Here is a 49,646-nt window from a genome sequence, read left to right as displayed (position 1 = left end):
CTCCACTGCTGCCCCGGCTCGAGCTGCCAGGTGAGGCCGTCGTGGCCGGCCCCGCCGGTCCAGCCGACCCGGTTGCCGGGGCTGCGCCAGGCGGTGATGTGCCAGCTTCCGCTCCAGGCCAGGGCGGTGCTCCACACCTCGCCGGTCTCCTCGGTGGCGTCGCCCGCGTCGATCATCAGCCAGGGGTTGGCCTGGTGGCTGGTGGTTCCCCGACGGCTCGTCAACACCAGTTCGCCGTACGGGAGTTCGGTGCGTCGCAGCTGGCTCTCGTAGCCCCAGTCCCCGATCACGTGGCTCGCGCGGTAGCCGGTGCGGTAGGGCACGCTCCAGGCAGCGGAGTCGGCGCGCTGCAGGGCCAGGGGCTCGCCTTCGCCGGTGTGGTGCAGTTCGGCCCACCGTTCGATGACGTCGCTGTCCGGGTGGACCCGGTAGTGGAGCACGATCTCCAGGGGGTGGTGCCGGTCGCGCCAGCGGATGGCGAGGTGACCGCCGTCGACGGCGTGGCCGAGGTGCAGCCACTCGACGCCACGGCCACCGTCGGCGTACCGGACCTGCAGCGCGGGCGGTCCGTAGGCCGCGCCGGCCTCGGTGGGGTACTCCTCGCGGCCGTGGGCCGTGCCGGCGAAGCTGCTGGCGGGCGCGGGCGGCGGCGGGATGGTGAGGGCCTGCTCGAGGCTGAGCCGTGGTCCCCAGTGCACTTGGCGAGGGGTGTCGTCGTCGTCCAGGCAGAGGGCATAGGCGCTGTTCGGAGTGGTGAGCAGCCACAGCCGGCGGGAGGGGTCGTAGGACACCGGATTCATGGTGGCGAGCGTAGATTCCGGCTTCCTCGAATTCAATCCTTGACGAAGGTAATTATTTGCCTCTACGGTCTCGCCATGCCTCGAACCTCTGAGTCCCCCGCTCCGATCACCACACCGGCGTCCGCTGCGGTGTTCACCACCGTGCTGACCGGCGGGCCGGTGTCGAGAGTGGAGATCGCCCGGCGCACCGGGCTCTCCTCGGCAGCGGTCACCCGGACGGCCCGCCCGTTCATCGAGGCGGGCTACCTGGAGGAGACCGAGGCCGGCGAGCGGACGGCCCCCGGCGCCGGACGGCCGGCCAACCCGCTGGCCATCCGGGCCGACCGGGAGTTCTTCATCGGTGTGAAGATCACCAATGAGGACCTGATCGGAGTGGTCTGCGACCTTCGGGCGCAGGTCCGTACCTCCCGCCACCACGTCCTGACCACGCAGAACGTCGACGGCGTGGTGGCGGCACTGGCCGAACTGGTCGAGGAGCTGCTGTCGGAGTCCGACGCCTACCGCGAGCGGACCTACTGCCTGGGTGTGGCGGTCTCCGGCGACGTCGACCGGGCGTCCGGGCTGGTGCGCTACTCGCCGTTCCTCGGCTGGCGCGACGTGCCGCTCGCCGCACTGCTCTCCGACGCCACCGGCCTCGCCACCACCCTGGAGAACGACGTCAAGGCGCTCACCGTCGCCGAGCAGTGGTTCGGCAAGGGAGTCGGGGCGTCCTCCTTCGCCCTGGTGACCGTGGGCACCGGCATCGGCTGCGCGATGGTCGTCAACGGCGGCCTAGTCGCGGGGGCGCACAACGTGGCGGGAGAGCTCGGCCACGTACGCGTCGCCGATGCCGGTCCCGTCTGCCACTGCGGTGGCAGCGGCTGCATCGAGGCCATCGCGTCCAGCGGCGCCATCGTCACGCAGGCCCGGCTGGCCTCCGGCGACGCGGAACTCTCCATGGACGAGGCGGTCACCCGGGCCAGGGCGGGCGAGGAGGGCATCCGATCCGCCTTCGACCGGGCCGGACACGCGATCGGTCTCGGGCTGGCCGCCGTCGCCAACCTGATCGGACCCGAGCGGATCGTCGTCTCCGGCGAGGGACTCGCCGCCTACGACCTGTTCGAGGAGCAGATCCGGGAGACCTTCGCCGTCCAGGCGTTCGGCGCCGCCGCCCGCTGCGAACTGATCATCCGTCCGCTGCCCTTCGAGGAATGGGCGCGCGGCGCAGCCGCGACCGCCGTCCAGACCCTGTTCACCACCGAATCCGTCTGACCACCCCGCTCCACCCCCACCCTCTCACCGTCAGGAGCACGACCATGAACGCCACCCCGAACGCCTTCGGCCGCAGACGCTTCCTCACCACCTCGCTCCTGATAGCCGGAGGCGCCGTGCTCACCGGCTGTGCCGGCGACCCGCTGAAGAAGAGCGGCGACGGCTCGACCGCCAAGATCACGCTCAACCAGTGGTACCACGCGTACGGCGAGAAGGGGACCCAGGAGGCTGTCAAGCGGTACGCCCTGGAGTACACCAAGGCCAACCCGGATGTCGCGATCAACATCACCTGGGTGGCCGGCGAGTACGAGACCAAGCTCAACTCCGCCCTGCTCACCGCGGACGCGCCGGACGTGTTCGAGATCGGCGACTTCCGCCACCAGATGGTGAAGAACGGCCAGTTGGCCCCGCTCGACGACATCCTCGCCGACACCAAGGCCGAGTTCTCCAAGGCCGACCTGGACGTGGCGACCGTGGACGGCAAGGTCTACGGCATCAAGATGATCGACGACATCATGATGCTCTTCTACCGCCGCAGCCTGCTGGAGAAGGCAGGCCTCACGCCGCCCAAGACCTACGCCGAACTGGTCGATGCAGCAAAGAAGTTGACCACCGGCAAGATGAAGGGCCTGTTCGTCGGCAACGACGGAATCGGCGACGCCGGCTTCCTGCTCGGCTGGTCCGCCGGCGGCGACCTGATCGACAACGGGAAGGTCGTCTTCAACCGCCCGGAGACCGTCGCAGCCGTCGGTGCCCTGCGCCAACTGCACGACGAGAAGGTCCTGTTGCTGGACTTCACCACCGACTGGTACGACCCGGGTGCGATCAGCCAGAACGCCACGGCGATGCAGTGGTGCGGCCTGTGGGCGATGCCCGACATCAAGAAGAACATCGGCGACGACTTCGGCGTGGTGCCCTGGCCCGCCTTCGGCGCCACCGGCCGCCCCACGGCGCGCCTGGGCGGCTGGTACGAGCTGGTCAACGCCAAGGGCAAGCACGTCGAGGAAGCCAAGAAGTACCTGCAGTGGCTGTGGCTGAAGCAGACCGACCTCCAGCAGGACTGGTGCGTCAAGTACGGCTTCCACGTGCCGCCGCGTGCGAGCGTCGCCGCGAGGACCACCGAGTTCGCCACCGGCCCGGCCAAGGACGCCGTCGCGATCTCGCAGCAGTACGGCAAGTCCTTCCCGAACCTGTGGAACTCCGCCATGGCCACCGCCTTCGGCGACGCCGTCACGAAGATCGCCAAGCAGAAGGCCGACGCCACCGACGCGCTCGGCCAGGCGGCCGCCAAGTGCCAGGCCGAACTCGACAAGCAGCTCGGCTGAGGGACGGCGCAACCATGACACTGTCCACCCCCACCCGATGGGCCGGGGCGGTGCGGGCCTCGGCCCGCACCGGCCGACGGCCCCGGCCCCGAACGGACCGGTCCGCACTCGGAGCGTTCGCCGTCCTGACCGCACCCATGGTGTTCGGCCTCGGCCTGTTCAAGTACGTCGCGATCGGCTGGAGCCTGCTGCTCAGCCTGGGCGAGGCCCGCGGAACGCTCGACCCCACCCGCTGGGTCGGCCTGGACAACTACCGGTTCCTGCTGGCCGATCCCGGCTTCCGTGACTCGCTGCTGACCGTGGTGCTGTTCACCCTGTTCATCGTGCCGGTCACCTTCGCCGCCTCCCTCGCGCTGGCGGTGCTGGTCAACCAGGTCCGGCGCGGGCGGGCGTTCTTCCGCACCGCCTTCCTGGTGCCGGCCGCGGTGTCCTACGTCGCCGCCGCCCTGGTCTGGCGGATGGCACTGTTCAACGGCCTGCCCTCCGGTATCGCCAACACCCTCGGCGGACTGCTCGGGCTCGACCCGGTGCCCTGGATCGCCACCCAGCACCCGCCGCTGTACTGGATCGTCCTGATCACCCTGCGCCTGTGGCTCCAGGTCGGCCTCTACATGGTCCTCTTCCTGGCCGGCCTCCAGGCCATCCCGCCCCAGCTGTACGAGGCCGCCGCCATCGACGGCGCCTCCGGGTGGCGGATGTTCCGGCACATCACCCTGCCGATGCTGCGCAACACCTCGGTGGCGGTACTGCTGCTGATGACCATCGCCGGATTCCAGGCGTTCGACGAGTTCTACAACGTCTTCAGCGGCGGCCTCGGCGGCAGCCACACCGCCCCCGTGCACCCGCCGCTCGTCTACCTCTACGACATCGCCCTCGGTGACCAGAACTACGGCCTCGGCTCGGCGGGCGCGTTCCTGCTCACCCTGCTCATCGTCGCGGTCACCCTCCTCCAGGGGCGCATCACCGGCCTCGGCCGCAAGGACTGACCATGATCCGACCGATCCGACGCCGTACGGTCACCACCCTGGCCACGTACGCCGCCCTCGGGCTCGCCGCCACCGCCTTCCTGCTGCCGTTCTACGTCATGCTGCGCAACGCGCTGATGACGACCCGTCAGGTCACCTCGCCCGACTGGCAGTGGCTGCCCGATCCGCTCACCTTCGACAACTTCACCGAACTGTTCAGCGACCCGGCCGTCCCGATGGCGAGCGCGCTCGGCAACTCGCTGCTGATCGCCGGTGTCACCGCCCCCGTGTCCACCCTGCTGGCGTCGATGGCCGGATACGCACTGGCCAGGATTCCCGTACCTGGCAAGGGAGTTGTGCTCTCGTTCATCCTCGCCACCATGATGATCCCCGGGTCGGTGACGTTCATCCCGACCTTCGTGGTGGTCGGCGCGCTCGGTGGTGTCAACACCGAGTGGGGCATCATCGCCCCGGGCCTGTTCAACGCGTTCGCGGTACTGCTGTTCCGCAACTTCTATCTGCGCTTCCCCGCCGAGATCGAGGAGGCCGGCCGGCTCGACGGTCTCGGCTACCTGGGCCTCTACCGGCGGATCGCGCTGCCCAACTCCACCTCGATGCTCGCCGCCCTGGGCGCACTGTCCTTCATCGACAGCTGGAACGCCTTCCTGTGGCCCCTGGTCATCGGCCAGGACCCGAGCAGTTGGACGGCGCAGATCGCCCTGTCGACCTTCCTCACCGCACAGTCGGTCAACCTGCCCGGCCTGTTCGCCGGGGCGGTGGTCACGATCGTGCCCCTCGCCGTGATGTTCCTGGTGGCCCAGCGCCACATCGTCCAGGGCATCACCATGAGCGGCCTCAAGGACTGAGGCCGTCTCCCCCGGTGCCGACCCCCACGCGGCACCGCTCGACGAAGGAGTTCCCCCACCCGTGAACAACTCCGCCTCCACCCCCCTCAGACGCCTGGCTCAGGCCATGGCGCTGGTCACCGCCCTCCTCCTGGGCCTGCTGCTCCCCGCTCCCGCCGCCCAGGCCGCGCCCTTCACCGTCCCGGTCGGCGCGCAGATCACCGACACCACCGGCAACCTGGTGCACGCCCACGGCGGCGGGCTCATCCAAGTCGCCGGGTACTACTACTGGTTCGGCGAGGACCGCAACGCGGACGACACCTTCCGCTACGTCTCGGTCTGGCGCTCGGCCGACCTGTTGAACTGGGAGTTCCGCAACCACGTTCTCTCCCAGGCCAGTTCGCCCGAGCTCCAGCTGGCCAACCTGGAACGCCCCAAGGTCGTCTACAACGCCGGTACCGGTCAGTTCGTCCTGTGGGCGCACAAGGAGAACGGCGTCGACTACACCGAGGCCAAGGTCGCCGTCGCGGTCTCCTCCACCGTCGACGGCAGCTACACCTACCAGGGCAGCTTCCGACCGCTCGGCAACGAGTCCCGCGACATGACCCTCTTCCGGGACGACGACGGCACCGCGTACCTGATCTCCGCCGCCAACGACAACGCCGACCTCGACGTCTACCAGCTCACCGCCGATTACACCGGCGTCCAGTCGCTGACCAAGACACTCTTCCCCGGCAACCGCCGCGAGGCCCCGGCCATGTTCAAGCGGGACGGCGTCTACTTCCTGCTGACGTCCGGTCAGAACGGCTGGCTGCCCACCCAGCAGCAGTACGCCACGGCCGGCTGCGTCGCCTGCACCTGGAGCGCCAACGCCAACGTCGGCGACTCCCAGACCTACGGCTCGCAGACCGCGTACGTGCTCCCCGTCCAGGGCACCCAGGCCACCAACTACCTGTACCTGGGCGACCGCTGGGCCGGCTCCTGGGGCGGCCCGGTCGAGGACTCCACCTACGTGTGGCTGCCGCTCACCTTCCCGACCGGCACCACCATGACCATGTCGTACGCCAGGCAGCTGGCCGTCGACACCGCCGCCGGGACGATCACCCCGGTCGGCACCGGCTACGACAAGCTGACTGTGCGTCACTCCGGCAAGTGCGCCAAGGCGGGCCAGTCGGCCGTCGTCCAGTACGACTGCACCGGCAACACCGACCAGCAGTGGCGCATCGACTCCATCGGCAACGGTCAGTCCCGCCTGGTCTCGCGCAGCGCCAACAAGTGCATGGACCTCTCCACCGCCGTCATCACCTGGACCTGCGGCGTGGCCAAGCCCAAGCAGCACTGGACCGTCCAGGACCTCGGCACCGGCTACGTCCAGCTCGTCAACGCCGTCACCGGCGAGTGCGCCGAGGTCGCCAACGCCTCCACCGCCAACAACGCCCAGCTCAAGCCCGCCGTCTGCACCGGCGCCACCAACCAGCAGTTCCAGCGCACTTCGCTGTGACGACCAGACCATCGGAGGACACCGTGGCCGGACCACGCGTTACGGCGGCGCTGAGCGCCGCACTTCTGGCAGCCCTCGCCGCTGTCGTTCCGTCAGGCCCCTCGGCGCAGGCGGAGACCGTGCCGTCGAGCGGGACGCTGATGCCCACCAACCCGATCGTCCCCGCCGCCGGCTGGACCGACGACACCGGCCGCCTGGTGCAGGCCCACGGCGCCGGCATCTTCAAGGTCGGCTCGACGTACTACATGGTCGGCGAGGACAAGACCGCCGGGCAGCAGTACAGCGCCGTCGCCTGCTACTCCTCGAAGGACCTCACCAGCTGGCACTTCGAGGGCAACGCCCTCTCCCGCCAGGCCGACGGCGACCTCGGACCGAACCGCGTGGTCGAGCGACCCAAGGTGATTTACAACGACACCACCCGCCAGTACGTGATGTACATGCACGTCGAGGACCCGACCTACCAGGAGGCGAAGGTCGGCGTCGCCACCAGCCCCACCCCGTGCGGCCCGTACACCTACCGCGGCAGCTTCCGGCCCCTCGGCTTCCAGAGCCGCGACATGGGGCTGTTCAAGGACGAGGACGGCACCGGCTACCTGCTCACCGAGGACCGCGAGCACGGCCTGCGCATCGACAGGCTCTCCGCCGACTACCTCACGGTCCAGAGCAGTACCGCCCTCGTCGAGGGCTTCGAGTCACCCGCCATGGTCAAGGTCGACGGCCTCTACTACCTGTTCGGCTCCCGCCTGACCGGCTGGTCCAGCAACGACAACGCCTACGCCACCGCGCCCTCGCCCGCCGGTCCCTGGACCACGTTCAAGACCTTCGCCCCGGTCGGCAGCCGCACCTTCGACTCGCAGGTCTCCGCCATCGTCCCGGTCACCGGCAGCCGTGGCACCAGCTATCTCTACGTCGGCGACCGCTGGAAGCCCGAGCGGCTCTTCGACTCCCAGCCCGTCTGGCTCCCCGTCAGCATCGGCGGCGGCACCGCCAAGCTGGACTGGCAGGACAGCTGGAGCCTGGACGTCCACTCCGGTACCTGGATCCCGCAGAACGCCGACCGCTCGTACGAGGCGGAGGCCGCCGGCAGCACGCTCATCGGCGGTGCCGTCCGCAGCGGGTGTGCAGCCTGCTCCGCGGGCGGCAAGGTCGGCTGGCTCGGCATGGGTGCCGGCCTGCGGTTCAACGGCGTCACCGTGCCGCACGACGGTACCTACACGCTGAAGATCGGCTACTCCAACGGCGACGCCGCCGACCGCACCGCCACCGTGAAGGTCGACGGCGGCACGCCCGTCACCCTGTCCTTCCCGCCCACCGGCGGGGACCGAACCGGCGTGGCGACCGCCACCGTGCACCTGGCCGCCGGCGCCCACACCGTGGAACTCGGCAACCCCACCGGCTGGGCGCCCGACATCGACCGGATCGCGCTGCCCAACGGCCCCGCCACCAAGGTGTCGATCAGCGGCACGCCGGCCTACCCGGGCTCGCCCGTCGTGCTGGCCCACCCGGACCAGGACAACCCGCTCACCGCGTCCTTCACCGACCTCGGACCGACCGCCGTCACCGACCCGTCGGTGACGGTCACGGCTCCGGCCGGCTGGACCGTCACGCCGACCGGGAGCACCCGCCAGGGCAGCCTCGGCGTCGGCCAGGCCCTCGGCACTTCTTGGACGGTACGGCCCCCGGCCGGCACCGAGCCCGGCAAGTACCAGGTCAAGGCCACCGCCGCCTACCGCTGGAACGGCAACCAGGACGCCACCGTCGAGCAGGCCATCACGGTCACCGTGCCGCCGCCCGTCCCGACCGGCAGCCCCTATGCCAGCGACTTGGCGATCATGGCCTCGTCCGCCGACTGGGGCATCGTCCAGCGTGACAGGAGCCCGGCCGGCAACCCGATCACCATCGAGGGCACCCGGTACGACAAGGGTCTCGGTGCGCACGCCAAGTCCAGCGCGCTCTTCTATCTCGGCGGCAGCTGCAACACCTTCACCGCCACCGTCGGCATCGACGACGAGGACGGCCCCCAGGGCTCGGTGACCTTCGAGGTCTGGGCCGACGGCCGGAAGGTCGCCGACAGCGGCGTCCTACGCGGCACCGACCCGGGCCGGCCTTTCACCGCCGACGTCACCGGCGCCAACGAGGTCGAACTGCGATCCACCGACGCTGCCGACGGCAACTACTACGACCACTCCGACTGGGCCGACGCCCGCTTCACCTGCTGACACCTCGCGCCCCGACCAGGGCACCACTGCGGCTGACGAGCCGTCAGGCGCATAGGTGCGAGGGCCGTGCTGGTGTGCACGGCCCTCGCACCGGGTGTGGGCGCCCCGTTCCCGCCCTCGTCGTCCGGATCTGCACGTGGTGGTGAGCTGTTCGGTGTGCCCTGTCACCTGTACGCGATGCTGAGCTGCACTGTTGATGAGGAATCGAACCCCTGCGTTGCTCTTCACGCGCCAAGGGCCGGATAGACCGCCGACCCGCGGTGTGTGCACGCCTCCGTGACGACTACCTGCTTCCCACACCCAGCTTTGTGGGATCAGTCCTCGATCAGGTCGATCTCCCAGTTGCTGCGCTGGATCAGGGTGTCCACCTCGCGGATCTCCTTGGCCAGGACGTCAGCGTCGGCGCGAAGCTCGGCGACCGGCAGGGCGGAGAGGATCCTGAGTTCGGACCGCAACTGCCGTACGGCCCCGCGCTGGTCGCGTCCGGAGGCGGCGTCGGCGGCCGCGGTGGTCACCGAGTGGCGCAGCCGCAGGACATCCCGGCGGGCGAGGGCGTCGGTAAGAGTGCCGCCGCCCTCGATGATCGCGGTGGAGTTGGTCCGGTTGATCTGACGGATCAACCGCTCCAGCTCGTCCAGCACCTCCCCGGCCTGGGCCAGAACCTCCGCCGCGTTCTCGGCCGGTTCCTCGCCCTCCTGGTAACGGGCACTGCCGACGACACGCGCCCGCAACTGCTCCACCCGCCGCACCGCAGCCGCGCGCTCCGCGAGCGCTTCAGCCAGTTTCACCGCGTCATCACCTTCACCGTCCCACTGATCGTCCGCTAAGTATGCACACCGGCACCTCACGGCGCGGGTCGCGGGACTGGCCACCGCTGACCCCACGTCAGGCTCAGGTCGCCGGCAAACCCGGTGGTCGGCCGGGGCCGAACGCTGATTGACTGCGTCCGGCGGGCCGGTCAGCGGTCGGACGATTCACGGGGGTACGCATGGCCGACAACGCAGATCTGGTCTGTTTCCGTTGCAAACTGGTGCTTCCGCTCGGATGGTTCTGGAACATCGCAGATCCCCGGGTGCTGTTCCTGCCGTCGGGGCCCCGCCACGAGGACCCGGTCGCCACCCAGGCGGTCTGGCGATTCCTTGCCGAGCACGTCTACCACCCGATCGAGCTCCTCGGTGAGAACTCGCCTCGCCACAGCGACATCGACGACGACTTCACCACCGTCGACGACGAGAACCGCACCGGTGAACCCACCCTCGCCGAGTACGCCGGCGAGTGGGCAGGCCGCAGGCTCGCCCTCACCCCTCGGCCGCTCTGCGAAGCGATCCGCGCCATCGCCACAGCCGCCGAGGACGGCTGCTACCACGCCCGGCACACCCTCACCCCCGAGGATCACCGGGCACTGCGCACGCTCGACGACGCACTCGACTGGCCCGAGCCGGCCGGCCGGCCGGTCACCGACGACGACGTCGCCAGGCGGATTGCACGACTGCACCGCCGCCTCGACATCCTCGACAGCGCGGCCCCACTCGCCACCACACCCGCCGTGGTCACCTTCATCGCCGAATCCTCCCAAGTACTGGCACCAGCCCGCGAGTTGACACTCGCGGCACTGACCAGCGAACGGGACGACTACGCGCCACCCGCCCTGTTCGACGCCGAGCGGGCCATTGGCCTCGTGCGGTACACGGCCTGGCTGGTCCTGCCGTGACCGCCCACGCCTCGTCCACGGCTCGCTGACAACACCCAACCAAGTACCGCGTCAACACCCTCGCGGCTCAAGGCCGTGAGCAGCGATCGGAAGCTGCGCGGGCTCGGTCAGTCGTAGATCTCGAAGCTCAGCGGGCGTTGTCCATGCCGGCGCCAGACTGCTTCGCACGAGCCCGCCACTGGTCTGGTCTGAACCCGGTCTTGACGGGTCAGCGGGCGAGGGAGACCGCGAAGGGCTTGAAGCCGTGTCGGCGCAGGATGTGGGGAACCACGAGGATCATGGCCTCGGTGGCGCGTGCTGTGGTGATGCCGCCGAGGTCCTCGATCCATCCGGGCTGCCAACCCAGGTCGCCGAGCAGGCCGGTGACGGTCTTCTTCGCGTTCTGGTCATCGCCCGAGAGATAGGCGGTCGGTGGGGTGGCCAGGGTTTCGGGAGCGGTCATGACCATGAACAGCATGGTGTTGAGGGTCTTGACCACATGGGTGTCGGGGAGGGCGGCCTGCAGTTGCTCGGCGAGGCTGCTGCCGGGGTAGCACAGGTCGCCGGGCAGGCCGTCATCGGCGTCGCGGGTGGCGTTGGAGACATCGACGAGGAGTTTTCCGGAGAGCTCGGTGCGCAGGCCGGCCAGGCGCTCCAGGGAGCTGTCGCCGGGCGTCGCGTTGATCACGATGTCCGCGGTGCGGGCGGTGGTGCGCTGGTCGGCGAAGGCGATCTGCGGGGCGATGCCGGTGGCAACGGCTGCGGTCTCTGCCCGGTTCCGGACACCGAGGGTGACACGGTGTCCGGCTGCGGAGAGCTTGCCGGCGAGGTTGGCGCCGACGCGGCCGGCGCCCAGGATGCCGATGCTGGTCATGAGGTGATGCTCCTTGCGGTGTGAGGTGGGTGGAGCGGAGGCGTCCGGGTCAGGCGATCGGCGACAGGACCTTGAGGGCGGCGGTGTGGATGCCGGGGGCGGCGGCCAGGAAGTCGCGGCTGCCGGTGTTCCAGGGCTCGCCCGCCAGGTCGGTGACGGTGCCTCCGGCCTCGGAGACCAGCAGCGCGCCGGCGACCAGACCGGAACGGACGTCGGAGAACTGCCAGAACGCGTCCGTGCGTCCGGCCGCAACGTGGATGAGCTGCATCGTGGCGGGAACGGACACGCGCACGACCAGGCCGCTGATGAGCATGGCGGTGACCGAGTCACCGATTCGCCGGTAGGTGCGTTCGTCCTCGCCGGGCCTCGCCTGGCCGGTGCCGACGAGCGCGGCGCCCAGATCGGTCTTGGCGGACGCCTGCAGGGGCCGGTCGTTGAGGCGGGCACCGCCGCCGACGACAGCGGTGTAGGTGTCGCCGGTCAGTGGCAGGTGGACGACGGTGAGCACCGGCTGGTTGTCGCGGACCAGGGTGGCGGTCACGGCCCAGTCCTCCATACCGTGAACGTGGTTGATGTTGCCCTCGGCGGGGTCGACGACCCACCACTCCCCCGCCGGGAGCGCACCGCCGGCCAGCTCGTCCTCGGCCCACTGCGATCCCCGCCGGGCCCGCAGCAGGGGCTCCCGCAGCACGTCCAGCACCGCGTCGTCGTTGGCGTGGATCTCGCCCACGACCTCGTCCAGACTCACGCCCCGGGCGTACGGGGTGTGGCGGTCGCGCAGGGTGAGGCCGGCGGTCTTCACCGCGGCGGTCACCTCGGACAGCAGCGTCCTGTCGGCGGCGAAAGGCATGGCTGTGCTCATGGCGGGCTCCCTGGGTTCGATGTGTGCGGGCGGCTTGTCTTGCGCCTGCACTTCGAAGGTAGGCCTCCCGATCATTAACAACAAGTGCATGCTATTCACTCGTAGAGTTACTGCCATGCAACTGGATCTGAACCTGCTCACTGCCCTCGACGCCCTGCTGGAAGAGGGGAGCGTCGCCGGCGCGGCAGCCCGCCTCCACGTCACCGCACCGGCCATGAGCCGCTCCCTGGGCCGCATCCGCAAGGCGACCGGTGACCAGATCCTGGTCCGCACCGGCCGCAGCATGGTCCCCACCACCCGCGCGCTGGCGATGCGCGCCCAGGTCCACGCGGTCGTACAGCAGGCCCACCACCTGCTGTCCGCGCAGCAAGAACTCGACCTGGCAGCTCTGGACCGGGTGTTCACCGTGCGCTGGCACGACGCCCTGACCGCCGCCTGCGGCACCGCCCTGATCACCGCCGTCCACCGCCAGGCCCCCGGCGTCCGGCTGCGCCTGTCGGCCGAACCCGGCACGGACGATGCGGAGTTGCGTCGGGGTGAGGTCGACCTCGAATCGAGCTCCAGCGCTCCGACCCTCCCCGACATCCGCCACCGACTCGTCGGCCGGGACCGGCTGGTCGTCGCCGTCCGACCGGGCCACCCCCTCACCGAAGGCCCGCTGAGCATCGAGCGCTACGCAGCCGCCGAACACCTCACCGTTTCGCGACGCGGAAGCCTGCGCGACCCGATCGACGACGCCCTGGCAGACCACGGCCTCAAGCGACACGTCGCCGCCGCCGGGCCCACCGCGGCCTTCGCACTACAACTCGCCCTCGACACCGACCTCGTCGTCACTCTCCCCGACGCGGTCACCCGCGCAGCACGGGAACAACTCGGCCTGGCCACACTGCCGCCGCCGCTCCCGCTGCCTGAGGTCCCCCTGCACCTGCTGTGGCACCAGCGCTACGACGACGACCGCGCCCACACCTGGCTGCGCGACCTGGCCACCAAAACCGTCCAGACACTGTTCGCACCACCGACCGCCCCGCAACAGACGCTCACCAACACCAACCGGACCGGGCAGTAACGGATGGCGTACGGCGAGGCGAAGACCACGGTGTACCAGCCCGGGAGAACCCTGTGCCGCAGCACATGTGACCGGCGGCGTCGCCAGACTCGCAGAAGCCCCCGGCCGACTCAGGTCGGGGGCGTTCCTGCTCCGATCCGTCGGGGTTGCCTGATCCTCAGGAGGGGTCGCACGAGGGGCCTTCGTATCAGTGGCGCAGTTCCAGGGTGCAGCACTTGACGCTGCCGCCGGCCCGGAGCAGTTCGGTGAGGTTGACGCCGATCGGCGTGAAGCCCCGTGCGCGCAGCCGCTCGGCGAGGTGGACGGCCGCCTCCGGGAGGATGACGCGCTCGCCGTCGGAGACCGCGTTGAGGCCGAAGACCTGGGCGTCGGCGGCGGTGGCCTGGATCGAGTCGGGGTACAGGCGCTCCAGGACGGCGCGGGAGTCGGGGGTGAATGCCCCGGGGTAGTACATGATCTCGGTATCGCTGAGCACTGCGAGCGCGGTGTCCAGGTGGTAGTAGCGCGGGTCGGTCAGCTCGAGGGTGACCACCTCGCGGTCGAGGAACTCCGCGGCTTCGGCGTGCGCCCGGCGGTCGGTGCGGAAGCCGCTGCCGGCCAGGATCCGTTCGCCGACCACCAGCAGGTCGCCCTCGCCCTCGTTGGAGTGGGTGGTCTGGCGGACTTCGCGGTAGCCGTTCTGCCGGAACCAGGCGGCGAACGCGGGTGCCTCGGCGACCCGCTCCTGGTACCGGAACCGCGCCACCAGCACCTTGTCGTCGACCACGGTGGCGCCGTTGGCGGCGAACACCATGTCGGGCAGGCCGGGGAGCGGGTCGATCAGCTCCACGGTGTGCCCGAGCCGGAGGAACAGGGCGTGCAGTTGCTCCCACTGCGCCAGTGCGGCGCCGTTGTCGGTGGGCTTCGCCGGGTCCATCCACGGGTTGATCGAGTAGTCGACGGTGAAGTGGGCGGGCCGGCACATCAGGTAGTGCCGGGGACGGGCAGTACGCGGCGACACGGTGGTGTCCTTCCGGGGATGGCGGCGGAGCTGACGACCGGTCAGCAGCTGGGCGAAGACAAAAAGTGGTCAACTACCGATGGACTGCCGGAAGTTGAACAGTCCGTCCGGGTCATGGCGGCGCTTCGTGGTGACCAGCCGCGGATAGTTCGCGCCGTAGTAGGCGTGTTGCCAGTCAGGCAGGTCCGGGTCGGTGAAGTTCAGGTAGGCGCCGTCGATCGCGTGCGGTGCGATCAGCTGGTCAAGGCCGGCCAGCCAGGCCAGGTTGGCGGCCACCGCGCCGGGGTCGTCGTCCTCCTGCCAGGAGGTGTCGAGGCTGACCAGGTACTCGGCGCCGCGATGGACGAAGGCGGTGTCCTGTGGGTGGACCCGGTTGATCGCGCCGCCCCAGCCGAACAGGGCGAGGCCGCAGCCGTCGGGGTTGTCGCTGCCGGGCCAGGCGGCCAGCTGGGCGAGAGCGGCCTCGACCGCGGCGGGCGGCAGCGGCCGGGTGGCGAAGTGCGTGCGGACGGCGAACGCCCCGGCGCTGGTCTGGTGTTGGAGGTAGTCCATGGCGTCCCAGAAGTCCCGGTCGGCGATCTCGGCACGCAGCGGCGTGCCGGCCGCGAGCGCGGGGGCGAGCAGCTCGCGCAGTTCGGCGGCGGGGCCGAGGTGGAGTCCGATCGCGGAGACGATGGTGCCGGTGGCCCTGGAGGTGGCGGCGCCGAGCCGGAGCGAGGTCTCCTCGGGGAGGGTGAGCATCAGCCGCTGGACGGCGTCGAAGACCGCAGGGGCGTGTTCGGCCTCCCAGAGCAGCAGGCAGGTGCTGGCGGCGGGGGCCTCGACGGCCTGGAAGGTGAGGTCGAGGTTGATGCCGAAGTTGCCGCCACCACCGCCGCGGCAGGCCCAGAAGAGGTCGGGGTTGCGCCGCTCGTCGCAGTCCAGGGCCGTGCCGTCGGCGGTGGCCAGGGTGGTGTGGAGCAGGGTGTCGGCGGTCAGGCCCAGCTTTCGGGAGGTGGCGGCGGAACCGCCGCCGAGGGCGAGTCCGGCGATGCCGACACCTGCGCCGTTGCCGAGCGGCAGGGCGAGCCGGTGCGGGCGCAGCGCGGCGTAGAGGGCCCCGGTGAGGACGCCGCCGCCGACGGTGACCTGCCCGGCGGCGGGGTCGACCGAGATCGCGTCCAGGGCGCGCAGGTCGACCACCAGGCCGGAGTTGACGGAGTGTCCGGCGTAGGAGTGACCGCCGCTGCGCGGGACGATCGGCACGCCGCTCTCCCGGGCCCAGTCGATGGCGCGCAGGACGTCGGTGCGGTCGGCGGCCTGCAGGACGACGGCGGGGGCGCGGCCGGCGTACCGGCGGTTGAAGGGGGTGGAGGAGTCGGCGAAGGCGGCGTCGCCGGGGCGCAGCAGGACGCCGGTGGTGTGCTTGTCGAGCAGGGCCCAGTCCGGGGCGGTCATCCGGCCAGCTCCTCGATGGTGGAGGTGCCGTGGGTGGCGTGCGGGCCGTAGCGCTCCCACTGCTCGCGCAGCCGGATGCGGCCGTCGGAGGTGAGCGAGGGGGTGTTGTGGGTGCGACCGCAGACCACCTCGCCGTTGGTGAAGACGATGGTGTAACCCATCGCGAGGGTGCCGTCGGGCTGCCGGGTGCCGGCGGTCCAGCCGCGTCGGACGATGCCTCCGGTGACCTCGCCCCAGACCAGGTCGCCCTGTTGGTGGTAGACGGCGACGGTGCGGTGGTCGCCGTCGGGGGTGTGGAAGCGGCGGCCCTCGTAGTCGATCTGTCGGGGGTTCACACCTCCCACCAGATGGCGTAGTAGGCGAAGTCCTCGTCGTGCGGGTTGGCCACCGAGTGGTCGCTGTCGACGGGCAGCAGGACGAGGTCGCCGGCCGCGATCGGGTGGCTGCCGTCGGCGGAGCGCACCTCGGCCCGGCCGGCCATGCAGATGAAGAGTTCGCGTTCGGTGTGCTGGTGGACCTCGGTGACGTCGCCGGGCCGCAGCACACACCAGGCACCGTGGAAGGGGGTGGTGAGGTCGCCCCAGGGATGGAGCATTCCCAGGTCGAGGCCATGGGCACGTTCGAGCCGGGCGGGTTCCTGGCGGCGGATGATGAGGCCGGGGGCGGTCTCGGGCATGGGCCGACTCCGATCTGGGCGTGAGTGGCGGGAGTTGACGGTGGGTCAGGCCTGGGTGAGGCCGAGTCCGGCGTTCCGGGCGAGCACGATCGCCTGGGCTCGGTCGGCGACGCCCAGCTTTCCGAAGATGCTGGAGATGCGGTTGCTGATGGTCTTGGAGGCGAGTGCGAGCTCGCGGGCGATCGCCGTGTTGGACTTCCCGGCGGCGAGGTGTTCCAGCACGTCCCGTTCACGGTCGCTGAGTTGCGGGAACGGGTAGCTGCGCGGGCGGGGCGCGAGGCCGATCAGCGCGCTGAGCCGGGCGGCGATGGTGCGGTCGACGATCGCCTCGCCGGCGCCGACGGCGTGAATGCCGCGCAGGATCTGGTCGGCGGTGGAGCATTTGAGCAGGTAGCCGCGGGCGCCGGCGTGGAAGGCGGCGGCCACCGTCTTGTCGTCCCCCAGGGTGCTGAAGACCAGTACGCCGGTCTCCGGGGTGAGCCGCACCACCTGGCTGATCATCCGCATGCCGGGAGCGTCGTCCATCAGCGGGTCGAGGACCAGGACGTCCGGGCGGTGCCGGGTGGCGGCGGCGAGCACCTCGCCGGCGCTGCTCGCCTCGCCGACCACCGCGACGGTGCCACAGGCCTCCACCATGGCGCGTAAGCCCTGGCGGACGGCCGGCTGCGCGTCGGCGAGGAGCACGGTCAGCGGCGCGGTACTCCCGTGCTGGTTCATCTACCCCTCGTGACATGTGTGGTCGGCGGTCGGCGTGGATGCGGATGGTCCACTGGCGACCCGGCGGTGATGATTCGCAAACTCATCATGATGCCGGTCGAATAGTTACCTCAAGGTGTCAAATATCATCTGATGTTGATCAGCCTTGACTCTTGTTCGCCCTGACGACGCCGTGGTCTTGATGATTCGTCAGCTAATCCTCGGGCGGCTCAGTCCAGCACGCCGGAAGGTGCGAGCGCGGTGCTCCCCTCCTTGGCCTTGCGCATGATCTCCTCCCGGCTGCGCCAGTGCGACCAGAAGGCTCCCGTGTAGCCGAGGCCGACGAGGCCGGTCAGGAAGGGGTTGTCGGCGTAGTTGTTGTCGTGCTCGCTCATGCCTTCGACGCTTGGCAGCATCACCCGGAAGTGCTCGGCCGGGTCGACCAGGTCCCACAGCGCGGAGACCGCACCGTGCCAGCGCTCCTCGGGGTCGGCGGCCCGCGCCGGGTCCGGCAGCAGGTCGGGCGAGAAGTAGCAGACCAGTCGGAAGTTGCCCTGCTCGTCGAACATGAACTGCCGCTCGTACTCGGCCGGGGAGGCGCACTGCCGCAGCGGCTTGAGCACGATCGGGCCGCTCGCGGTGTTGGACTGCAGGCCGGGGAAGGTGCGCACCCCGTCGCACTGCCCGGCTATCTCCATACCCATCGGCGTGTACGGGAAGAGCCGCAGCCCGAGCGAGAAACCGGTGACGGTGGCGTCCAGCGCCATGAAGGCATCCACGCACGCCTTCATGGTCTCCGGAGTCTCCCCCGGCATGCCGAACAGGGCCTCCACCATGGTGAGGATGCCGCGTTCACGGCACAGCCGCACCAGCCGCTCGGTGTCCGCGAAGGTGTAGTAGGTGCTGCCCTTCTCGGTGACCTTCCAGCCGCTGAGCATGTCGGGGCGGATGTGGTCGCTGCCGACGTTGACGCCCCGGCATCCGGCCGCTGCCAGCAGGTCGGCGAACTCCTCGTCGAACGGGCTGGGTTGGCAGTAGACCCAGAGCCGCAGCAGGTTCAGCGGGTTGTCCCGGTCGGCGTGCCGACGGCGGACGATCTCCCGCAGCAGCGCCTTGGCGTGCGCGATGGGGAGGTTGAACTCGCTGTCGGTGGTGTGCTGGTCGAGGATGCCCTGGGCGGCCAGGTCCTCCATCTCGTCCACCACCGCGGGGATCTCCCGCTGCCCGTACCTGATGCCCTTGGCGTCCGGCTCCACGCAGTGCGAACAGCGGAAGGCACAGCCGTTCTTGGTGAGGATGGAGCCGAGGCCACCGCGCCGGTAGTACTCCAGGTTGTCCACCCGGTGGCGCTCCCCGGAGCGCCGGCGGTACACCGACAGCTGGTCGACCTGCCACACCCTGGACTCGAACTGTCCGGTGGCGTCCACCTCCTGGGCCGCGCCGTGGCGGACGGTGAGCACCGCGGGCGGGACCCGGACCGCGCCCCGCTCGGTGTTGCGGATCAGCCCGGCGACACCGGCGGTGTCCCGGCCCTCGGCGAGTGCGGAGGCCAGCTCGCAGAGGATCTTCTCGCCCGGGCCCTTCACGCCGTACTCGATGCCGAAGTACTCGACCAGGGCGAACGGCATGGTCGAGAAGCCGATCCCGCCGCCGACGATCGGGGCGTCGGTGAGCCGACGGATCTCGGTGATGATCTCCCGGTGCTCACCGACGAACGGGCGCTGCTCGAAGGCGTACACGGTGTCGGTGTTGCGGACGGTCACCCCGACCAGCATCGGGCTGCGCCTGGCGAAGTACTCGCTCAGGAAGGTCTTCCAGTCCTCGCGGTGGAAGGTCAGGTCCAGTACCTCCACCTCGAAGCCGGCGGTCTCCAGTGCGGTGGTCAGCACGTCGAGCGCGTAGGGGGCGATCGGCGGATGGACCTTGTTGGGGTTGACCAGAAGGACGAGTCTGCTCATGGGGTTCCTTTTCCGGGCCGCGCGCGGGCGCGGCAGGCTGGCGTCAGACGATGCCGAGGCAGATGCCGAACTCGGGCGTGCCGCCGAGCAGGTACGCCCCGGCGGACTGCAGGATGCGGTCCTGGGCGACCAGGTGCTGGGCCAGCACGGTGGTGTCACGCAGCCAGCGGTCCATCGGCGAGCTGCGGTTGATCGACCAGGTCTGCAGCAGGTCGTAGGTACGGGCCACGATGACCCGGGAGTTGCGGAAGGCGTGCAGCCAGGACAGCGGTGAGGCGGCGCGCTCGGTGGGCGTGAGGTCGTCCAGCGTCCCGCCGGCCGCGAGCACCTCCCACTGGCGGCGCATACTGCCGTACACGCCCTCCCGGGTGGCGTTGAACTCCGCTTCCAGCCGGGCCAGTTCCGTCTGCACCCGCCAGCTGTCGGCCCACGCCCGGCCGGCCATCCGGTCGAACCGGGTACTGGCGATCTCCCGGGCGTGGTCGAGCGCGGCGCGGGCCACGCCGAGCGGCACCCCGCACATCGCCCGGGTGAAGGCGTCGGGCTGGGCGAGCGGGCCGGGGCTGCTGTGCGCGGGGTCGAAGGTGTAGGTGCGCTCCTCCGGCACGAACACGTCGGTCATCGTGTAGTCGCAACTGCCGCTGCCGCACAGCCCGGTGGTGTCCCAGTTGTCGATCACCTCGACGGCGGAGCGGGGCACCAGGAACTGCCGGGAGTCGTGCGAGTGCTTGCTGCCCGGAGCGGCCCAGGGCTCGCCGTCCTGGAAGATGAACGCGCCGGAGGTCACCCAGTCGCTGTGCTTGATACCGGAGCCGAAGGACCACCGGCCGCTGAGCCGGAAGCCACCGGGCACCCGCTCGGCCCGGCCGGAGGGCTGGAGCAGGCCGGCCACCACCAGGTCAAGACGCGGGAAGAGCTCCTTGGCCACGGCCTGGTCCAGGAAGTTGGCGTAGATGCCGCCGTTGGCTCCGATCACGGCGCACCAGGCGGCCGAGGCGTCACCGTACGCCAGCGCCTCCACCACCTCGGTCTGCTCCATCGAGGTCAGCTCAGGGCCGCCCCACTCGCGGCCGAAGCACATCCCGAACACGCCGGTGCCACGCAGCAGTTCGACCACCTCGGCGGGCAGCGTACGGTTGGCCTCGATCTCCGCCGCGCGCTCGCGCAGCACCGGTGCCAGCGCGCGGGCCCGGCGCAGGATCTCCGTCGTCATGTCGTCACGTCCTTCCATGGGGTCAGCGGTCCAGGCCGAGGCTGATCCGGAACATCGGCGGCCGGCCGAGCAGGTAGGCGCCGACCGACTCCAGCACCGCGTCCTGGGCGGTGAGGTTCTGGCACATCACAGCGGTGTCGCGCAGCCAACGGTCCATCGGCGAGGAGCGGTTGATCGACCAGGTCTGCAGCAGGTCGTAGAGCCGGCCGACGACCGCCCGGGAGGCGCGGAAGGCGTGCAGCCAGGCGAGCGGCGAGGCGGCTCGCTCGGTCGGGGTCAGGTCGTCGAGGGTGCCACCGGCCGCCAGCACCTCCCACTGGCGCCGCGCGGCCCCGTACACGCCCTCTCGGGCGGCGTTGAACTCCGCTTCGCAGCGGGCGAGTTCGGTCTGCACCCGCCAGCTCTCCGACCAATCGCGGCCGGCCATCCGGTCGTACCGGGTGGCGGCGACCTCCCGGACGTGGTCGAGCGCGGCACGGGCCACACCGAGCGGCACCCCGCACAGGGCGCGCATGAACGAGTCCGGCTGGGCGAGCGGACTCGGTGTGCCGCGGACCTCGTAGAAGGTGAAGGTGTGCTCCTCGGGGACGAAGACGTCGGTCATCGTGTAGTCGCAACTACCCGTCCCGCACAGGCCCGTGGTCTCCCAGTTCTCCACCACCTCGACCGCGGAGCGGGGCACCAGGAACTGCCGGGAGTCGTGCGAGTGCTGACTGCCGGGAGCGGCCCAGGGCTCGCCGTCCTGGAAGATGAACGCACCGGAGGTCACCCAGTCGCTGTGCTTGATGCCGGAGCCGAAGGACCACCGGCCGCTGAGCCGGAAGCCACCGGGCACCACCTCGGCCCGGCCGGCCGGCGCGAGCACGCCCGCGGTGACCAGGTCCAGGCTCGGGTAGACCTCCTTGACCACCGACTGGTGCAGGAAGTTGCCGAGCAGGCCGCTGTTGGCGCCGATCACGGCGCACCAGGCGGCCGAGGCGTCGCCGTAGGCCAGCGTCTCCACCACGGCCAACTGCTCCACCGAGGTCAGCTCAGGGCCGCCCCACTCGCGGGCGAAGCACATCCGGAACACGCCTGTGCCGCGCAGCAGTTCGACCACGTCGGCGGGCAGCGTACGGTTGGCCTCGATCTCCGCCGCGCGCTCCCGCAGCACCGGTGCCAGCGCACGGGCCCGGGCCAGGATCTCCGCCGCGTCCTGCGGTGCCCCGAGGGCGTCCACGGCGCTCACTGGTCCACGTCCAGCAGTCCGGCGGGCATCGCGAACGGCGCGTCCTGCGCGGGCGGCCCCACCGGGGAGGCGTCCAGGCGGACCAGCGCGGCGGCGGCATCGAGCCGCTGCTCGCAGGCGGCCAGGGTGTCGGCCTCGCAGACCACGAAGGAGTGCCGGGCCAGGTAGCCGCCGGGGGGCAGCCGTAGCACGGTGCCTGGCGGGGCCATCGGGGCGGCGGCGACCAGGCCCGCGGCGTCACCGGCCGCGGGCACGGTCAGCGCGTCCAGCCGGCAGTCCTGCTCGGGGTAGCCGAACCGGATACCGGCCACCGCGGCGCGGGTGGGCGCGATCTCCGGGCGGCGACCGACCGCGACGTCGAAGAGCACCTCGCCGGGCTCCAGGCCGGTGGCGATCCGGCCGAGCAGCGGGATCAGGTCGCCGCCGAGCCGGCCGTTCACCTCGATGATCAGCGGGCCGCGGTCGGTGAGCCGCAGCTCGGTGTGGGTGATGCCGTCCTCCACGCCGAGCGCCCGGTGGGCGCTCGCCAGCACCTCCAGCAGTACGGGGTCGGCGAGCAGTGGGTCGGCGGCGTCGACGATGTGGCCGACCTCCTCGAAGTACGGCTCGTCGCTGCTGTACTTGCGTGCCAGGAAGAGCGGCAGGTACTCGCCCTTGTGGACGGCGCCGTCCACGCTGATCTCCGGTCCGCCCGCGTACTCCTCGACGATCACGCTGGCCCGGTAGGGCCCCGGGTCGACCCAGCTGGCGGACAGCGCGGTGTCGAAGGCCGCGTCGAGTTCGCCCGCGTCGGCAGCGAAGACCACGCCGATGCTGGCGCCCATCGCACGCGGCTTGAGCACCACCGGATAGCCGATCCGCTCGGCGGCGGCCCGGGCCTCGTCCAGGTCGGCGGTGAGCGCGAAGCCGGGCTGGCGCAGGCCGGCCGCGGTGAGCACGGTGCGAGTGCGGTCCTTGTCGCGCACCCCGCGCACGCCGCGCACGGACAGGCCGGGCACGCCGAGTTCGGCGGCCAGCAGCCCGGCGTCCAGCACCAGCGGCTCGTCCCAGCAGAGCAGCCCGACGATGGTCCGGCGGGCGGCGATCTCGCGGACGGTGGCGTTCATCACCTCGGTGTCGAAGACGTTCGCGACCACGATCTCGTCGAAGTACTCGCGCTGCCAGGTCGGCCGCAGGTTGTTGACCAGCAGCAGTTCCAGCCCGGCGGCGCGGGCGCGGCGGCTCATCGGACCGACCAGGTACTCGCGGTACTCCTTCAGTCCGCTGCCGATCACCAGCAGCGTGCCGGCGGTGGGCACGGCGTCCGCTTCCTGACGCTGGGTCATGAGGTCTCCTCCATGCTGTCAAGTTCGATCCGGACCAGGGCGGCCGCCTCGTCGGCGAGGCGGCGGGCCTCGGCGGGGGTGTCGGCCAGGGTGGTGACGATCCCGACCCGGTCCCAGGAGCTACGCAGCCCGGCGGTCCGGTGGCCGGGGCCGATGCCGATCGCGGCCAGCTGCACGCCCTCGGCGGCAGCCGCCGCGTCCAGCCCGTGCACGGCGGTGACGGTGCCGGGCCGGTCGGGGGCCAGGAAGCGGGCGGCGGTCGCCTGCTTGGCCCGCTCGGGCAGCGGACCGAGCGGCTCACCGCTCATCAACGCGAAGTAGGCGCGGACGAGTTCGACCGGATAGGCGGCCTCGATCAGGTCGGAGATCGAGTCGCCGGGGAGGCGTCCGGCGCACTCCACCAGCACCGGGACGCCGTCCTCCAGAATCCACTCACAGTGCAGCACCCCGTCGCCGAAGCCGACCGCGGCGGACAGCCGCTCCGTCTCGGCCACCAGCACTTCGCGCTGCTCCTCGGGCAGTTCGGCCGGGACGGTGTGACCGGCCTCGATCGGGTACGCGCCGGGATAGAGCACCTTGCCGGTGGTGTTGGCGAACACCGGGCGGCCGCCGGCGACCAGCATCTCCACGCTGAACTCCGGTCCGCTGACGAAGCGTTCGGCCAGCATCGACGACTCCCTCGGCCGGTCCGGGACGAATGCCCCCTCGTCCTGGTCCTGGCACTGCGCCCACGCCTCCTCGGCCTCCTCCGGGCGGTGGACCACCCGGGTGCCGACCGAGGCCTGCCGGTTGGTGGGCTTCAGCACCACCGGGCCGGGGTGCCGGGTCATGAAGCCGGCCAGCTCGGCGGCGCTGCCCACCGGCTCGGAGGCCGGGTTGGCGATCCCGGCGACGGCCGCGACGGTGCGCAACAGGTGTTTGTCGCGCAGCAGTTGGGCCGCGCCCAGGCTCGCCCCTGGTAGCCCGTAGCGCTCCGCCAGCCGGGCCGCGAACGGCACCGCGTACTCCACGGCGGGGATCACGGCGACCGGGTCGAGCCCCGGGTGGGCCGCGAAGAAGGAGTCGGCCCGGCCCGGCAGGTGGTACTCCCACTCGATCAGCCCGCGGGCGAACGGCACCTGCTCCAGCACCTCGGCGACGTGCCGCTTGCGGGCGACGTCAGGCTCCTCGATGTACACCACCGATTCGGGCTCCTGGAACGCAGCGATGCCGGGCACCGCGAAGGCCACATAGCCGACGATCAACACCGGCCGGGCGCTCTGGTGTGGTGTGCTCATACCGTCCCTCCGACGACTTCCTGGCCGGTCTCCGCCTCGGCGGCGGCCCGGAGTTCGGCCCGGCGCTTGAGGCCGAACACCCCGAGCACCCCGGCCAGGCCGTTGAGCAGGGCCATCAGCACCCAGAAGCCCGCACCGAGCCGGGTCCACGCGAAGACGCCGAGCAGCGGGCCGATCGCCGAGGCCAGGCCCACCACGGCCTGCATGGTGCCGAGGTAACGGGCCTTCGACTCGGCCGGGAAGGTGGCGGGGTGGGCGAACATACTGGGCCCGGCGATCATCAGCCCGCTCACCGCGAGCACTGCGCCGAACAGCACGAACACACCGGAGTGCACGGCCAGCCCGTAGACGGCGAGGCCGATCGAGTTGACCAGGTGGCCGAGGCCGACGGCCAGGTAGGTGGGAATCCGGATGATGTAGGCGGTGATCTTCAGCTCACAGGTGATCAGCACCACCGAGGAGGCGGTCAGCACCGCGCTGTACAGCCCGGTCGAGTAGCCGTCGTGCACGATCTCCAGCGGCAGCGAGATCGTGGACTGCACATAGGCGATCGTGCCCAGCATCACCGCGGCCAGGTAAGCGAGGTACGCCCGGTCGCGCAGCATCGCCGCGTACGCCGCCCGGCCGCTGGTACGGCGGGTGGCCTGGTCCTGCGCCCGCTCCTCCGGCGCCTTCTCCGGCACCGCATGCCGGGGCAGCAGCCGGTAGGCGAGCGCCGCGTAGACCAGGGCGGTGGCGCCGTCCAGCCAGAACAGCAGGTCCCAGTCGAGCAGGATCACTCCGGCGGCGATCAGCGGAGCGAGCGCCGCACCGGTGTTGAGGGCGATCCGCATCATGGAGAACGCCATCACCTGGTAGCGCTCCGGCATCAGGTCGCTGAGCAGCACCGCGGCGGCCGGCCGGTACGCCTGGGCGAACAGCCCGGCCAGCGCGATCGCGACCAGCAGCGGGGCCAGCAGCCCGGGTTTCGCCAGCAGCGGCAGGACGGCGACCAGCGGCGCGGAGCCGGTCATCGCGACCACGATCGTGGTGCGCGCGCCGAGCCGATGGGTGATCTCCCCGCCGAGCACGGTGCCGAACACGGTACCCAGGCTGTAGGCACCAAGGGCGAGACCGGCGGTGCCGGCCGACATCCCACGGTGGGTCAGATAGAGCACCAGGAAGGTCTGGACGAACGCGGCCAGCTGGTTGACCAGTACGCCACCGAGCAGGTATCGGACGGCGACCGGGGTGGCTCTGAGCGCCTCGAAGACGCCGATCGGTGGCTTGTCGTCGGTCATGCCGCCTCCTTCACTGCCGTGGCGATGCGTTCCGCGACCAGGGGCGCGGTGGAGAAGCCGCTGCCACCACAGGCGGCGCGGACCCACAGTCCCGGGGTGACCCGGTCCAGCAGCGGACCGCCGGTGGCGGCGTCCGCGGTGTAGTGGCAGACCCGGACGGCCGCCGGCGGGTAGCGGCCTTGACCGAGCAGCACGCCCTCATCGACCAACCGGTCGACGTACGGCTGTTGGTCCTCGCCGGTGCTGTCGGTGTGCTCGGCGGGCCGGCACACGGTGTCCGAGCTGAGCTTGAGCAGGGCGCCCGCGCCGGGTGGCACCACCCAGCCGCGCCCTTCGCGGCCCAGGCCGCCCGCGGCGGGCGCGTCCTGCCACCACTCCGCGTCCGGTGCGGGCGTGCGCAGGTAGAGAATGGTCTGCCGGTACAGCGTCACCTGATGGTCCGTCAACTCCCGGGTCCACGGCCCGGCGCAGAGCAGGGCGGCGTTCCCGCGGACCACCTCGCCGCCGGCCAGCACGATCCGCCCGGAGTCCGGGAGAACCGCGGTGACCCGGCAGTACGGTCGCAGCGCCACGCCGGGCCGCATCGCCAGCCAGCGGGCGGCGGCCCGCAGCACCCGGTCGGCGAGCAGGACCCCGCTGGGGCGCTCCAGCACCGCCCCCGTGCCCGGCGGCAGGCCGAGCCGGGGCAGCTGCCCAGCGGTCAGCCGCTGCACCGCCACCCCGGCCCGGCGCGCCTCCGCCACGATCCCGGCGAGCCGGTGCTCGGGCCAGGCGGTGACCGTCCCGATCCGGCGGTACAGCGCGGCGCCGAACACGGTCTCCAGCTCCTGCCAGTGCCGGAGCGCGGCAAGCCGGTCGGCGGTGCCGCCCGGATCGCCGGGCAGTAGGGCACGGAACGTCCGGTACTGGTCGTACGAGGTGGCGTCGGGGTTGGGGACCGGGCCACGCTCCAGCACGGTGACCCGGTGTCCGGCCCGGGCGCAGGCGACGGCGGTGAGCAGTCCGGTGACCCCGGCGCCGACCACCACCACGTGCGCGGCGGTGTTACTGGTCACCGTCCGCCGCCGGTGAGCCTGGACAGTGGCCGCGGGCGGACGGAACGGGCCTGCGGTTCGGCCGGGATCGCCGTCTCGACCAGGCCCGCGGCGGCCAGGTCGACCAGCAGCGGGGCGGCGCAGCGCAGGAAGAGGTCCAGCTCGTGCCAGAAGTCACCGGCGTCGCGCGCGGTCACCTGCCGGCGGTCGAGCCGACCGAGCTGCTCGGTGAGGGTGAAGGCGGCGCCGGTGAGGCTGAACCGGCGCGGGCCGAACGACGCGGCGAACCGCTCCACCATCAGCTTCCCGGCCTGCCGGGAGCGTTCGCTGACCGGCAGCTCGCCGAGGCCCACGAACTGCTCGGCCTTCTCGGCGACCCGGTTCCACGGCTCGACCAGGCGCTGTTGGCAGACCTGGTCCATCGAGGCGCGGGTGAAGTTGGTGCGCTGGCAGTCGGGGGCGGTGGCGGCCAGGTAGTAGCGGATCAGGTCGCGCGGCCCGTCACCACGTGGCCGCGGCTGGTGGAGAACTTGTCACTGTCCAGCTCGTAGAACTCGTTGGTGACGAAGTGCGCGGGCAGCGCCAACCCGCCGAGGGCGAGCAGCATCGCGGTGCCGGCCAGTGCGAAGGCGAAGCTGGCGTCGGAGCCGAAGAAGTACACCACTTCGGGCGCGGCCTGGGCGGTCCAGTACCGCTCGTGGTCGCCGGGCACCTCGCCGCGGGCCTCGGCGGCCAGCGCGATGGCGTGCAGGCTCCAGGCGATGGTCTCGGTGTCGGAGTACAGCACCTGGCCCGGGGTCTCGGCGAACGGCGCGGGGATACCCCAGTCGATCGGCAGCGTGATCGGGTAGTCGGGCAGCGGGGCGGCCATCAACTCCTCGACCAGCTGGGCCAGTCGGGGCCGCATGGTGGGTGCGAGCCGATCGAAGTACGCGGCCAGCGCGGCCCGGTGCTCCTCCAGCGGCAGCACCAGCACCTCGCGCTCGCGCAACTCCACCGCCAGCTCCGGGTGCTGGGTGGACGTCGGGCCGATCAGCTCGCCGGAGGCGATCCAGTGCCCGCAGTTCTCGCACAGCCCGGCGCAGCCCTCGCCCAGACAGACCGGGCAGCTGCCGCTCACGTAGGCGTCGGTGAGGAACTCCCCGGTGGCCGGCAGGTACGGGAAGGTCATCGGCCGGAGTCTCAACTGCCCCTCGGCGTGCAGCCGTTCGAAGAACCGTCGGACGGTCTTCACGTACCGCTCGTCGAACCGGACGAAGCCGTCCGGTTCGATGCCGGCCGCGGCGAGGGTGGCCTCGACCTGCTCGGCGGCGCGCAGCCGCAGCTGCTCGGGCTGCTCGCCGAGGCGGCGGGCGGTGGTGACGATGTAGTTCTGGGTGAAGTGCACGCCGGTGCCGAACAGGGTGTCCCGGCCGCTCGCGCGGGCGTACCGGGCGCACACGTCGGCGGAGAGGAACGGCCCGGCCAGGTGGCCGAGATGGAGGTCCCCGTTGGCGGTGGGGCCGGGAGCGACGATCAGCAGCCGGCCCATCACTGACTTCCCTGATCGGCGAGGGCGGTGTGCCGGGCGAGCAGCTCGCCGGAGATGTCGCGGGCCCGGTGGGCGAGCACGCTGATCAGGGAGTCGGCGATGCCATGGGTGGCCTCGTTGACGCCCTGCAGGTAGAGCGCGCCGCCTGCGGTCTCGCCCAGGTCGACCCGGTAGTTGCGGCTGACGTTGACCTCCGACACGCCCGCCTTCGCGGTCAACTCCCGGACCAGAGCGGGCATCCGACTGTCGTAGCCGGTGCCGAGCAGCACCAGGTCGCAGCGGTACTCGGTGACCTTCTCGGTGCGTCGGTCGCGCAGGTCGAGCACCACCTCGCCGTCCTCCTCGCGGGCGGCGACCACCTCGGTCATCGCCTGCACCTCGGCGCGGCCGGTGCCGATCATCTTCTCCCGGTACAGCATCAGGTACAGCTCTTCCAGGAACGGCGGGGCCAGGCCCGCGTAGTTGGTCAGCCGCATCTCGTCCAGCACCTGCGCGCGCATCTCGGCCGGGGCGTCGAAGAACTCGCCGACGAAGGACGGGTAGAACAGCTCGTTGATGAACTTGCTGCTCTGGTAGTTCTGCAGACCGATCGAGCGGACCAGCATGGTGACAGTGGAGTTCGGCAGGTTCTCGTACACCGCCATGAACATCTCGGCGGCGCTCTGCGCTCCGCCGATCACCACGGCGCGCAGCGGGGCGTCCTTCTCCACGGCGGATATCCGGCTGCGGAAGCGGGCGCTGTGGATCACCTTGTCGGCGGGCAGACCGGCGAAGACCGGCGGGACGTGCGCGTCCCGGCCGGCGCCGATCACCAGGTCCCGGCAGCGGATGGTGTCGCCGTCGGCCAGCGTCACCTGCCAACCGGTCAGCCGGCCCTTCCCGTCGTACACCGGCTCGGTGGCGGTGGCCTTGGCGTCGTAGCGGATCTGCACCTTCTCCAGCGAGGCGGCCACCCACTGCAGGTAGTCGGAGAACTCCCAGCGGTGCGGATGGAACGTGCCCAGGTTGATGAACTGGTCCAACCTGCCGTTCTGGTGCAGGAAGTTGAGGAACGAGAACCGGCTGCGCGGGTCCCGCAGGGTCACCAGGTCCTTCAGGAAGGACACCTGGCTGCGCGCCCACGGCATCAGCAGGTCACGCTGCCACTTGATGTCCGGGGCCTGCTCCAGCAGCAGGGTGCGCTCGGCCAGTTCGGTCGATCCGCACTCCTCGATCGCCGCCGCCAGTGCCAGGTTCGCCGGGCCGGCACCGATCGCCAGCACGCCCGTCTCTAGGTCAGCCACACTTCCCCCTCGTCGACTCGCGTTCCGGTAACAGGAGTTGTTGCGTGTGGAAACCTAGGCAGCGGCCGTTCCCCGCAGGTAGGGCGGGGTTCCCTGCCCCGGGGGAAATTTCGGACCCGAACTCACGGCACGTCGGGAAGTCACCCCCGGGACTTGGCGGCTCACCTCAGCTGGAGGTTGTCCCGCTGCTGCTGCGGGGGCGTGCGGACTGACCTTCCGTCACCACCCGGCCGACGGGGACGGGGTGGAGGTCCCGATTCTGGACAGCCCGGGGCCGGGGCGTCGACAATCTGACCATGACCGCTCCAGAGTTCCGCACCGCCCAGCTGGCGGCCAGACCGTCGCAGGCCGACCGCGACCAGGTGCTGGATGTGCTCCGGGAGGGTGTCGGCAACGGGCAGCTCTCCCACGACACGTTCGTGCGGCGGATGGAGCTGGTCCTCACCGCCAGGAGCCGGGCCGAACTGGCCACGGTGGTGGCCGACCTGCACTCGTACGGACGGTTCGCCCGGGCGCTGTTGCGCGGGGTGGCCTGGCTGTCGGCGTTCAAGGTCCGGATGGCGCGGACCTGGGAGACCGAGCAGTTGCCCGGCCTGCGACTGCCGGGCCCGGGTGCCGGGCGGCTGGTGATCGGCCGGCAGATCGGCTCGGGCCTTCGGCTCGGTGACGCCTCGGTGTCGCGCTTCCACGCGGAGCTGCGGCGGGAGCCGGAGGGCTGGGTGCTCCAGGACCTCGGGTCCAGCAACGGGACGTACGTCAACGGGCTGCGGGTGGCGGGGGCCGTATTGGTGCGGTCCGGCGACCAGGTGCGGTTCGGGCGGCTGGCCTTCCAACTGGTCGCGGACTGACGGACTGCCCGCCGTATTCCCCGGCCCGGGCCAGGCGGCGTGGGGACGCGGCTCAGCCGGGCGGACTGGGCGCAGCCTCGATAGCCAGCGGGCCGGACGGCGGCAGCAAGGCGGTCTGGACCAGTGTCCCGCTCCGGTGCCTGTGCGATACGTAGATGCCCCGGCCTGGCGGTAGCGGCTGCAGGCGGACGCCATGGAGCAGTTCGCCCTCCTGCTCATCACCGGAGAGCAGCACACCCTGACCGCCGAGCTCCTTCATGCGCTGCATGATCGGCTCGTACATGGCGCGGCCGGCACCGTTGGAGTTGCGCGCGATGATGATGCGCAGGCCGAGGTCGCGGGCGAACGGCAGATATTCGGCCAGTGGCGCCAGCGGGTTGCCCGAGGAGGTGGCGACCAGCTCGTAGTCGTCCACGATCACGAACATGTCCTTACCGGTGTACCAGCTGCGGTTGCGCAGCTGCTCCGGCGTGACGTCCGGGCCGGGCAGCCGTTGCTCGCAGGCACCGCGCACCGTCTCCGCGATCTCTGCGAGCCGCGGCGCCGATGCCGCGTAGTCCATCAGGTACGCCGTCGGCACCACGCCGAGCAGTGAGCGGCGGTAGTCGCCGACCACGATGCCGGCCTGGTCCGGGGCGTACCGCTGGGTGATCTTCTCGATCAGCAACCGCAGCAACGCGGTCTTACCCGACTCGCTCTCACCGAGGACGATGAGCAGCGGGTCGGTCTCGAAGTCGATGAACACCGGCGCGAGGTCGGTGTCGTCGATGCCGAAGGCGACACCCAGCTCAGGGAATTCGAAGCCGTCGGGCAGCGCAATTTTGTCCAGAACGAGCGGGAGCCTTCCGCCCGTCGGGGGTTGCACAGGCTCGACGGCAGTCAGCCGTTCGAACAGGTCATCCACACTGCCGTGCAGGAGGTCAGGGTCGTCGGCGTCGATCCGACGGTACAGGGCGGTGAGCACCGGGCCGGGTTCGACTCCGAGCTCCTCGACCAGCAGTTGCCGTGCGCCCCGGTATACGTTGCGCGCCTCTGCTGACCTCCGGCATCGGTGCAGGGCGAGCATCTGGAGCGCGCGCAGCCGCTCCCGCAGCGGGTGGTCGGCTGCGAGCAGAGCCAGCTCCCCCGCGCTCTCCTCATGCCGGCCGAGGTCCAGCGCCACCGTGTGCAGCACTTCCAAGGCCGCGATCCGCCGTTCGGCGAGCTCTGCACGCCGCCTCTCGGCATACGGTCCCGGAATACCGGCGAGCGGAGTGCCCTGCCACAACGACAGGGCGGACAACAGGAGTTCGTACGCCCTGTCGAGCGCTCCTGCCGCTCGCGCGGAGGTGGCCTCGGCCATCCGACTGTCGAACTCGGACAGGTCGATCGAAGCGGGCGGCACCATCAGCGCGTAGCCGTCGGCAACGGACATCAGGACCTGATGCGGCTGCCGCACGCGGTGGGAAGGATCGATGACCGCGCGAAGGCGCGACACGTAGGTTCGCACTGCTGCGACGGCCTGCGGCGGTCGATCACCCCAGATTCCGTCGACCAGAGTCTGCACGGTCACCGTCCGCCCGGCGTTCAGCAGGAGGATCGCGAGGACCGCCTGCTGCTGGGGTGGCCCGAGGGACAGGGGCTCGTCACGCCACGCCTTGAGCGGGCCCAGGATCAAGAAGCGCGGGCCCTGGCCGGGCAGCAGCAGGCCGGGATCCTGGGCGAGAATCCGGCCGTACAGGTCCGCGAGCTCCGCGCCCGGCCGGCGGCCGTGTTCCTCGCGGAGAACGCGTTGCGTGTCGATGTAGACGTCCACCGCCTCGGCCGACCGGCCGGAGCGATAGAGCGCGAGCATCAGGAAGGCCCGGAGCCGCTCCCGCAGTGGGTACTCAAACGTGAGTTCCTGCAGCTCGGCCACAAGTTCCGCAGCCTGCCCGAGCCACAACTCCGCCTCGAACCAAACCTCTTGCGCGTCCAGGTGGCGCTCCTGCAGACGGGCCCGCTGCGCCGACGCGAACGGTCCGGGCACGTCTTCCAGCGGCCTGCCCTTCCATACGGCGAGTGCGTCCCGCACGTGCCGCAGGGCAGCGCGCGGGTCGTCGTTCCGAAGGTCCTCGTCGGCACGGTGGAGCTGGTCCTCGAACAGCACCACGTCCACCGCCCCTGCACCGACGCGAAGGGTATGGCCGTCGTTCCCGGACACCAGCACGTCCGGCTCCGCGGATCCTGCATTCAGGGCGCGCCGAATCTGTCGGAGGTACGTCCCCAGCTCTTCGGCGGCCGACCGAGGTGCGCGCTGCCAGACTGCGTCGACCAGCTCCGACGTGGTGACCGGGCGGCCGTGGTTCAGGATCAGCACCGCAAGGACCGCGAGCTGCCGGGGGCTCAGTTCGACGGGGTCCTCTCCGCGCCAGGCGCGCACCGGCCCGAGCACCGTGAACCTCAGCGGCGACTCCGATTCCGACTCAGCCGGACGGTCGGGGCGGCGCAGCACCCCCGGTGAGGCGAGCCGCCGGGCGACTTCGGCCGCGGTCTGCGGTCGCAGGTCGGGGTCCTTCTGCAGCAGCTCACGGACAAGCACGTCCAGCGCCTGCGGCACCTCGGGCTCGATCTGCTGCGGGAACGCCGGAGCCGTGTCGATATGACGACTTGTCAGCAGTGCTTCCGACCGGTCGGTGAACGGCGGTGCACCGGTCAGCATCTCGTACAGCACGCAGCCGAGCGAGTACAGGTCGCTGGTGGGGCCCGCCACGGCGCCACCAGCCTGCTCCGGCGACATGTAACGAGGCGTCACCAGCTCACGGCTGATCTCGACGCTGGTCGTGTCGGACCCACTCCACCTTGGGCCTGCCCAGTCGAAGCCGTAGTCGCAGAGCACGGCCTCGCCCGCTGCCGGGATCAGGATATTGGCGGGCTTGATGTCGTGGTGGACGACGCCGTGATCGTGCAGGTAGTCCAACGCCTCTGCCACCCTGCGCGCGACCGCCACCGCGCGGCTCAGGGGCAGTCGTCCGCCCGCCAGGACGCCCCGGAGGTCCGGGCCGTCGATGAGGTCCAGTACGAGGTAACCCGTGTCGTCCTCGACACCGGCGTCACGCACGGTGGTGATCCCTCGGTGCCGCAGCCCGCGAACCGTCTCGGCCTGACTGAGGAAGCGCGAAAGCCGCCGACTGTCGCGCCCCCCGCGGGAACGGTCGAACAGTTTGACGACGACCGCCGAACCGCCCAGCTCGTCCACCGCCTTCCATACCTCCCCCGCCCCGCCCCGGCCGATCTGCCGAACCAGGCGGTACCGGTCTGCGACGATCCGGCCCGTGTCCTGGCCGGTGCGGTCGTGCGGTGCCGCCCGCCTCGGTGCGACAGACATCTCCCATACCTGGACGAGATCGTCCTGGTCGCCGAGTGACGCGCACTCGTACGGGGAATCGGAGAGGCCGACGATCGTCCTCGCCGCAGCGGGCCCGATGATGCTGAGGACGACGCGATCGGAGCCGTCGAGTTCGCACCGGTACACCAGGCCCGTGCTCTCGGCTACGAGCAGGGCCGACGGTCCGGCCACACGAGGAACCGTGGTCGCGGTCCTCCCGTCGAAGAGCGGGATGTCGGGCCGGGTCGCGCGGAGGGCGATCGGGTCCCAGAGGTGCGTGTGACCCTCGTCGTCCACGGCCCAGAGGGACTGGCTCCGGTCCGCGTGTCCGAAGCCGGCCATCGCGACCGGCCTGCGGGGAAACCCCTGGTGCCGCGCCAGCAAGGATCCGTCCTCGCTACTCCAGCACGACAGTTGGCCATCACGGTCGGCGGTGTAGAGCACGACCCGGCCGTCCTCGTCGCTCAGCGCCGCCATCGCCACGACCTCGGCGGCGTGCCGCAGCGTGATCGGTTCACCGACGACGGACCCGTCGGTCAGGTCATAGAAGTGCACCTGCCCGCTCCGGCCGTACACGGCAAGCCGTAGCTGCCCGGCAGGACTCGGAATCGCCGCCATCGCGACGGCGGGCTCGCGCAGCCGGTAGGTCCGGACGCGGCGCACCGCCGACTCCGTGGCCGAAGCCTCCAGGTCGCCCCCCTGAACGCTGAATCCGGCGATCGCGGTGAGCTCCGCGTCGAGGTCCCACTGCATCAGCAGGCCCGGGTTCCGTGGCAGGATTTCCAGCAACTGCCTCAGTTGCTCGTCCTGTTCACGGCCTGGGCTGAGCTCGTCGAGTCGGAGCCGCAGTTCGTGCAGCAGCTCGTCGTCGGTGAGTTCGCCGAGCGTGATGACCGTGGCGTCGTCGCGAGCCCGAGAGCTGTCCAGCAACCCCGTCGTGACGATCAGGCAGCCCGGTCCGGCGTCGGCGAGACCGAAGCGGACGCCAAGGCTGGTGAGGACGCTGTCCTGGGACAGACCGTCGATGACGATCAACCAGCCCGGGTGCTCGCGCAGCAACTGGCTGAGGGGTGGGAAAGAGGCGGACGGGAGGTCGGCCGGGTCCAGGGCCGATCGCAGCTGTGCGAGTCCAGCGACCACCGAGACGGTGTCTCCGTCGATCCAGTGGATGAAGGAGTGACGTGCCCCGTGCCACTGGATGTACTCCTGCACCAACCGGCGCTTGCCCAGGCCCGGCACGGCCTCGATGACCACCGTTGAATGACGGTCCGCCAGGGCAGCCTGCTCCAGGAGGGCGAGTTTGTGCTGACGGCCGATCATGCGCAGCGGGTCCGGCGGGCTGATGATCGGCGCAGGGCCGAGCAGCTCGTGGCGGATCACTGCCCCCCGGACCGAAGTACCGTCCGCCACCCCGGCACCCGCACCCGCGCCCGCCTCCACAGCAGCGCTCAACGTCCGTGCCAGCGCAGCGTGTTGCCCGCCCGCACCCGCCAGCACCGCCACCGCGACCTCCGCGAACGGCCGACTCCTGGACGGCAGCGCCAGCCCGCCCGCACCGGCGGTCGCCGCGAGCGCGCGGAAGTCCAGCGTCCCGCCGAAGGTGGCGGCGACCCGGCCCGACACCTTGGCGAGGACGCTCTCCAGCACCCGGACTGACTCACTGCGAGTCAACTCCGCCAGCAGTTCCTCCCGCACCGCCTCCCGGAAGTCGTACACCACCTCGTCCGGGTCGAGGGCTTCCTCGCGGAGCTCCAGCAGCCCGGAGAGGAAGAGTTCGGCGAGCTCCTGCTGCCCGGTTCCGGGCAGCGTGGCCTGCTGGACCAGCCGCATCACCGGCAGGCTCAACGGCGCCGCGGCGACGTGGCAGGCGAGCCGGTACGCACCGGGGGAACTGCCGGCCCGGAACCGGGCGACCCGCTCGGCCGCCGTCACCGGTTCCTCAACCGCACGCCCGGGGTGCTGCGGCCGGGGCACACCGCGAACGGGAGCGGCGAGCATGGGTGTCCAGCCGGAGGCCCGGCCGGCCACGACTTCGGCCCAGGGGGCGAGCCATTCGGCGTCGATCTCCAGCACCGGGAGCCAGCGCACCGCCGCCCGCGCCGCACTCCCCCGGGGGCCGCGCGGGATCCCCGGCAGGGCCGCGTCCGAGCGCAGGACCGGGGCGGACTGCCCGTGGGTGGCCGCACGGCCCTCGACGGGAGCGGGGCGCAGGGCCGTCCGGTGCCAGAGCCTGCGGGGCAGCACCTGGAGGACGGCCGCGGGCCGACCGCCGAGAGCGCGGGCGAGGAAGGCGGGGAGTTCCTCGCCGTACCAGGCCGGGCCTACGCCGTCGGTGAGGACGAGCAGGATCCGCCGGCCCAGCGGGTCGGCGAGCGGACGGGCCCAGTTCCGGGCGGGGCCGGACGGCTGCGAGGCGGCCCGGGGCCGTCGACTCCGGCGGCGGAACGGCGTCAGGTGCGGGACGGCGTGGTCGGTGTCCAGGGACCAGCAACGCACGTCCACAAAGGCGCCGTGACGCTCCAACAGGGTCGCGAACTCACCGGCCAGACCGTGCCAGACCGCCATGGTTGCCCCGGTGTCCACCAGCAGGTCGACCGAGAACCGGCGCTGCTGCTCCTGCCGCCAGACGGGCAGCAGCACTCCCACGTCCGCGGTCGAGTCGGCCGTGGCTTCCTCGTCGAGTCCGGCCCGTTCCACGCGCCCGACCGGGTTACGCAGCGGACGCCGCAGCGGACGCAGCGCCCGAGCCAGGCCGAGTGCGCCCGGGAGGGCGGCCGGACGGGTGACCTGGACGGCCTCGCCGCCTCGGGAGCCGACGGGTCCGGTGGCCTCGGCGGCGGCGCGGAGGTCGCCGTAGACCTCGACCCGGGCCCGGGCAGTGCACAGCGCACTGCTCGCGGCGGCGCCGTCCAGGCCGCGGCGTGTCGCCGTGCGGCGCCGCGCCACCGGCGGGCAACGGGGCGAGCCCGGTGAGCCGGGAGATCCAGAGGACGTCCGCCAGATCCTGCGATAGCGGATCGCCGCCGGCCGGCGCGAGCAGCTGCGCAAGCGCCTCCCGCAGGGCAGCCTGCGCCGTCGCATCGGGTTCCCGTTCGTCCACCGAAGGATCCTGCTCGGTCACCGGACGCCGCCTCAGCTCTCGTTCAGCGGGCGCAGCAGCACGTCGTGGATGACGTCACGCCCCGCCCCGCCGTCCCAGAGGCCGCGTTCGGTCATCAGCAGGGCGTTCAGCAGCTGGTCGTTGGCCAGCTCGGCACCGTCCTCGCGCTGCCGGCGCAGGAACTCACTGATCAGCGCGGTGCGGCGCGAGTCGCCCGCCACGTCCTCGCCGAGGTGGGCGGCGACCATGGCGGCGAGCCGCTCCTCGGTGGGCGGCTGGATCTCGAGGCGGACGCAGCGCCGCAACAGCGCCGAGGGGAACTCCCGCTCGCCGTTGCTGGTCAGCACGACCAGGGGGAAGTCGGCGCAGCGCACCTGGCCGTCCCTGACGATCGCCGTGCGGCCGGGGTCGGCGGTGGACACCTCCTGGGCACCCGGGCCGAGGCGCTGGAGCTCCGGGATCTCGAACTCCCCCTCCTCGAACACGTTCAGCAGGTCGTTGGGCAGGTCGATGTCGCTCTTGTCGATCTCGTCGATGAGGACGACCCTCGGGACGCGCCAGGGCAGCAGAGCGGTGCCGAGCGGGCCGAGCCGCAGGAACTGGCCGATCGCGGGAGGCTGCCGTTGACCGTCCTGCGGGGCCCGGATGCCCGCCTCGTGGAGCCGCCCGATGGCGTCGTACGTGTAGAGGCCGTCGCGCAGGGTGGAGCGGCTGCTGATCGGCCAGCGCAGCACCGGGCCGAGCCCCAGCTCGTGGGCGACCGCGTAGGCGAGGGTGGACTTCCCGACGCCCGGTTTGCCGGTGATCAGCAGCGGGCGCCGCAAGTGCAGGGCCAGATTGACGAGTTGAACCTCGCGCTCATCGGCCTGATAGGCCGTCGCCTGCCGGAGGCGGCCGAGCCGACGTGCCGTCAGGCCTTCCGCGTCTTCGGCCGGCGGGCGCGGCAGTTCGTCCTTCCGTTCGACCCAGTCGCCGAAAGCACGCCAGACCGGGGCCGGCGGCAGGGCCTCGATGCAGGGGTGCGGCACGCCAGTGCCTTGGTAGATCAACCAGTTGTCGGGCATCGCTACCGCCTCGTGATCGGTCGTCATCTGATCGGTCGCCATCTGTCACGCCATCCCCGGGTAGGGGGCGTCCTGGTCGGGGTCCACACAGTCGGGGTCGTCCCAGAGCAGGGTGATGCCCTCCTGGCTCACCGCCGCCCGGGTCAGCTTCCGGTACTGGTGGACCGCCTCCGGCAGTTGCGCCAGCGAGCGCGGGCGCCGCGCACGCAAGGCGGTCACCAGGTCCGCCGGATCGCCCGCCACCCGGCGCCAGAGCATCACCGGCACCCCGTCGATGAAGATCGCTTCGTCCACGGCACGGCGCACCCGGGGGTCGAGTTCCTCGTACGGGGTGTCCAGCCCCATGCAGGCCAGGGTGGGCCGGCCGGCCAGCCACTGGGACAGTTCGGCGGCCCGTTCCGGCAGCAGCGAGGGCCAGCCGATCTGGTCCAGCACGTCCTGCTCGATGGTCTCGGCGAACATGTGCTGCCACCGCTCGCGCCACGGGACGGGGTCCAGCCACGGGTCGGTGTAGCGGTCCAGGGAGCGCACCACCACCGGGTGGTGGTGCCCGAGCCGCTGCCCGTTCCGGCTCGGGGACCAGAGTTCGGCGGTGTGGCCGAGCAGTGAGGCCGGCAGCAGGAACTCGATCCGGACGGGGTCTCCGGCGGCGGCCCGCATCGCGCCCAAGAGGGCTTCCCAGCCTGCCAGTCGGGCGCTGCCAGCCGTGATGAGTTCGTCCTTGGCGAGCGACTCGGTGACGCCGAGGGTGTCGATCCGCCGGAACCGGCCGCCGGCCAGCGGCTGGCGGTAGAAGGAGGCCCGCAGCAGGTAGCGGCTGTTGTCGATGTGCTCGGGCGTCTCGGGGTCCAGCCGGATCTGCACGATCAGGCGGCTCGTCCGGGCGGCGGCGGGCGCGCGGTCGGTGCTGCCCATCTTGCTCAACAGCGACCGTAGCAAGGAGAGTTCGGGCTGCTCTTCGAGCGCAGGGTCGGTGCTCACCGCATGCAGGAAGTACAGCACCGGACCGGGGTCGACGGCACCGCGCCGGTCCAGCAGCCGCCGCAGGATCTCCGGCAGGGTCGCTCCGGCTGGCAGCAGCGCCAACCCGCCGACCCCCTCGGGCAGATGGCGCCTGAGCTGCTCGGGGCCGGGCGACGGCGTCAGCGCCCGCAGGAGCTGGACGACCTTCAGCAGGGCCTCGGTGGGCAGTCCGCTCTCCCCCCTCAGCACCAGCGCGGTCAACTCCAGCCAGGCCAGCGCCCCGTCCTGCGGCGCCTGCTCGTGGAGCGCCCCGCACAGAGCCCCGAGCGCCGCCGCCGGGTCGCGGTGGCAACCGACTCCGGACACGATCTCCCGTACGTGGGCCCGGGCTTCGGGAAGTTCCTCGATGTCCGCGTCGATGCCCGGGCAGTACGCCGAGCGGCCCATCGTCTCCAGGAAGTCCTGACGGAAGTTCAGCCGGGAGATCCGCTGGAAGCTGAGCAGGATCTCGGACAGCAGCCGGTCGGCGCGGTCGGGCCACCCGGCGGCCCGACTCCGCTGCCCGTCGCCGGACGGTCTCCCTCCGTACACTCCTGCGTCCATCGCCCTACCTGCTCTCCCAGCCCCCGACCGCCCGCCCGATGACGGTCCGGAGATCCTCCAACGCGCCGTCGTACGGGACCAGTTCCTCCATCGCCGTGTACACCGCCCGCAGCGCGGCCCGCCCGTCCCGGTGGTGTCGGCAGCGGCGCACGATGCGGCTCAGGTGGTCGCGGCGGTCGGCACGCTCGTCGGCCTCGAAGGAGTGCGGCAGGTTGAGGTGGTCCCCCATCTTCTCCAGCAGGTCGAAGCGGCCGTCGGCGCGGGCCGTCACCGGGAACGCCATCAGGACCTCGACCAGCTCGGCATCACTCGGCAGCGCTCCGGGCCGGTCCCCCGGGGGCCCTACGCCCTGCCGGGCCGCCGCCGGACCGAGCACGGCGGTCAGCGCCGCCAGCGGGACGTACCAGCCGCCCAGGTCCTGCTTGTAGGAGCGGCTGCCCTTGAGGACACCCGCCACCAGGCCGTCCGGACCCACCACCATGCTGCCGCTGAAGCCCGGCTGGACAGCACCGTGCACCCGGACGAAGGGCCCCGAGAGGCCGACCACCTGCAGCGCCAGGGTGTCCGGTTCGACCCCCGGCGAGGGGGTGTGGGTGGAGAAACCGAGGGCGGTCAGCCGGGTGCCGGGCTCGGCCTCGGCGCCCGCGAGCGGGGCCACCACCTGGCCCTCCAGAGCAGGGACGGTGAGCAGGGCGAGGTCGGGGTACGCGTGGAACCGGCCGTCCCCTGCGGTGTCTGGCTCCATGCGGACGGCCTCCGCCGCCACCAGGTACTCGCCGGTCCCGTGCCGGACGGCCACGGCGTCGATGGCGCCCTCCCGGTCGGCCTGGAGCACGTGCGCGCAGGTCACCACCAGGCCCGGGGCGGCCAGGAATCCGCTGCCCCGGAAGGCGCCCGCGACCTCGACCCGGACCGCACAGCGGTGCAGGGCGTCGGCGTGCGCCCGGCCCAGGTGTGGCCCGCTCACTCCCCGGCGGCGGGGGCCGGGCCGGCTCCGGAGGCCGGGTTCGCACGCTCACGTCGGGCCGCGAGGTCCCAGGAGAGCCGGACGGTCAGCCCGGCCTCGCTGCCGGCCTCCGCGATGATCCCGAGCAACTGGCCCGACTTGACCGCCAGTTTGAGCCCGAACTCAACCTCGAAGGAGTCCGGCGAACCCGCCTGGCCCTGAGTGATGGACTCCGCCGCCCACCGGCCGATCCCCTGAACCGTGCCGCGGACCTGGTCGAGCGTGAGCGCCACGGCCGAGCCGACCTGCGCGGCGCGGTTCCGCAGGCCGACATCCCCGAAGTCGGAGTCGTCCCCGTCAGGCTGGAAGTTCACCTCGCCGATGACTTCGGCGCGCACGGTCGTACCGTCTCCCAGCTCGATCGTCTCGAGCGTCACCACCCCGGCCACCTGGACTCCCTCCCACCGCGACCAACAACCGTCCGACAGAATACCGCCGCCGGTCACCCCACGCCGGTCCCCCCGGAACGGGTCTGATGCTCCGTCAGTACGTGACACGGGCCCGGCGGACCGCTGCCTTGACCTGACTCTATCCGGCCGCCGGGGAGGAGATCTCCGGATACCCGGAACTGGGCGGCGGCCCGAGCATGGCGAACCCTGCGGGACCCTGCTACCCGGGGAGACGGAAGCCGTTGAAGAGGTCGTCCATGCCGCGCAGGGCCAGCCGGGCGGGAGTGGCACGGATCGCGAGGTCGCGGGCTGCCGCCACGAGCGGGTTGCGGAGGCTGCCCAGGCGGCCGGCCCGGCGGGCGCGGACCCGGAGCGCGTCGGTGCGGTCGCGGCGGGCGGCGGTATACGCGACGAGGGCGGCCGGGACGGAGTCTGATCCGTCGTCACCGTCTCCGGCGGGCAGCAGGTGGGCGAGGACCACCGCGTCCTCGATGGCCTGGCAACCGCCCTGGCCGAGGTTGGGCGCCATGGCGTGGGCGGCGTCGCCGACCCAGGCGATCGAGCCGAAGCGACGGCGGAGCTCGGCGCGGGGGTCGGCCGACCGGGTGCCGACCGGGACGATGGCGGTGGCGTAGAGGTAGTACCGGCCGTCGGAGAGCGGGGTCACGCCGAACCGCTCGCCCCGCCCCCAGGTCTCGCTCATCGCCGGTATCCGGAGGTCCGGGGCGTCCACGATGGTCCGCCAGGCGGTCTCGCCGATGTAGTGAAGGCCGGGATGGGCAGGGAAGTACACGCGGCGCAGCGGGCTGTGGATACCGTCTGCGGCGACGACCAGATCGGCGGAAAGGTCCGGGCCGTCGGCCGTACGGACGGTCGGGCGGCCCGCGGCGTCGTCGACGGCGGTCACGGCGGTGCCGTAGCGGATGGCCTCCGGCGGCAGTGCGGCGGCCAGGGCGGCGGTGAGGGCGGACCGCGGGACGGCGATCGGGGGCACGCCGTAGCGGGCCGCCATGTCGGCGGTGTCGGTCCGGGTGAGCCACCGGCCGTCGGAGCGGCGCAGGCCCATCGTCGCGGGGACGGCGCTGCCGACGGCGTGGGCGGCGTCGATGCCGATGGTGCCGAGTGCGCGCAGTGCGTTGGGGGCGAGGCCGATGCCGGCGCCGGTTATGGGGAGTTCGGGGGCGCGTTCGCAGACGGTGACGTGCCAGCCTCGGCGGTGCAGTGCGATGGCGGCCGTGAGGCCGCCTATGCCGGCTCCGACCACCACCGCTTGACGTTCCGGCATGGCACACCTATCCGTTCGGTCCAGGCGTTCGCGACGCTTGCGGAGCCCTCACTCTACAGCTGTAGAGTGAGGGCATGTCCAGCCCTGACCGCCGCACCCTCATCGCGGACACCGCGATCGCCACCGTGGCCGCAGCCGGCCTGCGCGGGCTCACGCACCGCGCGATCGACACCGCTGCGGGCCTGCCCGCAGGCAGCACCTCGTACTACTTCCGCACCCGCACGGCGCTGATCGGCGCATGCTACGCGCGCCTCGCGGAACTGGACCTGGACGACCTCGAGTTGAGGCAACCGGTCTCCCGGGAGGAGGCCGCGGCCGCACTCGGGGCACTGCTGCACCGTTGGCTGACCACGGGCCGCGAGCGCCAACTCGCCCGCTACGAGCTCATCCTCGAGGCTGCGCGCACACCGGAGTTGGAGTCGGCTCTCCACCAGGCGGGCCTGGCGGCCCGCGCCCGTGCGGCCACCCTCCTCGCGGCGCTGGGCGCCACCCGGCCCCAGGAGGCCGCCGAACTACTGGTCGCCTGGACCGAGGGCCTGCTCTTCGACCGCCTCGCCGGCGCGATGGCCCGCACCCGGCCCGCACCGGAACCGGCCGAACTCACGGCGGTGGTCCGCCGGATGCTCGACGCTGCCCTGGCCGGCTAGGAGTCTGAGTACGGGTACTCATGCATTCGTGTACGAGGCGCGCGAGGGTGGCAGGACGCCATGCAGACAGGTGTACTGACGCACCGTCATGACCACCTCGGAAGGGGAACGCCTTGCGCGTCACAGGACCACGCCCGTCCCGCCGCACCGCACTCGCTCTCGGCACCGGCGCGGCACTCTCCGCCGCCCTGTCCCTCGGCGGAACGGCGCACGCCTCACCTGGCGGGGACGGCATCACCTCGCGGCTGAGGGAGCTCGAGCAGCAGCACTCCGCCCGCCTGGGGGTGTTCGCCCGCAACATGCGCACGGGCAGGACGGTGGCGTACCGCGCGGACGAACGTTTCCCGATGTGCTCGCTGTTCAAGACGGTCGCCGTCGCGGCCGTGCTGCGCGACCTCGACCACGACGGCGAGTTCCTGGCCAAGCGCATCCGGTACACCGCGGAGTACGTGAAGAAGTCGGGCTACTCCCCTCGCACCGGCCGAGCCGAGAACCTCGAAAGCGGCATGACCGTCGCCCAACTGTGCGACGCAGCCATCTGTTACAGCGACAACACCGCAGGAAACCTGCTGCTCCGCGAGCTCGGGGGACCGACCGCCCTCACCCGGTTCTGCCGCTCGATCGGGAACGGCAGGACTCGGCTAGACCGATGGGAGCCCGAGCTCAACTCGGCAGAACCATCGCGCGTCACCGACACCACCACCCCCCGCGCCATCGGCCGAACCTACGCTCACCTCACGCTCGGCGACGCCCTCACACCCCAGGACCGGGAACGGCTCACCGGCTGGCTGCTCGCCAACACGACCAGCGGCGAAAGGTTCCGCGCCGGCCTCCCCGGCGACTGGATTCTCGCCGACAAGACCGGCGGCGGACGGTACGGGGGCAACAACGACGCGGGCGTCACCTGGCCGCCGGATGGCGGACCGATCGTGATGGCCGTCCTGACCACCAAGCACGTGGAAGACGCACCGGCCGACCATCCGCTGGTGGCCAGGACCGCCGCAATGCTGGCGGCGGAACTCATCTAGGGTCAGCCGATGGTTGGCGGACAGAATAGTCTCCACCCGCTGCCGAAACTTCTTCGAGAATGCGCAGTTACGGGGCGATTCTTCCAGGCTGCTCGGTTTTGCTCGGGTTATTCTGTGACTCTTGTGGGCCGGTCGGACGGATCAGTAGCCTGAGGCATTCCCGATGAAAGGCAGCAGACCCGTGCAACCTTTCCGCATAGATATCCCACAGGCTGATCTCGACGACCTGCACCGGCGACTGGAGCAGACCCGGTGGCCGGACGAGGTGGCCGGCGCAGGCTGGTCGCGGGGTGTTCCCGTCGGCTATCTGAAGGACTTGGCGGAGCACTGGCGCGTCGGTTTCGACTGGCGGGCGATGGAATCCCGGATCAACGAACTCCCTCAGTTCACCACGGAGATCGACGGTGCGAATATCCACTTCCTGCACGTCACGTCGCCCGAGCCGGACGCCAGGCCGCTGCTGATCACGCACGGCTGGCCGAGCACCTTCGTCGAGTTCCTGGACGTGGTCGGCCCGCTGACCGATCCGCGCGCGCACGGTGGTGACCCGGCGGACGCGTTCCACCTGGTGATCCCGACCATTCCCGGCTTCGGCTTCTCCGGCCCCGTCCGCGAGGCCGGCTGGGACCACTACCGGGTGGCGCGGGCGTGGAAGGAGCTGATGGCCCGACTGGGCTACGAGCGGTACGTGGTGCAGGGCGGCGACTGGGGCATGATGGTGTCGCTGGAGCTGTGCATGGCCGACCCCGACCACGTGGCAGGCGTGCACGTGAACTCGCTGGTGACCTTCCCGCCACCAGACCCGGCCGAGCTGGCCGACCTCGGGGAGGCGGAGAAGCAGCGGCTGGGCAAGCTGATGTACTTCGACCTGGAGCTGTCGGCGCACCTGAAGCTCCTGGCCACGCGCCCGCAGACGGTGGCCTACGGCCTCACCGACTCACCGGTCGGCCAGCTCGCGTGGATCATGGAAAAGTACCGCGAGTGGACCGACTCCGACCTGGTGCCCGAGGACGCGATCGACCGCGACCTGATGCTGGCGAACGTCACCGTCTTCTGGCTGACCGCGACGGCGGGCTCGTCGGCCCAGCTGTACTACGAGTCGCTGGACCGCACCCACCCGAACATCGCCGCCCGCCTGGGCGGCCCGTGGGAACTGACGATGCCGGCGGGTGTCGCGGTCTTCCCGCACGACGCCGCCCTCCCGTTGCGCCGGTTCGCCGACCGGGTGCTGCCGACGATCACGCACTGGTCGGAGTTCGACCGCGGTGGCCACTTCCCCGCGATGGAGGAGCCGGACCTGTACGTGGCGGATGTCCGGGCCTTCACCCGGTCCCTCGGGAAGGACTGAACTCCCGCGCGCCGAACCCGAACCGAACCCGAATCGCCGCCGGCGCAGCTGCCGGCGGCGGTTTCGCGTGAATGGCAGCAAGAGGAGGGGTGTCCGCCCCGGACACCCCTCCGAACCTGACCCCGCCTCAGATCAGGTGCGTGTTGGGCTCCAGCCCGCACAGCACGCGCCCGTACAGCTCGAGGTTCGTGTTCGGGTGCAGGACCCCGTGCAGGCTGAGCGCCTGGATGTCCCGCTCGATGCGCTGCATCGGCTGGTCGGAGTAGATGGACGACCCGCCGCTGGCGGTGTTGAGGATGTCCACCGCCTCCTTGGCCCGCTGGGTGGACGCTCCCATCTCCACCCGCGCGAGGGCCCGCTCCTCCATCGACCAGGCCTCGCCGTTGCCGACCTTGCTGTCCACGCGCTCGGCCGCGCGGCGCACGTGGAACTCGGCCTCGTCGATCTTCATCGCCGCCTCGGCCACCTGAAGATGAGTCAGGGGTGCCTCGGCCTGGCGCTCGTACCCGGTGTAGGCGATCTTGCGGTTCGGCAGCCGCTCGAAGAAGGCCTCCCGGGCGGCCTTGGCCATGCCCAGCGGAACGGCGGCGGCACCGGCGGCCGTGATCGGCGAGAACGGCGCCTGCCACATCAGGGACCCGGCGTTCAGCTGGGAGCAGTGCTGGTTCTGCAGCACCAGCGGGAGCATCGGCAGGATGCGCCCCTCGGGGATGAACAGCTCCTTCGCCACGGTCGTCACGCTGCCCGTGCCACGCAGGCCCACGGTGCGCCAGTCGTCGACGATCGTCAGATCCGAGGTTGGCACGGCGATCATCACGGGGGCGAAAGCGCCGTCCGCACCGGCCAGCACGGCCGAGTGGATGAACCACTGGCTGTGCAGCACGCCGGTGCTGAACGCCCACTTGCCGTTGAGGACCGCCCCGCAACCGGCCGGCACGGCGACACCGTTCGGGCTGACGCTGCTGCCGATCCGGACGTCGGGGTCGGCGAAGATCTCGTCCTGCACCTCGTCCGGGAACAGCCCGGCCAGCCAGGAGCTGATCGTCATCGTGCTCACGGTCCACCCGACGGAGCCGTCGCCACGTGCGAGCTCGGAGATCACGTCGCACACCGTGCGCACATCGGACTCGAAGCCGCCGTAGCGGATCGGGACCCGCATCTTCATCAGGCCGGCGTCGGCAACCCCCTGAAGCACCTCCTCGTGCAGGACCCGGTTCTCCTCCTGCCAAGCGGCGTGCTTTCGCACCAGGGGGACCAGCTCGGTTGCCCGACGGACAAGCTCAGCGCTCGCCGGCGCCTCGGTGGTCGTCATCTGTGCTCCTCAATACAGTGACAGTGACAGCGACATAAAAGAGGTAAGTTCTTGTCCCGGCTGAGCACCGAATTCACCACGGGTCGCAGCTACTCTGGCACTGTTTCGCATTCGCGCACTTCTCCCAAGTTGCCGAGTTCCGGAAAACCGCTGCAGGCAAATTGAATTCGCCGTCAGATGGTGTAACCGCCGTCCACGGCGAGGGTGGTGCCGGTGATGTAGCGGCCGCCGGGGCCGGCCAGGTAGGCCACCGCGGCGGCGATGTCCTCGGCCTCGCCGTAGCGGCCCAGGGCGGTGAGCGAACGCTGGAAATCGGCGGTCTCACCGGCAGCCGAGTTCATGTCGGTGTCGATCGGACCCGGGTCCACGATGGAGACGGTGATTCCGCGCGGACCGAGCTCCCGGGCAAGTCCCTTGGTCAGGCCGACGAGTGCGGACTTGGCCGTCGCCTGCAGGACGAAGTTGGCGCCAGGTACACGCCCGTTGAAGCACGACCCGATGCTGATGATCCGTCCGCCATCACCCATGTGCCGGGCCGCGGCCTGGGCGGCCAGGAACACCGACCGGATGTCCACGGCGAGCACCCGGTCCAGTTCGGTGACCGACACCTCGGCCAACGGGCCGTAGGTGAGGAAGCCCGCATTGTTCACCAGGATGTCGATCCGGCCCAGCTCGCGGACCGTCTGCTCCACCGCCTCCGCCGCAGCGGTCGGGTCTGTCAGGTCGGCCTGCATGACCACGGCCCTGCCGCCGGCCGCCTCGATCTGCTGGGCGACCTCGCGCGCCTGGTCCGCCGCTTGGACGTAGGTCAGCGCCACCGCCGCCCCCTCGTCGGCCAACCTCCTCGCTGTCGCCGCTCCGATCCCTCGGCTGCCGCCGGTCACCAGCGCCACCTTGCCGGTCAGGTCACTCATCTCTGCTTCCCTCCGTAGACCGTCTGTTCGGTACGCCGACAGGGTAGAAGTTGACACCGGCGTCAGGTTCAAGTCCTCCTCGCACGGCGGCGGGTGGGCGGTCGGCCGCGTCGTACGCGGCCGGGCAGGACGCACAGTGCGCCCATCACCCCAGGTGACGGCCTGCGCACCTTGGGTGGCGACCGGCGGTGATCCCCCCTAGCGTCGACAGGGTCGCCCATTCCGCCCGCCCGCCGGTACCGGCGGGCTCCGAAGACAGGTCACGACCCCATGCCCATCCGACCGGCCCACTCCCTGGCCGCCACCGCCGCCGCCGTACTGCTGTCCAGCCTGGGAGCGGCCCCGCCGGCCCAGGCCGCGAGCCCACTGCACGTGGTTCACCCCGGCGAGTCGATCCAGCAGGCGGTCGACGGTGCCAGGCCCGGGGACATCGTCCAACTCCTGCCGGGCACCTATCGGGAGAGCGTCCAGATCAGCGTCCCGAACCTGACGGTCCGTGGGATCGGCCCGGCCACCGTGATCGCGCCGCCTTCGACGCAGGCCCAGTCCGCCTGCGCCACGGCCGGGCACGGCGTCTGCGTCACCGGCACGGCGGACCGGATCGTCTCCGGGGTCCGGATCGAGTCGCTGGCGGTGGAGGGCTTCCGGAAGAACGGCCTCTCCGCCTCCCGGACCGACCGGCTGTCCGTGCACCGCGTACTGGTGCGGGACAACGGCCAGCAGGGCATCAGCCTGGAGCGGTCCACCCGAGCCGTGATCACCGACAACGAGGCCCGGGACAACGGCCAGTCCGGCGTCTTCCTGGCGAACTCGGTCGACGAGGAGGGTGGCGCCCTCGACACCCGGGGCACCGAGATCAGCCACAACCGGCTGGTCGGCAACCGCATCGGCGTCGTGCTCCGCCGCACCAGGGAGCTGACGGTCGACCACAACAGCATCACCGCCAACTGCGGCGGGGTGTTCGTGGTGGGCGACGAAGGCGTCCCCCGGGCCGGCTCGCTGACCGTCCGTCAGAACCACGTGTACGAGAACAACAAGTACTGCCCGCCCACCCCCCGGCTCGGGTACATCCAGGGCACCGGGATTCTGCTCACCGGCGCGGAGGACACCCTGGTGACGGGCAACCGGGTGGAGGACAACGACGGCGCGTCGGAGATGTCCGGCGGCATCGTGCTCTTCCGCAGCGTCGTGGGCTCCCCCAGCTCCCGGATCACCGTCCGGGACAACGTCGCCCTGCGCAACGGCCCTGCCGACCTCGCCGACCGCGACACCGGGGCGGGCCACACCTTCGTCGGGAACACCTGCGGCGTCTCCGAGCCGACCGGCCGCTGCTGACTCCCGGGCTCCCGAGCTCCCGGACTCCCCTCCCAGAGAGGCCCTCATGACCACCGCACAGCACCACTCCCCCTCCCCGCAGTCCGCGATGCGACTGCGCGAGCTCGTCTTCGGCGCGGCCTGTGCCGCTGCGGTCCGCGCGGCCGCCTCGCTGCGGATCGCCGACGTCCTGGACGAGGAACCGATGACGGCCGACGAACTCGCCGCAGCCGTCCAGGCCGAACCGAAACCCCTGCGCCGCCTGCTCCGCGCGCTGTCCTGCTACGGCGTCTTCACCGAGACGGACGACGACCGCTTCGCCCACACCGACATGTCCCGGCAGCTCCGCGAGGACGCCCCGAACAGCCTCCGGTACATCGCCCTGTGGTGCACGGAGCCGTGGACCTGGGATGCCTGGCCCCGGCTGGACGACGCGGTCCGCACCGGCCGGAACATCTTCCCCGACCTGTACGGCAAGGAGTTCTTCGACTACCTGCACGACGACGCCGACGACTCGGCCCAGGTGTTCAACAAGGCGATGACCCACTCCAGCCGGCAGTCCGCGGCGGATCTGGCCGCCTTCCTGGACCTTGACGGTGTGTCGAGCGTGGTGGACATCGGCGGCGGCCAGGGACACGTGCTGGCCGGCCTGCTGGAGAAGTACCCCGGGCTCCACGGGGCCCTCCTCGACCTGCCCCAGGTGGTCGCCCACGCCGACCCACGGCTCCGCGAGGGCGGTCCGCTGGCCGACCGGGCGCAGCTGGTGCCGGGCGACTGCCGGGTCGAGATCCCGGTCCGGGCCGACCTCTACATCATCAAGAACATCCTGGAGTGGGACGACGAGAGCACTCGCCGTACGCTGCGCAACGTGGTGGCGGCCGCCCGCCCGGGGGCCCGGGTGGTGGTGGTCGAGAACCTCGTCGACGACAGTCCGTCGATGAGGTTCACCACCGGGATGGACCTGATGCTGCTGCTCAACGTCGGCGGGGCGAAGCACTCCAGGGCGAGCCTGCTCACCCTGCTGGGCGAGGCCGGGCTGCAGGTCCGGGACGTCCGGCCGGTGAACCCGTACCTGCACGCGTTCGACTGCACGCTGCCTGTCTGACCTCCCGCACAACGCGATCCGGCCTCGCCCACCAGGGC

General features: G+C 71.2%; 41 protein-coding genes. 14 read left to right on the top strand and 27 right to left on the bottom strand.

Annotated elements, in window-relative coordinates; all coding sequences use genetic code 11:
- A partial coding sequence (locus ASC99_RS40545; RefSeq protein ID WP_304440743.1) for a glycoside hydrolase family 36 N-terminal domain-containing protein occupies positions 1 to 800 on the bottom strand: 800 nt, incomplete at its 3' end.
- Between the two features lie 75 nt (positions 801 to 875).
- Between ASC99_RS40545 and ASC99_RS16830 the strand changes: the two genes are divergently transcribed.
- The 6 genes from ASC99_RS16830 to ASC99_RS36705 all read left to right on the top strand — a co-directional run bounded on the left by ASC99_RS16830 (position 876) and on the right by ASC99_RS36705 (position 8,906).
- Positions 876 to 2,051 (top strand): ROK family transcriptional regulator, encoded by a 1,176-nt coding sequence (locus ASC99_RS16830; RefSeq protein WP_157531587.1) that lies wholly within the window; start codon positions 876 to 878, stop codon positions 2,049 to 2,051.
- Between the two features lie 44 nt (positions 2,052 to 2,095).
- On the top strand, positions 2,096 to 3,376 hold the full coding sequence (locus ASC99_RS16825; RefSeq protein WP_057232886.1) for an ABC transporter substrate-binding protein: 1,281 nt from the start codon (positions 2,096 to 2,098) through the stop codon (positions 3,374 to 3,376).
- A gap of 14 nt (positions 3,377 to 3,390) precedes the next feature.
- Positions 3,391 to 4,362, top strand: coding sequence for a carbohydrate ABC transporter permease (locus ASC99_RS16820; RefSeq protein ID WP_057232884.1), 972 nt, complete (start codon positions 3,391 to 3,393; stop codon positions 4,360 to 4,362).
- Between the two features lie 2 nt (positions 4,363 to 4,364).
- The gene (locus ASC99_RS16815; protein WP_057232882.1) at positions 4,365 to 5,207 is read left to right on the top strand and encodes a carbohydrate ABC transporter permease; all 843 of its coding nucleotides are present in this window, start codon (positions 4,365 to 4,367) and stop codon (positions 5,205 to 5,207) included.
- 106 nt (positions 5,208 to 5,313) lie between these two features.
- Complete coding sequence (locus ASC99_RS16810; protein WP_157531589.1) at positions 5,314 to 6,687, top strand: RICIN domain-containing protein; 1,374 nt, start codon at positions 5,314 to 5,316, stop codon at positions 6,685 to 6,687.
- A gap of 23 nt (positions 6,688 to 6,710) precedes the next feature.
- Complete coding sequence (locus ASC99_RS36705) at positions 6,711 to 8,906, top strand: NPCBM/NEW2 domain-containing protein (protein WP_157531586.1); 2,196 nt, start codon at positions 6,711 to 6,713, stop codon at positions 8,904 to 8,906.
- 314 nt (positions 8,907 to 9,220) lie between these two features.
- Here ASC99_RS36705 and ASC99_RS16800 read toward each other — a convergent pair whose 3' ends face one another.
- Positions 9,221 to 9,694, bottom strand: a complete 474-nt coding sequence (locus tag ASC99_RS16800) for a DIP1984 family protein (RefSeq protein WP_057232880.1) — start codon at positions 9,692 to 9,694, stop codon at positions 9,221 to 9,223.
- A 200-nt stretch (positions 9,695 to 9,894) separates the two neighbouring features.
- On the opposite strand from ASC99_RS16800, the gene ASC99_RS16795 reads away from it, so the two are divergent.
- Positions 9,895 to 10,617, top strand: a complete 723-nt coding sequence (locus tag ASC99_RS16795) for a hypothetical protein (protein ID WP_057232878.1) — start codon at positions 9,895 to 9,897, stop codon at positions 10,615 to 10,617.
- 208 nt (positions 10,618 to 10,825) lie between these two features.
- Here ASC99_RS16795 and ASC99_RS16790 read toward each other — a convergent pair whose 3' ends face one another.
- Together ASC99_RS16790 and ASC99_RS16785 are read right to left on the bottom strand one after the other, a co-directional pair.
- A complete protein-coding gene (locus tag ASC99_RS16790; RefSeq protein WP_057232876.1) occupies positions 10,826 to 11,470 on the bottom strand; it encodes an NADPH-dependent F420 reductase in 645 nt (214 codons plus the stop codon).
- 49 nt (positions 11,471 to 11,519) lie between these two features.
- Positions 11,520 to 12,332 (bottom strand): inositol monophosphatase, encoded by an 813-nt coding sequence (locus tag ASC99_RS16785; RefSeq protein WP_057232874.1) that lies wholly within the window; start codon positions 12,330 to 12,332, stop codon positions 11,520 to 11,522.
- Positions 12,333 to 12,447: 115 nt separating this feature from the next.
- Between ASC99_RS16785 and ASC99_RS16780 the strand changes: the two genes are divergently transcribed.
- Positions 12,448 to 13,398, top strand: coding sequence for a LysR family transcriptional regulator (locus tag ASC99_RS16780; RefSeq protein ID WP_057232872.1), 951 nt, complete (start codon positions 12,448 to 12,450; stop codon positions 13,396 to 13,398).
- Positions 13,399 to 13,585: 187 nt separating this feature from the next.
- Here ASC99_RS16780 and ddaH read toward each other — a convergent pair whose 3' ends face one another.
- From ddaH to ASC99_RS16710, 15 genes are all read right to left on the bottom strand, one after another.
- A complete protein-coding gene (ddaH, locus tag ASC99_RS16775) occupies positions 13,586 to 14,398 on the bottom strand; it encodes a dimethylargininase (RefSeq protein WP_369824230.1) in 813 nt (270 codons plus the stop codon).
- A gap of 69 nt (positions 14,399 to 14,467) precedes the next feature.
- Complete coding sequence (locus ASC99_RS16770; protein ID WP_057232870.1) at positions 14,468 to 15,835, bottom strand: FAD-binding oxidoreductase; 1,368 nt, start codon at positions 15,833 to 15,835, stop codon at positions 14,468 to 14,470.
- Positions 15,832 to 16,170 carry a hypothetical protein gene (locus ASC99_RS16765; RefSeq protein WP_082598388.1) on the bottom strand — a complete coding sequence of 113 codons (339 nt, stop codon included), beginning with the start codon at positions 16,168 to 16,170 and terminating at the stop codon, positions 15,832 to 15,834. Before ASC99_RS16765 ends, ASC99_RS16770 begins: the two co-directional genes overlap by 4 nt.
- Positions 16,167 to 16,511, bottom strand: coding sequence for a cupin domain-containing protein (locus tag ASC99_RS16760; protein WP_057232868.1), 345 nt, complete (start codon positions 16,509 to 16,511; stop codon positions 16,167 to 16,169). The genes ASC99_RS16765 and ASC99_RS16760 overlap by 4 nt, the downstream gene beginning before the upstream one ends.
- 45 nt (positions 16,512 to 16,556) lie before the next feature.
- The gene (locus ASC99_RS16755) at positions 16,557 to 17,228 is read right to left on the bottom strand and encodes a response regulator transcription factor (protein ID WP_057232866.1); all 672 of its coding nucleotides are present in this window, start codon (positions 17,226 to 17,228) and stop codon (positions 16,557 to 16,559) included.
- A 209-nt stretch (positions 17,229 to 17,437) separates the two neighbouring features.
- Positions 17,438 to 19,165 carry a tryptophan 2-C-methyltransferase gene (tsrT, locus tag ASC99_RS16750; protein WP_057232864.1) on the bottom strand — a complete coding sequence of 576 codons (1,728 nt, stop codon included), beginning with the start codon at positions 19,163 to 19,165 and terminating at the stop codon, positions 17,438 to 17,440.
- Between the two features lie 43 nt (positions 19,166 to 19,208).
- Complete coding sequence (locus tag ASC99_RS16745) at positions 19,209 to 20,378, bottom strand: acyl-CoA dehydrogenase family protein (RefSeq protein ID WP_235502630.1); 1,170 nt, start codon at positions 20,376 to 20,378, stop codon at positions 19,209 to 19,211.
- Positions 20,379 to 20,400: 22 nt separating this feature from the next.
- Positions 20,401 to 21,606 carry an acyl-CoA dehydrogenase family protein gene (locus ASC99_RS16740; protein ID WP_057241030.1) on the bottom strand — a complete coding sequence of 402 codons (1,206 nt, stop codon included), beginning with the start codon at positions 21,604 to 21,606 and terminating at the stop codon, positions 20,401 to 20,403.
- A complete protein-coding gene (locus ASC99_RS16735; RefSeq protein ID WP_057232860.1) occupies positions 21,603 to 22,931 on the bottom strand; it encodes an ATP-grasp domain-containing protein in 1,329 nt (442 codons plus the stop codon). Before ASC99_RS16735 ends, ASC99_RS16740 begins: the two co-directional genes overlap by 4 nt.
- Complete coding sequence (locus tag ASC99_RS16730) at positions 22,928 to 24,208, bottom strand: ATP-grasp domain-containing protein (protein WP_057232857.1); 1,281 nt, start codon at positions 24,206 to 24,208, stop codon at positions 22,928 to 22,930. The genes ASC99_RS16735 and ASC99_RS16730 overlap by 4 nt, the downstream gene beginning before the upstream one ends.
- Complete coding sequence (locus ASC99_RS16725) at positions 24,205 to 25,488, bottom strand: MFS transporter (protein WP_057232855.1); 1,284 nt, start codon at positions 25,486 to 25,488, stop codon at positions 24,205 to 24,207. Before ASC99_RS16725 ends, ASC99_RS16730 begins: the two co-directional genes overlap by 4 nt.
- Positions 25,485 to 26,543, bottom strand: coding sequence for an FAD-binding oxidoreductase (locus tag ASC99_RS16720; protein WP_082598387.1), 1,059 nt, complete (start codon positions 26,541 to 26,543; stop codon positions 25,485 to 25,487). Before ASC99_RS16720 ends, ASC99_RS16725 begins: the two co-directional genes overlap by 4 nt.
- Positions 26,540 to 26,944 (bottom strand): hypothetical protein, encoded by a 405-nt coding sequence (locus ASC99_RS39725; protein ID WP_200948340.1) that lies wholly within the window; start codon positions 26,942 to 26,944, stop codon positions 26,540 to 26,542. Before ASC99_RS39725 ends, ASC99_RS16720 begins: the two co-directional genes overlap by 4 nt.
- 62 nt (positions 26,945 to 27,006) lie before the next feature.
- Positions 27,007 to 28,053, bottom strand: coding sequence for a class I tRNA ligase family protein (locus ASC99_RS16715; protein ID WP_200948339.1), 1,047 nt, complete (start codon positions 28,051 to 28,053; stop codon positions 27,007 to 27,009).
- Complete coding sequence (locus tag ASC99_RS16710; protein WP_057232853.1) at positions 28,053 to 29,336, bottom strand: SidA/IucD/PvdA family monooxygenase; 1,284 nt, start codon at positions 29,334 to 29,336, stop codon at positions 28,053 to 28,055. Before ASC99_RS16710 ends, ASC99_RS16715 begins: the two co-directional genes overlap by 1 nt.
- A 296-nt stretch (positions 29,337 to 29,632) precedes the next feature.
- On the opposite strand from ASC99_RS16710, the gene ASC99_RS16705 reads away from it, so the two are divergent.
- On the top strand, positions 29,633 to 30,184 hold the full coding sequence (locus ASC99_RS16705) for a DUF1707 and FHA domain-containing protein (RefSeq protein ID WP_057232851.1): 552 nt from the start codon (positions 29,633 to 29,635) through the stop codon (positions 30,182 to 30,184).
- A 52-nt stretch (positions 30,185 to 30,236) separates the two neighbouring features.
- Here the strand turns inward: ASC99_RS16705 and ASC99_RS16700 are convergent, their stop codons facing one another.
- The 6 genes from ASC99_RS16700 to ASC99_RS16675 all read right to left on the bottom strand — a co-directional run bounded on the left by ASC99_RS16700 (position 30,237) and on the right by ASC99_RS16675 (position 41,940).
- Positions 30,237 to 36,611 carry an SAV_2336 N-terminal domain-related protein gene (locus ASC99_RS16700; RefSeq protein ID WP_304440741.1) on the bottom strand — a complete coding sequence of 2,125 codons (6,375 nt, stop codon included), beginning with the start codon at positions 36,609 to 36,611 and terminating at the stop codon, positions 30,237 to 30,239.
- 51 nt (positions 36,612 to 36,662) lie between these two features.
- Entirely contained in the window at positions 36,663 to 37,721 is a 1,059-nt protein-coding gene (locus ASC99_RS16695) for a MoxR family ATPase (protein WP_235502631.1), read from the bottom strand.
- 18 nt (positions 37,722 to 37,739) lie between these two features.
- Positions 37,740 to 39,260 carry a hypothetical protein gene (locus tag ASC99_RS16690; protein WP_157531584.1) on the bottom strand — a complete coding sequence of 507 codons (1,521 nt, stop codon included), beginning with the start codon at positions 39,258 to 39,260 and terminating at the stop codon, positions 37,740 to 37,742.
- Positions 39,261 to 39,264: 4 nt separating this feature from the next.
- A complete protein-coding gene (locus ASC99_RS16685) occupies positions 39,265 to 40,227 on the bottom strand; it encodes a trypsin-like peptidase domain-containing protein (protein WP_057232845.1) in 963 nt (320 codons plus the stop codon).
- Complete coding sequence (locus tag ASC99_RS16680; RefSeq protein ID WP_157531583.1) at positions 40,224 to 40,643, bottom strand: CU044_2847 family protein; 420 nt, start codon at positions 40,641 to 40,643, stop codon at positions 40,224 to 40,226. Before ASC99_RS16680 ends, ASC99_RS16685 begins: the two co-directional genes overlap by 4 nt.
- 232 nt (positions 40,644 to 40,875) lie before the next feature.
- Positions 40,876 to 41,940: an FAD-dependent monooxygenase gene (locus tag ASC99_RS16675; RefSeq protein ID WP_057232841.1), complete on the bottom strand. Its 1,065-nt coding sequence runs from the start codon at positions 41,938 to 41,940 to the stop codon at positions 40,876 to 40,878.
- Positions 41,941 to 42,014: 74 nt separating this feature from the next.
- On the opposite strand from ASC99_RS16675, the gene ASC99_RS16670 reads away from it, so the two are divergent.
- From ASC99_RS16670 to ASC99_RS16660, 3 genes are all read left to right on the top strand, one after another.
- A complete protein-coding gene (locus ASC99_RS16670) occupies positions 42,015 to 42,587 on the top strand; it encodes a TetR/AcrR family transcriptional regulator (protein WP_057232839.1) in 573 nt (190 codons plus the stop codon).
- 113 nt (positions 42,588 to 42,700) lie between these two features.
- Complete coding sequence (gene bla / locus ASC99_RS16665; RefSeq protein WP_057232837.1) at positions 42,701 to 43,615, top strand: class A beta-lactamase; 915 nt, start codon at positions 42,701 to 42,703, stop codon at positions 43,613 to 43,615.
- Positions 43,616 to 43,796: 181 nt separating this feature from the next.
- Complete coding sequence (locus ASC99_RS16660) at positions 43,797 to 44,963, top strand: epoxide hydrolase family protein (RefSeq protein ID WP_057232835.1); 1,167 nt, start codon at positions 43,797 to 43,799, stop codon at positions 44,961 to 44,963.
- Between the two features lie 127 nt (positions 44,964 to 45,090).
- Here ASC99_RS16660 and ASC99_RS16655 read toward each other — a convergent pair whose 3' ends face one another.
- Both ASC99_RS16655 and ASC99_RS16650 read right to left on the bottom strand, forming a co-directional pair.
- Complete coding sequence (locus ASC99_RS16655; protein ID WP_057232833.1) at positions 45,091 to 46,275, bottom strand: acyl-CoA dehydrogenase family protein; 1,185 nt, start codon at positions 46,273 to 46,275, stop codon at positions 45,091 to 45,093.
- A gap of 173 nt (positions 46,276 to 46,448) precedes the next feature.
- Positions 46,449 to 47,189, bottom strand: a complete 741-nt coding sequence (locus tag ASC99_RS16650) for an SDR family NAD(P)-dependent oxidoreductase (RefSeq protein ID WP_057232831.1) — start codon at positions 47,187 to 47,189, stop codon at positions 46,449 to 46,451.
- 270 nt (positions 47,190 to 47,459) lie between these two features.
- Between ASC99_RS16650 and ASC99_RS16645 the strand changes: the two genes are divergently transcribed.
- Together ASC99_RS16645 and ASC99_RS16640 are read left to right on the top strand one after the other, a co-directional pair.
- Positions 47,460 to 48,524 carry a nitrous oxide reductase family maturation protein NosD gene (locus ASC99_RS16645; RefSeq protein WP_057232829.1) on the top strand — a complete coding sequence of 355 codons (1,065 nt, stop codon included), beginning with the start codon at positions 47,460 to 47,462 and terminating at the stop codon, positions 48,522 to 48,524.
- 46 nt (positions 48,525 to 48,570) lie between these two features.
- Complete coding sequence (locus tag ASC99_RS16640; RefSeq protein ID WP_057232828.1) at positions 48,571 to 49,608, top strand: methyltransferase; 1,038 nt, start codon at positions 48,571 to 48,573, stop codon at positions 49,606 to 49,608.
- Positions 49,609 to 49,646 lie beyond the last annotated feature (38 nt).

The sequence above is a fragment of the Kitasatospora sp. Root107 genome (assembly GCF_001424875.1).
Classification (GTDB): Bacteria; Actinomycetota; Actinomycetes; order Streptomycetales; family Streptomycetaceae; genus Kitasatospora.
Note: the sequence above shows the minus strand (reverse complement) of the source record. Positions and strands in the feature narration are given on the sequence as shown.

Coding starts and splice junctions, on each gene's coding strand:
- ASC99_RS16830 (WP_157531587.1), top strand. CDS start 876: ATGCCTCGAACCTCTGAGTCCCCCGCTCCGATCACCACACCGGCGTCC.
- ASC99_RS16825 (WP_057232886.1), top strand. CDS start 2,096: ATGAACGCCACCCCGAACGCCTTCGGCCGCAGACGCTTCCTCACCACC.
- ASC99_RS16820 (WP_057232884.1), top strand. CDS start 3,391: ATGACACTGTCCACCCCCACCCGATGGGCCGGGGCGGTGCGGGCCTCG.
- ASC99_RS16815 (WP_057232882.1), top strand. CDS start 4,365: ATGATCCGACCGATCCGACGCCGTACGGTCACCACCCTGGCCACGTAC.
- ASC99_RS16810 (WP_157531589.1), top strand. CDS start 5,314: ATGGCGCTGGTCACCGCCCTCCTCCTGGGCCTGCTGCTCCCCGCTCCC.
- ASC99_RS16795 (WP_057232878.1), top strand. CDS start 9,895: ATGGCCGACAACGCAGATCTGGTCTGTTTCCGTTGCAAACTGGTGCTT.
- ASC99_RS16790 (WP_057232876.1), bottom strand. CDS start 11,470: ATGACCAGCATCGGCATCCTGGGCGCCGGCCGCGTCGGCGCCAACCTC.
- ASC99_RS16785 (WP_057232874.1), bottom strand. CDS start 12,332: ATGAGCACAGCCATGCCTTTCGCCGCCGACAGGACGCTGCTGTCCGAG.
- ASC99_RS16780 (WP_057232872.1), top strand. CDS start 12,448: ATGCAACTGGATCTGAACCTGCTCACTGCCCTCGACGCCCTGCTGGAA.
- ASC99_RS16770 (WP_057232870.1), bottom strand. CDS start 15,835: ATGACCGCCCCGGACTGGGCCCTGCTCGACAAGCACACCACCGGCGTC.
- ASC99_RS16760 (WP_057232868.1), bottom strand. CDS start 16,511: ATGCCCGAGACCGCCCCCGGCCTCATCATCCGCCGCCAGGAACCCGCC.
- ASC99_RS16755 (WP_057232866.1), bottom strand. CDS start 17,228: ATGAACCAGCACGGGAGTACCGCGCCGCTGACCGTGCTCCTCGCCGAC.
- tsrT (WP_057232864.1), bottom strand. CDS start 19,165: ATGAGCAGACTCGTCCTTCTGGTCAACCCCAACAAGGTCCATCCGCCG.
- ASC99_RS16745 (WP_235502630.1), bottom strand. CDS start 20,378: ATGACGACGGAGATCCTGCGCCGGGCCCGCGCGCTGGCACCGGTGCTG.
- ASC99_RS16735 (WP_057232860.1), bottom strand. CDS start 22,931: ATGACCCAGCGTCAGGAAGCGGACGCCGTGCCCACCGCCGGCACGCTG.
- ASC99_RS16730 (WP_057232857.1), bottom strand. CDS start 24,208: ATGAGCACACCACACCAGAGCGCCCGGCCGGTGTTGATCGTCGGCTAT.
- ASC99_RS16725 (WP_057232855.1), bottom strand. CDS start 25,488: ATGACCGACGACAAGCCACCGATCGGCGTCTTCGAGGCGCTCAGAGCC.
- ASC99_RS39725 (WP_200948340.1), bottom strand. CDS start 26,944: ATGGACCAGGTCTGCCAACAGCGCCTGGTCGAGCCGTGGAACCGGGTC.
- ASC99_RS16715 (WP_200948339.1), bottom strand. CDS start 28,053: ATGGGCCGGCTGCTGATCGTCGCTCCCGGCCCCACCGCCAACGGGGAC.
- ASC99_RS16705 (WP_057232851.1), top strand. CDS start 29,633: ATGACCGCTCCAGAGTTCCGCACCGCCCAGCTGGCGGCCAGACCGTCG.
- ASC99_RS16700 (WP_304440741.1), bottom strand. CDS start 36,611: ATGCGACGGCGCAGGCTGCCCTGCGGGAGGCGCTTGCGCAGCTGCTCG.
- ASC99_RS16695 (WP_235502631.1), bottom strand. CDS start 37,721: ATGACGACCGATCACGAGGCGGTAGCGATGCCCGACAACTGGTTGATC.
- ASC99_RS16690 (WP_157531584.1), bottom strand. CDS start 39,260: ATGGACGCAGGAGTGTACGGAGGGAGACCGTCCGGCGACGGGCAGCGG.
- ASC99_RS16675 (WP_057232841.1), bottom strand. CDS start 41,940: ATGCCGGAACGTCAAGCGGTGGTGGTCGGAGCCGGCATAGGCGGCCTC.
- ASC99_RS16670 (WP_057232839.1), top strand. CDS start 42,015: ATGTCCAGCCCTGACCGCCGCACCCTCATCGCGGACACCGCGATCGCC.
- ASC99_RS16655 (WP_057232833.1), bottom strand. CDS start 46,275: ATGACGACCACCGAGGCGCCGGCGAGCGCTGAGCTTGTCCGTCGGGCA.
- ASC99_RS16650 (WP_057232831.1), bottom strand. CDS start 47,189: ATGAGTGACCTGACCGGCAAGGTGGCGCTGGTGACCGGCGGCAGCCGA.
- ASC99_RS16645 (WP_057232829.1), top strand. CDS start 47,460: ATGCCCATCCGACCGGCCCACTCCCTGGCCGCCACCGCCGCCGCCGTA.
- ASC99_RS16640 (WP_057232828.1), top strand. CDS start 48,571: ATGACCACCGCACAGCACCACTCCCCCTCCCCGCAGTCCGCGATGCGA.